The 57,671-nt window shown below is 61.7% G+C and carries 41 protein-coding genes, 2 tRNA genes, 1 other RNA gene and 2 pseudogenes (1 of these 46 running past the window's edge); 27 read left to right on the top strand and 19 right to left on the bottom strand.

Features of this window, described 5'->3' with window-relative positions; translation table 11 throughout:
* Positions 1-54 carry the end of an enoyl-CoA hydratase gene (locus QKE30_RS07200; RefSeq protein WP_347934478.1) on the top strand. It extends 762 nt beyond the left edge of the window, so 54 of the gene's 816 nt are visible here — the last part of the coding sequence; its start codon lies beyond the left edge, outside the window; it ends in the stop codon at positions 52-54.
* A gap of 12 nt (positions 55-66) precedes the next feature.
* On the opposite strand, the gene QKE30_RS07195 is transcribed toward QKE30_RS07200, so the two are convergent.
* The gene (locus QKE30_RS07195; RefSeq protein ID WP_347934477.1) at positions 67-1,596 is read right to left on the bottom strand and encodes a glutamate--cysteine ligase; all 1,530 of its coding nucleotides are present in this window, start codon (positions 1,594-1,596) and stop codon (positions 67-69) included.
* 166 nt (positions 1,597-1,762) lie between these two features.
* Between QKE30_RS07195 and QKE30_RS07190 the strand changes: the two genes are divergently transcribed.
* From QKE30_RS07190 to QKE30_RS07180, 3 genes are all read left to right on the top strand, one after another.
* Positions 1,763-1,838 (top strand) — tRNA-Arg (locus tag QKE30_RS07190).
* Positions 1,839-3,248: 1,410 nt separating this feature from the next.
* Positions 3,249-3,914, top strand: coding sequence for a DUF4145 domain-containing protein (locus tag QKE30_RS07185; protein ID WP_347934476.1), 666 nt, complete (start codon positions 3,249-3,251; stop codon positions 3,912-3,914).
* A 75-nt stretch (positions 3,915-3,989) separates the two neighbouring features.
* Positions 3,990-5,405 carry a hypothetical protein gene (locus tag QKE30_RS07180; RefSeq protein ID WP_347934475.1) on the top strand — a complete coding sequence of 472 codons (1,416 nt, stop codon included), beginning with the start codon at positions 3,990-3,992 and terminating at the stop codon, positions 5,403-5,405.
* A 408-nt stretch (positions 5,406-5,813) separates the two neighbouring features.
* Here QKE30_RS07180 and QKE30_RS07175 read toward each other — a convergent pair whose 3' ends face one another.
* Entirely contained in the window at positions 5,814-6,893 is a 1,080-nt protein-coding gene (locus QKE30_RS07175) for a GNAT family N-acetyltransferase (protein WP_297667910.1), read from the bottom strand.
* A 60-nt stretch (positions 6,894-6,953) separates the two neighbouring features.
* Here QKE30_RS07175 and QKE30_RS07170 point away from each other — a divergent pair, with 60 nt between their 5' ends.
* From QKE30_RS07170 to glnA, 4 genes are all read left to right on the top strand, one after another.
* Entirely contained in the window at positions 6,954-7,550 is a 597-nt protein-coding gene (locus tag QKE30_RS07170) for a helix-turn-helix domain-containing protein (RefSeq protein ID WP_347934474.1), read from the top strand.
* 166 nt (positions 7,551-7,716) lie between these two features.
* Positions 7,717-8,181, top strand: a complete 465-nt coding sequence (locus QKE30_RS07165; RefSeq protein ID WP_297667908.1) for a hypothetical protein — start codon at positions 7,717-7,719, stop codon at positions 8,179-8,181.
* Positions 8,182-8,487: 306 nt separating this feature from the next.
* Complete coding sequence (locus tag QKE30_RS07160; protein WP_347934473.1) at positions 8,488-9,648, top strand: tyramine oxidase subunit B; 1,161 nt, start codon at positions 8,488-8,490, stop codon at positions 9,646-9,648.
* Between the two features lie 15 nt (positions 9,649-9,663).
* Positions 9,664-11,100, top strand: coding sequence for a type I glutamate--ammonia ligase (gene glnA / locus QKE30_RS07155; protein WP_347934472.1), 1,437 nt, complete (start codon positions 9,664-9,666; stop codon positions 11,098-11,100).
* Positions 11,101-11,156: 56 nt separating this feature from the next.
* Here glnA and QKE30_RS07150 read toward each other — a convergent pair whose 3' ends face one another.
* The 6 genes from QKE30_RS07150 to QKE30_RS07125 form a co-directional block, all read right to left on the bottom strand.
* Positions 11,157-11,846, bottom strand: a complete 690-nt coding sequence (locus QKE30_RS07150) for a dihydrofolate reductase (protein WP_347934471.1) — start codon at positions 11,844-11,846, stop codon at positions 11,157-11,159.
* Positions 11,847-12,668: a thymidylate synthase gene (locus QKE30_RS07145; RefSeq protein ID WP_347934470.1), complete on the bottom strand. Its 822-nt coding sequence runs from the start codon at positions 12,666-12,668 to the stop codon at positions 11,847-11,849.
* A gap of 122 nt (positions 12,669-12,790) precedes the next feature.
* Positions 12,791-13,024: a hypothetical protein gene (locus QKE30_RS07140; RefSeq protein ID WP_347934469.1), complete on the bottom strand. Its 234-nt coding sequence runs from the start codon at positions 13,022-13,024 to the stop codon at positions 12,791-12,793.
* Positions 13,025-13,061: 37 nt separating this feature from the next.
* Entirely contained in the window at positions 13,062-13,385 is a 324-nt protein-coding gene (locus QKE30_RS07135) for an alpha/beta fold hydrolase (protein WP_347934468.1), read from the bottom strand.
* Positions 13,386-13,572: 187 nt separating this feature from the next.
* On the bottom strand, positions 13,573-14,499 hold the full coding sequence (locus QKE30_RS07130) for an alpha/beta fold hydrolase (protein WP_347934467.1): 927 nt from the start codon (positions 14,497-14,499) through the stop codon (positions 13,573-13,575).
* 28 nt (positions 14,500-14,527) lie between these two features.
* Positions 14,528-15,292, bottom strand: coding sequence for a 3'(2'),5'-bisphosphate nucleotidase CysQ (locus tag QKE30_RS07125; protein WP_347934466.1), 765 nt, complete (start codon positions 15,290-15,292; stop codon positions 14,528-14,530).
* Positions 15,293-15,326: 34 nt separating this feature from the next.
* Here QKE30_RS07125 and QKE30_RS07120 point away from each other — a divergent pair, with 34 nt between their 5' ends.
* From QKE30_RS07120 to QKE30_RS07105, 4 genes and pseudogenes are all read left to right on the top strand, one after another.
* A complete protein-coding gene (locus tag QKE30_RS07120) occupies positions 15,327-20,393 on the top strand; it encodes a DEAD/DEAH box helicase (RefSeq protein ID WP_347934465.1) in 5,067 nt (1,688 codons plus the stop codon).
* On the top strand, positions 20,386-21,231 hold the full coding sequence (locus tag QKE30_RS07115; RefSeq protein ID WP_297667889.1) for a DNA-formamidopyrimidine glycosylase family protein: 846 nt from the start codon (positions 20,386-20,388) through the stop codon (positions 21,229-21,231). Before QKE30_RS07120 ends, QKE30_RS07115 begins: the two co-directional genes overlap by 8 nt.
* 725 nt (positions 21,232-21,956) lie before the next feature.
* Positions 21,957-22,646: pseudogene (locus tag QKE30_RS07110) on the top strand (hypothetical protein); the annotation flags it as partial.
* Positions 22,647-22,875: 229 nt separating this feature from the next.
* Positions 22,876-23,634, top strand: coding sequence for a neuraminidase (locus QKE30_RS07105; protein WP_347934464.1), 759 nt, complete (start codon positions 22,876-22,878; stop codon positions 23,632-23,634).
* A gap of 122 nt (positions 23,635-23,756) precedes the next feature.
* Here QKE30_RS07105 and QKE30_RS07100 read toward each other — a convergent pair whose 3' ends face one another.
* On the bottom strand, positions 23,757-24,056 hold the full coding sequence (locus QKE30_RS07100; RefSeq protein ID WP_347934463.1) for a hypothetical protein: 300 nt from the start codon (positions 24,054-24,056) through the stop codon (positions 23,757-23,759).
* A 434-nt stretch (positions 24,057-24,490) separates the two neighbouring features.
* Complete coding sequence (pgi, locus tag QKE30_RS07095) at positions 24,491-26,188, bottom strand: glucose-6-phosphate isomerase (protein WP_347934462.1); 1,698 nt, start codon at positions 26,186-26,188, stop codon at positions 24,491-24,493.
* Between the two features lie 115 nt (positions 26,189-26,303).
* Between pgi and QKE30_RS07090 the strand changes: the two genes are divergently transcribed.
* Positions 26,304-27,827, top strand: coding sequence for an NAD-dependent succinate-semialdehyde dehydrogenase (locus QKE30_RS07090; RefSeq protein ID WP_347934461.1), 1,524 nt, complete (start codon positions 26,304-26,306; stop codon positions 27,825-27,827).
* A 122-nt stretch (positions 27,828-27,949) separates the two neighbouring features.
* Here QKE30_RS07090 and QKE30_RS07085 read toward each other — a convergent pair whose 3' ends face one another.
* Together QKE30_RS07085 and QKE30_RS07080 are read right to left on the bottom strand one after the other, a co-directional pair.
* A complete protein-coding gene (locus QKE30_RS07085; protein ID WP_347934460.1) occupies positions 27,950-28,825 on the bottom strand; it encodes an inositol monophosphatase family protein in 876 nt (291 codons plus the stop codon).
* Positions 28,826-28,916: 91 nt separating this feature from the next.
* Positions 28,917-29,786 (bottom strand): inositol monophosphatase family protein, encoded by an 870-nt coding sequence (locus QKE30_RS07080; protein ID WP_239201944.1) that lies wholly within the window; start codon positions 29,784-29,786, stop codon positions 28,917-28,919.
* 30 nt (positions 29,787-29,816) lie between these two features.
* Between QKE30_RS07080 and prfB the strand changes: the two genes are divergently transcribed.
* A complete protein-coding gene (gene prfB, locus QKE30_RS07075; protein WP_239201943.1) occupies positions 29,817-30,950 on the top strand; it encodes a peptide chain release factor 2 in 1,134 nt (377 codons plus the stop codon).
* 73 nt (positions 30,951-31,023) lie between these two features.
* Here the strand turns inward: prfB and QKE30_RS07070 are convergent, their stop codons facing one another.
* Both QKE30_RS07070 and QKE30_RS07065 read right to left on the bottom strand, forming a co-directional pair.
* Positions 31,024-34,500, bottom strand: a complete 3,477-nt coding sequence (locus tag QKE30_RS07070) for a bifunctional proline dehydrogenase/L-glutamate gamma-semialdehyde dehydrogenase (RefSeq protein WP_347934459.1) — start codon at positions 34,498-34,500, stop codon at positions 31,024-31,026.
* 168 nt (positions 34,501-34,668) lie between these two features.
* Positions 34,669-36,291: an AbgT family transporter gene (locus QKE30_RS07065; protein WP_347934458.1), complete on the bottom strand. Its 1,623-nt coding sequence runs from the start codon at positions 36,289-36,291 to the stop codon at positions 34,669-34,671.
* Between the two features lie 175 nt (positions 36,292-36,466).
* Here QKE30_RS07065 and ftsE point away from each other — a divergent pair, with 175 nt between their 5' ends.
* The 7 genes from ftsE to QKE30_RS07030 all read left to right on the top strand — a co-directional run bounded on the left by ftsE (position 36,467) and on the right by QKE30_RS07030 (position 44,436).
* Entirely contained in the window at positions 36,467-37,156 is a 690-nt protein-coding gene (ftsE, locus tag QKE30_RS07060) for a cell division ATP-binding protein FtsE (protein WP_034964874.1), read from the top strand.
* 53 nt (positions 37,157-37,209) lie between these two features.
* Positions 37,210-38,112 (top strand): permease-like cell division protein FtsX, encoded by a 903-nt coding sequence (ftsX, locus tag QKE30_RS07055; RefSeq protein WP_239201940.1) that lies wholly within the window; start codon positions 37,210-37,212, stop codon positions 38,110-38,112.
* Between the two features lie 86 nt (positions 38,113-38,198).
* Complete coding sequence (smpB, locus tag QKE30_RS07050) at positions 38,199-38,753, top strand: SsrA-binding protein SmpB (protein WP_239201939.1); 555 nt, start codon at positions 38,199-38,201, stop codon at positions 38,751-38,753.
* Positions 38,754-38,816: 63 nt separating this feature from the next.
* Entirely contained in the window at positions 38,817-39,776 is a 960-nt protein-coding gene (locus QKE30_RS07045) for a hypothetical protein (protein ID WP_347934457.1), read from the top strand.
* 67 nt (positions 39,777-39,843) lie between these two features.
* Positions 39,844-40,226, top strand: a transfer-messenger RNA (tmRNA) gene (ssrA, locus tag QKE30_RS07040).
* Between the two features lie 107 nt (positions 40,227-40,333).
* On the top strand, positions 40,334-43,057 hold the full coding sequence (locus tag QKE30_RS07035; protein WP_347934456.1) for a DEAD/DEAH box helicase family protein: 2,724 nt from the start codon (positions 40,334-40,336) through the stop codon (positions 43,055-43,057).
* Between the two features lie 23 nt (positions 43,058-43,080).
* The gene (locus QKE30_RS07030; protein WP_347934455.1) at positions 43,081-44,436 is read left to right on the top strand and encodes a Na+/H+ antiporter NhaC family protein; all 1,356 of its coding nucleotides are present in this window, start codon (positions 43,081-43,083) and stop codon (positions 44,434-44,436) included.
* 61 nt (positions 44,437-44,497) lie between these two features.
* Here the strand turns inward: QKE30_RS07030 and QKE30_RS07025 are convergent, their stop codons facing one another.
* Both QKE30_RS07025 and QKE30_RS07020 read right to left on the bottom strand, forming a co-directional pair.
* Positions 44,498-46,051 carry a metallophosphoesterase gene (locus QKE30_RS07025; protein ID WP_347934454.1) on the bottom strand — a complete coding sequence of 518 codons (1,554 nt, stop codon included), beginning with the start codon at positions 46,049-46,051 and terminating at the stop codon, positions 44,498-44,500.
* 99 nt (positions 46,052-46,150) lie between these two features.
* Positions 46,151-47,824, bottom strand: a complete 1,674-nt coding sequence (locus QKE30_RS07020; protein WP_347934453.1) for an AMP-binding protein — start codon at positions 47,822-47,824, stop codon at positions 46,151-46,153.
* 143 nt (positions 47,825-47,967) lie between these two features.
* Here QKE30_RS07020 and QKE30_RS07015 point away from each other — a divergent pair, with 143 nt between their 5' ends.
* Positions 47,968-48,495 carry a lipoprotein LpqH gene (locus QKE30_RS07015; RefSeq protein WP_161799463.1) on the top strand — a complete coding sequence of 176 codons (528 nt, stop codon included), beginning with the start codon at positions 47,968-47,970 and terminating at the stop codon, positions 48,493-48,495.
* A 22-nt stretch (positions 48,496-48,517) separates the two neighbouring features.
* On the opposite strand, the gene QKE30_RS07010 is transcribed toward QKE30_RS07015, so the two are convergent.
* The gene (locus QKE30_RS07010) at positions 48,518-49,963 is read right to left on the bottom strand and encodes a sodium:alanine symporter family protein (protein ID WP_239201905.1); all 1,446 of its coding nucleotides are present in this window, start codon (positions 49,961-49,963) and stop codon (positions 48,518-48,520) included.
* A 217-nt stretch (positions 49,964-50,180) separates the two neighbouring features.
* On the opposite strand from QKE30_RS07010, the gene pgm reads away from it, so the two are divergent.
* From pgm to QKE30_RS06995, 3 genes are all read left to right on the top strand, one after another.
* Positions 50,181-51,836, top strand: a complete 1,656-nt coding sequence (gene pgm / locus QKE30_RS07005; protein WP_347934452.1) for a phosphoglucomutase (alpha-D-glucose-1,6-bisphosphate-dependent) — start codon at positions 50,181-50,183, stop codon at positions 51,834-51,836.
* 116 nt (positions 51,837-51,952) lie between these two features.
* A complete protein-coding gene (locus tag QKE30_RS07000; protein WP_347934451.1) occupies positions 51,953-52,699 on the top strand; it encodes a thioredoxin domain-containing protein in 747 nt (248 codons plus the stop codon).
* Between the two features lie 120 nt (positions 52,700-52,819).
* Positions 52,820-52,892, top strand: a tRNA-Ala gene (locus QKE30_RS06995).
* Between the two features lie 230 nt (positions 52,893-53,122).
* Here QKE30_RS06995 and QKE30_RS06990 read toward each other — a convergent pair.
* Positions 53,123-54,301: an IS1249 family transposase gene (locus tag QKE30_RS06990; protein WP_070643149.1), complete on the bottom strand. Its 1,179-nt coding sequence runs from the start codon at positions 54,299-54,301 to the stop codon at positions 53,123-53,125.
* A 291-nt stretch (positions 54,302-54,592) separates the two neighbouring features.
* On the opposite strand from QKE30_RS06990, the pseudogene QKE30_RS06985 reads away from it, so the two are divergent.
* Positions 54,593-55,796: pseudogene (locus QKE30_RS06985) on the top strand (IS3 family transposase); the annotation flags it as partial.
* A 211-nt stretch (positions 55,797-56,007) separates the two neighbouring features.
* The gene (locus QKE30_RS06980; protein WP_347934450.1) at positions 56,008-56,577 is read left to right on the top strand and encodes a vitamin K epoxide reductase family protein; all 570 of its coding nucleotides are present in this window, start codon (positions 56,008-56,010) and stop codon (positions 56,575-56,577) included.
* Positions 56,578-56,596: 19 nt separating this feature from the next.
* Here the strand turns inward: QKE30_RS06980 and nadE are convergent, their stop codons facing one another.
* On the bottom strand, positions 56,597-57,547 hold the full coding sequence (nadE, locus tag QKE30_RS06975) for an ammonia-dependent NAD(+) synthetase (protein WP_347934449.1): 951 nt from the start codon (positions 57,545-57,547) through the stop codon (positions 56,597-56,599).
* Positions 57,548-57,671 lie beyond the last annotated feature (124 nt).

Genomic DNA, 57,671 nt, shown 5'->3' with positions numbered 1-57,671 from the left:
GAAGCGCGCCGGGCCCGCGCCGAGAAACGCGCGCCCCAGTTCAGAGGCCGCTAAATCCCAGCCGTTCTAGTCGCGCCCTTCCACCGACCAGGTGTGCACAGGCTGGCCGCTGGCCTGGTGGGCAATGTAGCGCTGCATCATGGTGGCCAGCGCCTCGGCGCGCTCTGGGGAATCCGGCTCGCTATTCGGAGCCAGCCGGTTCAAGGTATCCAGCTGCCACGTTGCACCATTTTGTCCGCTGCGGGCGCGGCCTTCGATGATCCCCAGGTACGTGTCGATCAGTTCGGAATCCACCTCCAGCAGTTCCAATCCCTCGCGAGCCTGGTCGAGTAGGTGCTCGGTAATTAGCCGTCGGACGGGCACTGTCCCTACACGCGGCCAGCGCATGCTGGCGCGCAGCCCTTCGCGGGCGCCGGCGAGGAAGTTACTGTGGGCGTCCTCAAAAGAAAGCCGCGACCACACGGGGCGATTTTGCGTGCCCAAGAACTTGACGAGCCCGTAGTAGAAAGCGGCGTCCGCGACGATGTCGGCGGTAGTGGGGCCGGCGGGCAGTAGGCGATTCTCCACGCGGATGTGGGAGAGCTCCAGGTTCGGGTCGTAGATCGGGCGGTTCCAGCGCCAGATCGTGCCGTTGTGCAGGTTCATGTAGTGCAGGCCGGGGCTGTCACCGGACATGATGGGCGTGCCGGCCTCTAGGCGATCCTCCGGTAGGAGAGGGGAGAAGTAGCGGCCGTTTTCCTCGAAGAGGTCGAACACGCTGGTGATCCACCGCTCGCCGAACCATACACGCGGGCGCACGCCCTGGTTGACGAGCTCCGCCGTGCGTGTGTCGATGGCCTGCTCAAAGACGGGGATGCGCGATTCGTGCCAGAGCTTGTGTCCGACGAACAGTGGGGAGTTGGCGCTGAGCGCCGCCTGTACGCCCGCGATGGCTTGGGAGGCGTTCCAGGCGTTGGCGAAGAGGTTCGGCGCGACCTGCAGGTGCAGCTGCATAGATGTGCAGGCGGATTCTGGCGCGATGTCCTCGAAGTCGTGCCTATAGGAATCGACGGTGCCGAGCACCCGGCCGGGCAGGGCGCCTTCGAGTTCGATGCGGACGAGCTCGCCGCGGGATTCGAGGATGGCGTTGTTGAGAGCTTTGTAGCGGTTTTCGTCGGTGATCCAGGCAGGATCGCTGAGGAAGTCGGTGGTCAGGGTCGGAAGGGTGCCGATCATGACGGCGTGGGAGCCGAGTTGCTTGGCGGCTTTCTGCACTGCGCGCAGGCGCTCGTCGAGGCCTTCCTGCAGTTGTTCGAGCCCGTGGCCTGTGATGGCCAGCGGGGGATGGTTCATCTCTACGTTGTAGGAGCCGATCTCGGACTGGTATTCGCCCGGGTGGGTTTCCTCCAGCTTTTCCAGAACGTCGACGTTGCAGCGCTTGGGCTGCATGTCATCGCCGACGAGGTTCATCTCTAGCTCCAGGCCGATGGTGCCCTGGTTGATGAATTCTGCGCTCTGCAAGTGCTTGTCGAAGACCTCCAGCTCGGCGTTGAGGCGCTCGCGGAAGCGGGTGCGTTGTTTCGGTGTGTAGGTATCTTTAGATACTGCGTCGCCCATGCTTCTTAATCGTAGCCTCGCTGCGGGTGTGGTGTAGGGGTTCTTTGGTGTGGACGCCCACACGTTCCGGTGCGCTGGGGGACTGGGGTGCGGTGACCAAAAGGGCTGGTTAACGGGGAGCGTTGACGGGCTTGTATTATGTACCTCGCACGGATTCCGTGCGATTGCCCTAGTAGCTCAGTGGATAGAGCACGGCTCTCCTAAAGCCGGTGTCGGAGGTTCGATTCCTCTCTGGGGCGCCATGTGAAGTGGGACTTTCGGTTAACTTTTCCGTTCAATTCAGGAAACTCCTTCCAGGTTAACCCGGGTTTTCAAAATTCGGTAACTTTTTCAGAGACTATCCCCGACAACGCGATAACCGGCCGGTTTTTCAGCCTCAAAAGGCTTTGCCGGCCGGTTTTTGTCTATTAACCCGGATTTCTTTTGAAAGTGTTCACTATCAGCCCGTCCTAACGCGAGGGCTCCGTGTCTGCACATGTGTCGCCGCCAGAGGGCTCGCTTGCGTTCTTTAGTCTCCTAATTTCCGAATGCGTTTACCCGGAAACACACCGTTGGGATTAGGTTAGACTTTCCAATAGTCAAGGCGATTGGCACGGAGTTGAAGGAGGCACGTTGTACGACGTCGTAAGGGATGCTTATGCAAGGCTCGCTCCCGAATACGTTGAAGCCTTGGGATCAATTAAGGATATGAGTCCTCAAGACGTAGCGCTCATTTCTGAATGGGGAAGAGTGGTTAATAGTCCGGTGCTGGATGCGGGGTCAGGTCCCGGACACTGGACGGACCTATTGCGAACTTTGAAATGTGAAGTAGTCGGGCTAGATATGGTCCCAGAGTTCATTGGGATTGCGAAGAATAGATTTCCCTCCACCAACTTCGTTTTGGGCGACTTGTCGGAGATACCCCTTAAGTCTTCCAGCCTCGGAGGGATACTTGCCTGGTACTCGTTGATTCATTTGTGGCCAGATGACTGGGGCTTGGTTCTAAGCGAATTTGCTAGGACTCTTAGGCCGGGTGGAACTCTTCTTCTTGGAGCGTTTTTAGGGGAACAAGGTGCTCCATTCGAGCATGCAGTTACTCAGGCTTACTACTGGTCAGAACTAGAGCTACTAAAACAGTTGGAGTTGGCTGGCTTTCAGGCAATTTCTGTCCACTCTCGATGCGCGGCTGGCATTAGGCCGCATCTAGACGTTCTTGCACAGCGTTGTTAGATGGGGACAGCTTGGCATTTTGGACAGTGACTGTCGCGACAGCACTCCCGTAGATCTGCTAGTGGCACTTGTGATGAAGGCGTGGTCGTAGACCCGGTCTGTATATCCGATGGCGAATTCTGGCACGTCAACCAACCAAACCACCTTCGATTTTTCGCCCGCAGAGCAATTACATTCGAGATTAACCCAGCTCAACTGCTAGAAACCGGCCCCGCCCGGACACGCTTTTCGAGCCTTAACCCACCGGTGGGCTGAAACCACATATACGCTCCCGCCTAGATTCAGAACAAACTTTCTGCGTCCAAGAAATTTTTCAGACCCGTCCACCCGGTAAACCTGCCCCGTCTCGTCCGCCCAGTGTGACCGGCCATGTGTTCGACTGGCGCGTTTCGGTGTCGCGACGACCGTTACGCTTAACGTGTCGGTTCCCGTTTCGAAGGAGAATGATGCTCGGCTACAGAGATTTTGCCCTGCTTGAACTGGACCTTAACCAAGGACATCAACGATTTAGGTTTACTGACGATAGAGCACAGTCGGGAGCTATCACCTGCCCGGTGTGCGGAGAAGGAAAAACGGTAAACATCGCTCGGGCGACTGACAGGCGCCACTTCGTTAAAACCGGGTACCGCTGGATGGTCTGCCAAGACTGCTGCGGCGCTTCAATCAGCATTTATCGGGAAGGTGGCGGCGAGGAGATCTACCCGCCGCGGACACAGCAGCAACCTATCGACAACCTACCTGGTGACGTTGCGGAGATGTGGGAGGAAGCGAACCTCACGTACTCTGTTGGTGCCTACACTAGCGCGGTGCTTATGTGCCGCAAGATAGTTTTCGCTGCTGCTGTCCGTTGCGGTCTACCAGAGAAAGACGACAGGGGCTGGGCACCAAAGTTCGAAGAGTGCGTGAATTTCTTGGTGAATGAGGGAATTCTCACCCAGCGCATCAAGGACAGTTGGGCCGACAGCATCCGACTCTGGGGTAATGCCGCAACTCACGAGCTGAAATCGGTGAGGCAATCTACCGCGTTGAAGGCCATCGAGTTCACCCAGATGATCCTTCGCATGGCCTTTGAGTTTGAGGGAAACGCAAGGGCCGAAAACGAGTCTTGAGGGGTGGTCCCCCCCGAAACGACACCCGCCCCGCTAACCGCTGCGCACCCCGTCGCGACCGGAGACAATACAACCATGCCAGCCGCGAAAGAACTCACCCCGCGCCAACGCACCGTTTTGCAATGGGTCATCGACGGGTGCCCCACCAACCCAGAGGTGCCTTCGACGTACAAAACCACCGCCCGCACACTCGAAGGCCACGAGCTCGTTAAGGTCAAAGGCCACGGCAAGACCTGGCAAGCAACGGTCACTGAGCGCGGCAAGCGGGTGCTGGCAGGGAAAGAACCGCTCCGGAAACCGAAACGGAAACGCGGCGCGGCACCCGAGACGGTGGTCGCCTCGCCGATTTATGCTCCACCAGAGCCACCACATGCGAGCGAAGTAGCACTCGACGCGCGCGTGACCGACCTGCTCGAAGACTTGGTCGCTTCTCGGCGCGGGTGGGTTGTCAGGCGCGTAGAAAACCGCGACGTGGCACGAACAAACTGGGACCCCGTGGACAGGTGGGTCAAAGGACTGGGAAAAGCCCTTGTCCCGGACGGCAAAGAGTTTATGCTCGACTGGAGCTCCGACTCGTGGCACTTCGACTCCCCCGTGACGGTGACCGCTGCGCTACTCGACACGGACGAGTGGTTGTCACCTGACCCAGGACCAGTCCTTCGGGGAGAGGTTGAAGTCCGCAAATTCCACCCGGCTATCAACCGGCTTTTGCGAACCTCTAAGTGGTACAGCGCAGAGACGAAGCAGCGGGCGAAGTTGCTCCTGCACGTCGTTGTCACCGAGGCACAGGCCCGCGGGTGGAGCGTGACGGCACACGACACCGAGGACTACAAGGGCAAGAAGGTGCTGGAGAAAGTCACGCTCGACACCGACCACCGCTCATATGAAGTGTGGGCCAGCGAGCGCGAAAACAACGTCGAGCGGCCACCGACGAAGAAGGAGGTCAAAGCCTACGAGGACTCGCTGCGCTGGTCGTACAACAAGGGCAAAGAAATGCCGAAGTACTACGTCAAAGAAGGCACAGGCCTGGTGTCTCTCACTGTCGGTTTCACCAGGCGTAACGACACCCCTGCGAAGCCGACGCGGCTAAATTCGGTGCTCGGAGACTTCTTTGCTGACGTCCACCGCAGAGAGCAGTGGTACGCAGTGGTGGAAGAGCGAGATCGACTTGAGGCTGAGCGCCGGCAGCGCCGACTCGACAAGGCAACGGAGCTTGCCCGTGTTCACCATCGGGAAAGTGAACGTCACAAGGTACTTCTCCAGCGCGTTGAGGCCTGGAAAGAGCGGCAGGCAATTGAGGAGTACCTCGCAGCGCTCGAAGGCGTTCCAGAGGCTGAAGCGTGGCTTCAGTGGTGCAGGGAAAGGCTGTCCAAGACCAGCGCTCTGGGCGAGACCGACATGCCAAAAGACACCCCGTTTGACGAGTACGAAAACCGTGGACTGATTGCAGCGTTCGAGCAGCGGTTGCCGGAGGACGAAAGTCAGTGGTGACACTGGTCTGTCGCGGGGCGGCTGGGTTCCGGAGCGGGCTGGCGGAGTGGCAGGCGTGGCGGGGCTCGGTGCGGTGGGGCGTTGGGGTTCGCGGTGTGGTTCTCGGGACGGGGGCCGGGGCGGTTGGCGCTTCGGGTCTCGGGACGGGGGTCGGGGCGGGGTGTGTAAGGAAGCGGCGGCGTGTCTAAAGGTTGGGGTGTTTACTGAATGTCCCGGGGTTTCGAAGAATTAGATTTGATTGTTCGAACAACCCCCGAAAGCATGAAACAATGCCTCTTCCTACAAAAGTAGGCGAGGCATTTCCTGTTATTCGCGGACTGTCGTCCGAGACCTGTGCCCGAAAACGCAACTAGAGTTCGCTATCCGCTAATAGCGTCCAGCCGCTGCTCATTTCAAATCAGACAACATTTATTGGCTAACGGTCTCGGAGGCGAGTCGCGCGTAGATGAGGGTGTCGGTCCATTCACCCTTGCTAAACCAGTCCTGGACGTGATGCGCTTCGAGCCGGAGCCCAACGCGTCGAGCAAGTGCCGCGGAGGCGCTGTTGCGGGCATCCATCTGCGCGGTAATGCGGTGGAGGTTGTAATGATCAAACCCGAGGGCAAGTACCGCGCGAACCGCTTCGCTTGCGAATCCTTGCCCACCGTGTGCCGGGTTCAAAACCCACCCAATCTCGCCCTGACGGTGCTCCTTGTCTGTAAGCCACAGTGCGACGTCTCCTATGGGGGTGCCGTCATGCTCGATGACTAGTGCAAGTGCAGCAGTCTCACCATCGAGGTCAGTTTTTGATAGCCGCTCCCCGAGCTTGTCACGGGTAGCTTCCACAGTCCATGGCTCGTCCAACAGGTAACGAGCAACGCCAGGTTGCGAGTACAGCTCGTGAAGCCATGCGACATCGTCTGTCTCATGCAGACGGAGTCGAAGTCGTTCTGTCACCAACGGCCACTGGGCAACGGTCACGAGATCGCGCTGGTAGTGGAACAACTCCTCGCGCTGTCCTGCGGGCGTGGTCCCTACGCCTCGGCCGGTCTCGTGGAATCCCGCCGTCGTCAAGCAGTGCTGGGAGGCCTTGTTTTCCGGAAGCGTGCGTGCCGTCAAGGTTTTAAGTCCACTGGTGCGCGCGAAACGTGATGCCAGCTCCAAGCCCCGACGGGCATGTCCTTCCCCTCGCGCACCGGGATGAATCCAGAACCCGACCTCGGCAGCATCGGAGCTAACGTCAAAGAGAACCATGGAACCCACGAACCGGTTGGTTTCGGCGTCGGCAAGTGCGAGGACTGCCAACGTGCCGGACGAGAGGCCCGTCGCGACCTCGTCACAGATCATCCGTCGCACGGACTCGGGGGTGTAATCAGGTTCAGGCAGGTGAGCGAAGCGCCGCACAGCTTCGTCTTTTGTGCCTGCTGCATACGCGTCTGCGTCCAGTTCGGCGAGAGGGCGTAGGCGAGTGTTCTCAAAGGTGATCGGAAGGTTGGCGGCATCCAGCATGTGCTCAAAACTAACATAGTTTGGATAGGTGGTTCAAGTATGTTTGGTTAGGCTGGTGGGGTGAGCTACTGGGAACATCGGAAACCGGTGCAACGCCATCGCGCCGTGGATATTGCGGAAGTTGCAAGAGCATCGGGCAGACTGTTGGACGAAGGTGGTTTGAAGGCGCTCACTATGAGGGCTGTGGCACAACAGGTGGGCGTGGCCCCAGCCAGCCTGTACTCCCGCGTGGAGTCGGTTGACGACTTGTTCGACCTTGCTCTCGATGTAGTGCTTGCAGACGATCCCTTGATGTCCGAATCGATCAACAACGCCGACCTGCCCACCCTGATGCAGGCTTTCTTTACACACCTCACGACCCACCGGTGGGCCGGTCAAGTCATCGGCATGCGCGCCCCCAGAGGCCCTGCTTACCTGGCGCTTTCTGAGCGCATGTGTGTCCTGCTTGAACGAGAGGGCGTCTCGGATCCGTTGGGAACTGCCTACCGGCTATCAAACCTAGTGATCGGCGCCGCCCTGACGGCCCCCATGGCGCCCGACGAAAAGCGTGTTGCCATCGACACCGAACAAGCCCCGACTTATGCGCGCCTCCACGCGGCGCACCACATTAGCCCACAAGAAATCCTCTCCGAGGGCATCAAGAAATTATTGTCTTGACGGAACCATCCCATTTCGGGCAGAGGCAGTGTGAGGAATACTCAGAAATGGCGAGAGGAAGCTCAGCTGGGCCAGTTGTGGAGTGGCTGGGCTAGGGATTACTCGACTGCCCCCTCTTTGTTTTGCAGCCCTAAAGGGGTGCTAAATACGGTTATGCTGGGTGAGTATGACCCTGAAAGGCTTTCAGTTAGATACCTTCCTAGCCCTATTGATGGCTCTCGGCTCGGCGGCGTTCCTCGGGTTGGGGCGCATGCTCTTCGGCACTCTTGGGTGGTACATGTTTGTGACTATCCCGCTTTCATTGATGTTCGCCTTTGCGCTTTACGTTCTCTGGAAAGTTCCCGTGCGCATCGACGCGGAAGACTCTTCGGGAGTGTCGCACAAGGTCTTCGGCTGGCGAGAGTCGTGGGCTCTCATTATTGTCAGCACGTTCTCGGTTCTAACAGGCTTCTTTCTGGTGGATTTCGACGATACTGACCATGGGACGAAATCTATGTTCACCGCGCTTGTTGGCCGGCAAGCGAACAAAGTATCTGAAGTGCTATGTCTGCTCAGTTTTGTGGGTGCGATCGTGTCCTACATTGTGGCGCTAGTCGTTGCGATAAGGGGCCGGAAAGCATCCCAGGGCTAACTGCGATTGAGTGGGGTGTGGGTAGTCGCCGTCGGGGCGGTTACCCATCTGGGGGTGGATAAACAGCCGCATATTTTGCTTAATAATTTATATGAAGCCCAGGGGGTTTGCCGGACTTATAGGTTTGCGTGACCGTATTGAAAACGTTATTTCATTAAAATATTCGCGCAGGTTTGTATCGTTGAAGATGTATCGGTTTCCGAAAACCGGAGCGTACAGCGTGTGCAGGTAGTACCTCCGGCGCGTTTTCAATCCAGAAAGTTTCAGATCCAACCAATCGAGAATCTTCGAGGAGAGATTTCGCCGATGACCCAGCCCACCGGTTCCACCGACACCAGCATCGACTTCCTGTGGCTTTCCGAGCCCGACATGATTGAAGCGGGGGTGACGGACTCTGCTCGCTGTGTCGACGTCATGGAAGAAACCCTGATCCTTCTGGATAAGGGCGACTACCGCATGGCTGGCGCTTCCGGAAACTCCCACGGCGCCCAGGTCAATTTCCCCGACAACCCCGAGCACGAGGGCATGCCCGCCAACGGCCCCGACCGTCGCTTCATGGCTATGCCCGCTTACCTCGGCGGCCGATTCAAGGGCGCCGGCGTGAAGTGGTACGGCTCGAACGCCGAGAACCGCGCCGCAGGTCTGCCCCGCTCCATCCACGTGTTCGTCCTCAACGATGCCGTCACCGGCGCCCCGAAGGCGATCATGTCGGCCAACCTGTTGTCCGCGTACCGCACTGGTGCGGTTCCGGCTGTGGGCGTCAAGCACCTTGCCGTAGAGAACGCAGAGACCGTAGGAATCATCGGGCCGGGCGTCATGTCCCGCACCATCCTGGCCTCCTCCATCACCCAACGCCCCAGCATCAAAACCGTAAAGATCAAGGGTCGCAGCGCCGGTTCCACCGAAAAGGCAGCACAGTGGATCCGCGACCGCTTCGAGGACCTGGACGTGCAGGTCGTCGATAGCGAGCAGGAGGCCATCGAAGGCAGCGACATCCTGATCGCCGGCACCTCCACCTCCCCGGACGGCCCGCAGGCCTTCCCGTACTTCAAGCGCGAGTGGCTCAAGCCCGGCGCGCTGGTGCTGTGCCCCGCAGCGGCCCGCTTCGACGACGACTTCATCAAGTCCGACGAATCCAACCTGGTGCTGGACTACGACGGCCTGTACAAGGAATGGTTCCAGGAAAACGGCCCGGACGTCACCTACGAGCGCCTGCTGGGAATCCCCGGCAACCGTTGGTGGGACATGGTCGAGGAGGGCACCCTGCCGAAGGAGAAGCTGCACAACATCGGTGCCATCGCTGCGGGTAAGGCTCCGGGCCGCGAGAGCGACGAGCAGATCTTCTTCTACTCCATCGGCGGCATGCCCGTCGAGGACGTTTCCTGGGCCACCGAGGTGTACGAAAACGCCCTGGAGAAGGGCATTGGCACCAAACTGAATCTCTGGGATACCCCGGAGCTAACCTAGGAGCCGGAACGAACCATGGAGTTCAAAAGCATCGACCAGGTCATCGACTTCATCAAGTCAGAAAACATTCGCTACCTGGACATTCGCTTTACCAACATGTTCGGCCTGGAACATGGGCTGACTGTTCCGGCGCGCGAGCTAACCCCCAAGGCGGCGGAGGACGGCTTCGCCTTCGACGGCTCCTCCATCCCCGGCTTCTCCACCGTGGATAAGTCGGACATGGCGCTGATCCCGGACCCGACGACCGCCTACGTGGATCCGTTCCGCGATCACCCCACGCTGAACATGCAGTTCTTCGTGCAGGATCCGCTGACCCGCCAGCCGTACCGCCGCGACCCGCGCAACATTGCGCGCAAGGCGGAGAACTACCTGAAGGAAACCGGCGTGGCAGACACCTGCTCGATCGGTGCGGAGGCGGAGTTCTACGTCTTCGATTCCGTCCAATACGCCTCCGACACCAACATGTCCTTCCACCGCGTGGATTCGGACGAGGGCTGGTGGCGCTCCGGCGAGGAGACGATGATGGACGGCTCGCCGAACCGCGGTAACCAGATCCGCATCAACGACGGCTACTTCCCGGTCGCCCCGTACGACAAGACCATCCCGGTGCGCGACGACATTGCGTACAACCTGGAGAAGGTCGGCTTCGAGATCGAGCGCTTCCACCACGAGGTCGCCACCGGCGGCATCCAGGAGGTCAACTATCGCTTCGATACCCTGCTGGCCGCCGCGGACGACCTGCAGACTTTCAAGTACGTGGTGAAGAACACCGCCGAGCAGCACCGCAAAACCGCCACCTTCATGCCGAAGCCCCTGGCCGGCGATGGCGGTTGTGGCATGCACGCCCACCAGTCACTGTGGAAGGACGGCAAGCCGCTTTTCTACGACGAGACGGGCTATGCAGGCCTGTCTGAAATGGCGCGCTATTACATCGGTGGCCTGTTGCACCACGCCCCGGCGGTGCTCGCCTTTACGAACCCCACCGTTAACTCTTATCGACGCCTATATTCCGGTTTCGAGGCACCCGTCAACTTGGCCTATTCGCAGTCCAACCGCTCGGCAGCCATCCGCATTCCGCTGACCGGCGATAGCCCTGCGGCCAAGCGTATTGAGTTCCGTGCGCCGGATCCGTCCTCGAACCCCTACCTGGGCTTCGCGGCCCAGCTGATGGCGGGGCTGGATGGCATTCTGAACCGTATCGAGCCGGGCGAGCCGACGGATAAGGACCTCTACGAGCTGCCGCCTGAGGAGGCGAAGAAGGTACCGAAGGTGCCGCACTCGCTGGAGGCCGCCTTGACGGCAATGGAGGAAGACCACGACTTCCTGACCGCCGGGGGAGTCTTCGACGAGGACTTCCTGCAGGCCTATGTGCGCCTGAAGTACGAGCTGGAGATCCAGCCGCTGCGCCAGGGGCCAAGCCCGAAGGAGTTCGAGCTGTACTACAGCGTGTAGTTAGCTGCGCGCTACGGCGCGGAACTGGCCACGCGCTAGAGCGCGAAGCTAGTTGACTAGCGCCGCGTCCAGGTGCAGAAGCGGTAACGCAGGGGCCGCTCGGGATTGCCCTCCTGGTCGACCGGGTGGCCCTTTAGCGATTCCTGCCACTCCTCGGCGTGCTCTTCGAACTCTTCGGTGGGAACCAGAGGTGCGTACACTTGGAAGCGCTCGGGTGCCTCCATGTCGATCTCCGTGATGACGATGCGATCAGCCACGGGCATGCACTGGGCGTACACTTGGCCGCCGCCCAGTACCCATACGGTGGGGGTGCGCTCGTCTGCGGCGCCGTCTTCCAACTCGTTGAGGATCTGCTCCGCGGCGTTGGCCAGCGCGCTGGGGATCGAAGGCTCGATGATGCCACCGGGGGCGTCATAATCATCCTGCCGAGTGATCACATAGTTCGTGCGCCCCGGCAGCGGGCGGAATCCATCGTCGAGCGCTTCCCAGGAGGTGCGCCCCATGACGACGGGGTAGCCGATGGTGGCGTTCTTAAAGTGCTTCAGGTCCTCCGGCAGATACCAGGGCATGTCCGCGCCATCGCCGATTACACCGGCGGTGGTTTGCGCCCAGATCATGCCGATCTCCACCTGATCGCGGGAAATCCCCTTGGCCTCTAGGGCATAGCTGACCGCGGCGGCGGTGAGTTCCGGGTAGTCGCCCGGCTCGTAGCCGGTCGGGCGGTGGGGTTGGTTGTTGGAAGTCATTTATACGGCCACCTTTGCCTTGATCACCGGGTGTGGGTCGTAGCCGGTGAACTCGATATCGGAGAAGTCGTAGGAGAACATGTCCGCAGCCTTGTTCAGCTGCAGCTGCGGGTACGGGCGGGCATCGCGGGAAAGCTGCAGCTTAACCTGCTCCACGTGGTTGTCATAGATGTGGCAATCGCCGCCGGTCCAGATGAACTCGCCGACCTCTAGTCCCGCCTGCTGGGCGAACATGTGGGTCAGCAGCGAGTAGCTGGCGATGTTGAAGGGCACGCCCAGGAACATGTCCGCGCTGCGCTGGTACAGCTGGCAGCTTAACTTGCCGTTGGCCACGTACAGCTGGAACAGCAGGTGGCATGGGGGCAGGGCCATGTTGTCCAGTTCCGAGACGTTCCAGGCGCTAACGATATTGCGGCGCGAGTCCGGGTTAGTCTGCAGGGTTTCCAACGCGCCGGCGATCTGGTCGATGTGCTGTCCGTTTGGGGTCGGCCAGCTGCGCCACTGCACGCCGTAGACCGGCCCTAGGTCACCGTTCTCGTCGGCCCATTCGTTCCAGATGCGAATGCCGTTCTCCTGCAGCCAGCGCACGTTGGAATCGCCCCGGAGGAACCACAGCAGTTCACCCACCACTGACTTCACATGTACCGACTTGGTGGTAATCAGTGGGAAACCGGCGGAGAGATCATAGCGGATCTGACGGCCAAAAAGGCTGGTAGTGCCCGTGCCAGTACGGTCACCCTTGGGAGTGCCCGTTACGAGGATCTCGCGCAGAAGATCCTCGTATGGGGTGGGGATGGAACTCGGCTGCTGCTGGGGTGCCACTGCTCGCCGCCTTCCTTTCAAGCTCGAAGCTTCTTGGGGTTCAAAAGTCCCACACAGTCTACGTCGGCAACCAAGCGGCGGCACCCGCGGGGCTGGCAAGCCCGGCTATGGACAAGCCGAGACTAGGAACCGGCAGCGGGCCCAGAAGCGGATCCACCAGCGGATCCGCGCGCCGGGTTAGAGCAGTGCTCGGTAGTCGGCGTGTGGTCACCCGCCTCGCGGGTCAGGCCCCACAGGATCAGCCCGATGGTTGGATCGTGCTGGGGCATGGCGGCGTGGGCCGGCGGAATGGGGAGCTTGCAGGCAGCACCCACCTCCACGTTCGCCACGTCCGCGCCGTCAACCGGCTCCAGCATGGAGGTCTTATTCGGCGTGGCGGTGGTATCGGCCGACCTATCGCCGCCGTTTTTCCGCGATGTACTTCTTCAAGTGCAGCCCACCCTGGGAGTGCCCCACCAGATCGACCTTCTCTGCGCCCGTCACGGACAGGATGTAGTCGATGGTCGAAGCGATTTCCTTGGCGGAATCGTCGATGTCCACTATGGCGTAGCGCCCCAGCAGGTTCGGCTTGCCGTAGTTGAAGGCCCACGTGCAGAAACCCTGCATGGATAAAGCGTTGGCGGCCTTCTGCCAGCGCGTCGAGTTATCGGATGTGCCGTGGATGAAGACGACGCGGTTCGGGTGCTCCGGGGAGGGGACACAGGTGGGATTGTTCACAGGCGCCTTGGCCACATGCTTGCCTTCTAAACCGGCGGGGACTGCGGCGGCGTCCGGAAAAGCGCTAGAAACATCACCATCGGCTGCCAGGGCAGAAGGAGTGAGGGAAAAGAGGGCAGAGAGAGAAACGCTCAGCGCTGCAGCGCTGGCGAGGATGGATCAGTGAGCCAGACCCCGGGCGCGAGAATTAACTTTCATGGAAGAAACGATAGCCCAACTTCCAGCGCTGTCCACCGTTACAGCCAGAATGCACGGGCGTGTGATCCCCTTGCTCGCGCGTCAAACCCCACTCGATCAGGCCAATGATGTGCTCGTTTTCCGGCAGCGACGCATGCCCCGGCGGGAGCAGCAGCCCACAGACTTCGCCGACCTCCGCGTCGGCCACATCCGCCCCGCCGATGGACTCCAGCTGAGACGTGGAGTTCGGCGTGGCCGTCAGATCTTTCGAGGTGAAGATGTTTGTGTACATCACGTTTGGGTGAGTATCCGGCAGCTCGTTGAGCCGACTGATGAAATCCGAACTACTCAGCTGCTGAATCGCGGCCTTGCCCGCCACCAGATCCGCGAACTCCGGGTTGCGGTCCACCAGGTTCTGCAGGATTGAGGACATCCCGGTCATCGTCGTGCCGTGATACGTCGCGGCCACTCCCACCGCGCGGCGCACCGTATCCTGCCCGCCGTGTTCTGCAATGTACTTCTTGATGTGCAGCCCGCCCTGGGAGTGGCCCACCAGGTCCACCTTGCTGGCGCCGGTGACCTCCAGGATGTAATCAATCGTCGCCGCGATCTCCAGGGCGGATTCGTTGATGTCGTTCACGGCAAACACACCCGGGATCGCGGGACGGCCCTCCTCCGGCTGGCCGTAGTTGAAAGCCCACACCGAATAACCCCGGGCGGCGAAATACGTTGCGGCTTTCTGCCAGCGGAAAGTGTTATCCGTCGTGCCGTGGATAAACACTAGGGGGCAGGGGTGCTCCTCTGTAAGCTCCTTGCGCGGATTATTAGCGGGCGCGCCGATAACGTAGCGCCCCTGTAGCGTGGCGGGAATGTCTGCGTCCGGCTCCAGCTGCGCGCGGGAGGCCGGACGGGGCGTCAAGAAGGAAAAAGGGAGCATGCAGTGCTAGAAGCAGGGCTAGAGAGGGCTAGAGAGAGTAAGCGCCGTGCTTGTCGTGGAACTTCGCGGCGGAGGCCAGGATCTCGTCGGCCATATCGGGGCGGGAGATCACCAGGTCCGGCAGGTACGGCGACTCGCAGTTGTAGCACAGATCCGTGCCATCCAGGCGGGAAGTGTGCAGGCCAGCGGCCTGGGCAATGCCGACGGGGGCTGCGTTGTCCCACTCGTACTGGCCACCGGCGTGGACGTAGGCATCGTTATCGCCCAGGATCACGGAGACGGCTTTAGCTCCGCAGGAACCCATGGTCACCAGCTCCAGGCCCAGATCCTCGGCGATGAACTCAGCGATCGCCGGGGTGGTGTTCTGGCTGATCACCAGGCGTTTGGTGCGGGCTCCCTCGACGGCGCGGACCTCCGAACTGCTGAACACGCGCCCCAGGTCCGGCATCCCCACGGCGGCCTCAACGATCTTGCCGTTCTCCACCAGCGCAATGTGCACGGCCCAGTCCTGGCGGCCGCCGGCGTACTCCCGGGTTCCATCGAGCGGGTCGATGATCCACACGCGCGAGTTATTCAGGCGTGCAAGGTCGTCCTCTGCCTCTTCCGAGAGCATTGCATCGTTCGGGCGGTGTTGTACGAGGGAGCGGGCGATCCAGTCCTGCGCCAGCGCGTCGCCGGCCTTGCCTAGCTCGGTGCCGCGGAGCAGACCTACGTTCCTTACGCCTTTGAGGATCTCCCCGGTGCCCTGCGCGAGTCTCTGGGCCAGCGTCGCATCATTGAGTTCAGCCGTCATAGTTCTTACTTTAGCGGTCTGTTTAAATGGTCACATGGCTGATGACCCGCTGGATTCCTTTTATGCCCCCGTTGCAGCGTGGTTCCGAGACGTTTTCGCCGAGCCGACGATTGTGCAAACGCAGGCATGGCGGGCTATCTCCGCAGGTCAGAATGCTTTAGTGGTGGCGCCGACGGGTTCGGGCAAAACCCTGGCGGCTTTTTTATGGTCGCTGTCGCGACTTTCTGGGGGATCCTTTTTTAATGACGCCCCCACGCCTGAAAAATCAAGTCCCACCAAGGTTTTGTACATATCCCCGCTGAAAGCACTGGGCGTGGACGTCAGCCGAAACCTGGCGGCCCCGCTGGCCGGCATTGCGCGAGTGGCCGACGCGATGGGGGAGACCGCCGCCCCGGTGCGGGTGGGCGTGCGCAGCGGAGACACCCCGCAGTCGGAGCGATCCAAGCTGATGCGCAACCCGCCGGAGATTCTGGTGACCACGCCCGAGTCGCTGTACCTGATGCTGACTAGCAAGGCGGCAGCCACACTGGCGAATGTGGACACTGTGATTGTGGACGAGGTGCACGCGGTGGTCGGTACGAAGCGCGGCACACACCTGGCTCTGTCGCTGGAGAGGTTGGAGATGCTGACGGGCCAGGCGGTGCAGCGCATCGGCCTGTCTGCGACAGTGAACCCCGTGGATAAGGTCGCCAGCTTCTTGGGCGGCGACCGCCCGGTGACGGTGGTGAACCCCGAGCAGCCGAAATCTTGGGATGTGCAAGTGACCAGCGTGGTGGAGGACTTCCAGGACCCGCCGGCGGTGGAAGACGTCGCGTTGGCGGAGTATGAGGTGGCTGAGTCTGAGGGGGCGTCAGAAAAAGAAACAGAAGAACCGATAGACGAGGCACTGCTCGGCCCCAGCCTCATCGGCGAAGGGGCGGGAGGCAGCACCCAGGCCGGGTCGGGCGCGCGCGTGGCGAGCGGGGTGGATAAGGAATCTGCACTGCCGCAGCAGAAAAGCGTGTGGCCGCACGTGCAGCGCGCGATCTACCGGCAGGTGATGGAGAACCGCTCCACGCTGGTGTTCGTGAACTCTCGGCGCGCGGCGGAGAGGCTGACCGGGGCGCTGAACGAGGAATGGGCCAAGGAGCACGACCCCGACTCGCTGGCCGCCCCGACCAGACGTGACCCGGCGCAGCTGATGGCGCAGTCCGGGGCTGTGCGGGGGATGGACGGTGCAGGTGTGGCGCGGGCGCACCACGGTTCGGTCTCCAAGGACGAGCGAGCCGATATCGAGGCGGCGCTGAAATCGGGAGAGCTGCGCTGCGTGGTGGCGACGAGCTCCCTGGAACTGGGCATTGACATGGGTCTGGTGGATCACGTGGTGCAGGTCGGCGCGCCGCCCTCGGTGGCTTCGGCGGTGCAGCGGTGCGGCCGCGCCGGGCACACCGTGGGTGCGACCAGCCACGCGACGATCTACCCGCTGCATAAGCAGGATGCCGAGGCCGCGGTGGTTGTGGTGGATCGGCTGCTGAAAGGGGAGCTGGAGCCGCTGCACGTGGTGCATAACGCGCTGGACGTGCTGGCACAGCAGACGGTGGCGGCGACCGTGCAGGCCGGCGCGGATTTGCTGGACGTCGAGGAGTGGTGGCGCGTCGTCCGCCGCGCACACCCTTTTGCCACCTTGCCGCGCGAGGCCTTCGACGGTGTGATCGAGATGATCAGCGGCCGCTACCCATCCACCGACTTCGCGGATCTGAAGGCTCGCGCGATCTACGATCCCGTGGCTGGCACCCTGGAGGCCCGCCCCGGCGCGCAACGCCTGGCCGTGACCAGCGGTGGAACCATCCCGGACCGCGGTATGTTCGGCGTGTTTTTGGCTGCCGGGGACAACGACGGCGCGCGCCGGGTCGGCGAGCTGGACGAGGAGATGGTCTACGAGTCCCGCGTTGGGGACGTATTCACCCTGGGCGCGAGCAGTTGGCGCATTCTGGAGATCAACCGCGACCAGGTGATTGTCGCCCCTGCCGCCGGCCACACGGGCCGCCTGCCGTTCTGGGTGGGCGATGCCGCAGGACGCCCCGTGGAGCTTGGCCAGGCCATCGGCGAGAACCGCCGTACTTGGGGCTCTGGCGCTTTGGAGGACATTCGCTCGGCCGATTTTTTGGACGCCCACACTCGCACCAACCTGGATGCCTACTACCAGGAGCAGAAGGAAACCGCCGGGATCATCCCGGACGAGCGAACCGTGCTGATCGAGCGCTTCCGCGACGACATCGGCGACTGGCGCGTAGTGGTGCACACTCCCTTCGGCCGTGGGGTGAATGCGCCGTGGGCGCTGGCGCTGGGGGCGGAGCTGAATCGCCGGACGGGGATTGATGCGATGGCCGTGGCTGGCGACGACGGCATGGTGCTGCGTTTGCCGTATTCGGACGAACCGCCGGGTATGGATTTGCTTCTGGGCGAGGGCTACAGCGGTGCCGAGCGGGCGGAAGCGACGCTGGCGGATGTGATGGAGGAGGTTGGCTCCTCCGCGCTGTTTGCGGCTCGCTTTCGGGAGTGTGCCGCCCGCGCTTTGCTGCTGCCGCGCGGCAATCCCGGCAAGCGCCAGCCGTTGTGGCAGCAACGTCAGCGTGCCGCCCAGCTGCTGGATGTTGCCCGGGAGCACCCGGAGTTTCCGGTGATGGTGGAGACGATGCGCGAGTGCGTGCACGACGTTTACAACCTGGACTTCCTGAAGGTGCTGGTGGCGAACCTGGGGCAGCGGGATGTGCGCCTGGCGGAGGTCACCACGGAGGCTCCGAGCGCGTTTGCCGAATCACTGCTGTTCACCTACACCAGCGCCTTCATGTACGAGGGCGATTCCGCCGAGCGCGCCGCCGCCCTGGCCGTGGATCCCGCGTTGCTGGCAAAGGTGCTGGGCCCCCGGGAGGAGGGCATGGCTCTGGACCCGGCCGCGGTCCGCCGGGTGGTGGATGCCGCCCAGTGGCTGGCCGAGGGGCGCCAGGCCACCAGCGTGGAGCAGGCCGTGGATATGCTGCGCGCCTTGGGGCCGCTGAGCCTGGACGGTGTGCGCGAACGCATCGAACCCTGGGTCGGGACGGTGGAGGAAAGCCTCGCGCAGCTGCGGAAGTTGGTTCCCACGCGCCTGATGGAAGTGCACTTCGGCGGGCAGTTGAAGCTCGGCGCGGTCGAGGACATGCCCCTGCTGCGCGACGGCCTGGGCGTGCCCGTACCGCCCGGCGTGGCCATCGCCGCCGAACAGGTTGACCAGGTGGACAATGCCATCGACCAACTGTTGCTGCGGTGGATGAAGAACCGCGGACCGACGACCGCCGCCGAGGCCGCCGCCGAGTTTGGCTTGGGGCGCGCGACAGCCGATGCGCTGCTGGCTCGCTGGGCAGAGGGAGCGCAGGGCGCACAGGGCACACAGGGCACGCGAGGCAAGGGCAACCAGCGCCGCTTGAGGGCGGGGCATTTTGTCTATCTGGGTGACTCTTTCAGTGGGTCTGATGGCCCTAGTGGCACTAGTGGCGCCCCTGCACTCACCAGCGCGGATGCACAGGCTGAAATGCAATACGTGGACACGGGGATGCTCCGCCGCCTCCGGTCGGCAACCCTGGCCGCCGCGCGCGGATCGCTGGAACCGGTGACCCAGCAAACCTACGCACAGTTCCTAGCCGACTGGCACGGCCTGGGCCAGATGCAGCGCGAGGAGCTCGCCAGCGCCCTGGAACAACTCGCCGGGGTGCCGATCCCCGCCAGCGCGTGGGAAACTCTGGTGCTGCCCGCACGCATCCCGGACTATCAGCCGGGAGACCTGGACGAGTTGCTCAGCACCGGCGAGATTCTCGCTGTCGGTGCCGGGCAGGCCGGCGCCAAGGATGCCTGGGTGAGCTTCGTGCCCGCGGACATGGCCGAGTACCTGCTGGAAGGCGGGGAGGAGCTGGAACGTGGCGTCCATAAAGAAACAGCGACCACCTTGGGCATGGTGGCCACACAGATCCTCGAGCACCTGCAGCGTGGCGGCGCGTTTCTGGCGGCCGAGCTGCAGGCGGCGACGGGCGCGGATCACGCGGAGGTCGACACGGCGCTGTGGGAGCTGTTCGATGCCGGTTTGGTGGCGCCCGATAGTTTCGCGGCTGTGCGGGCGCGGCTGGTGGAGGCCGGCACCACGGGCAAGCAGGCTCACCGCGCTCCGCGCCGGAACCAGGGGCGCGGGTCGGCGCGCCGGGTGCGGATGGGACGCAGCGGATTTGCGCGGGCGGCGCGGCGGTCGATGAATGCACACTCCTCGGTGCCAGGGCGCTGGTCGGCGGTGTACGGCACTGGGGTCGGTGTTTCAGAGGAGGTAGAAGCTCCTGCCGACGCCGCGGAGCTGGCCCTGGTGCGCTCCGAGGCATGGATCGACCGCTACGCCGTGGTCACCCGAGGGGCGGTCGTGGCGGAAAAAGCCGCCGGTGGTTTCGCCGAGGCCTACCGGACGTTGAGCGCCTGGGAGGATTCCGGTGAAGTGTTGCGCGGCTACATTGTCGAAGGTCTGGGTGGGGCACAGTTCGCCCCGCGTGACGTGATCTCCCAGCTCCGGCGGGCGCAGGACGGGCGTGGAAACGGTCTCGGGAACGGGCACAGTGGTCGTGCTGGAGGTGTTGGCGCTGGCGCCGGTCTTGGCGGCGGTGGCACCGGCGCACGCGAAGTGGCCGCACCCGAGCATGCACCCCAGCTGCTCTCCGTCTTGGACCCCGCGAACCCCTTCGGGTCTACGCTGCCCTGGCCCGAGGTCTCGCACTCGGCTACAGAGGGCATGGCGCCTACGCGCGCAGCCGGTGCCATGATCATCATCGCCGCCGGTCGCGCAGAGGCTTATGTCTCTCGCGGCGGTAGAAACGTGGTTCTTTTTGCTCGGCCCGATTTTGGTGACGCCACGTCTGCCGAACTCGGCGCCCCAGCCCAGCAGATCGATTTAGTGGTCAGGACTCTCAAGGAAGCTATCCGCGCCGGACGGTTGAGCCCCGTGACCATCGAGAAGATCAACGGTTCCTCTGTGATGGACATCTCCACGACAGATTGGGTGGCCGCCGGTGCACGCTTGACTCCGAAGGGGCTGAGCATCCGTGCCTGAGGGGGACTCCGTACTCCAGCTCTCCAACCGCCTGCAATGGATGGCGGGGCGGACGGTGCGACATACCGACATTCGGGTGCCTCGCTTTGCCACGGAGAGCTTCGACGGCGAAGAAGTCAGACGAGTGTGGCCCTACGGCAAGCACCTATTCATGCACATTGGCGACCGGGTGATCCACACGCATCTGAGGATGGAGGGTGTGTGGGCGATCCACCGCGCGGGGCAGCGTTGGCGCAGGCCAGGCTATAGCGCACGCATCGTGCTGCGCTTTAGCCCCCAGCACGCCGGTGGTGAGGAGATCGAGATCGTGGGGCACGACCTCGGCTTCGTGCGGGTGCTCAAGTTCGCGGACTATCCGCAGGTCATTGCGCACCTGGGTCCGGACATCTTGGCGGAGGACTGGGAGGTCGACGGCAGGGAAGAGGCCATTGCGCGGATCGTGCGCCGGCCGGAAAGGACGCTGGGGGCCGCGCTTTTGGACCAGAAGAATGTGGCTGGGATTGGCAACGAGTACCGCGCCGAGGTGATGTTTCTAGTGGGAATGCACCCGGAGGTGAAGGTGGGTCAGGTGGGAGAAGTGGGCGTCACAAAAACAATAGACCTGGCGCGAAGAGTGATGTGGGATAACCGTCTTGAGCCGCACCGCGTTTTCACTGGCGACCGGCGGACCGGGCAGGGCAACTGGGTGTTCGGGCGTGCGGGCAAGGCGTGCCGGCGGTGCGGGGCAGCGATTCAGCAGGCGACGCTGGGTGGGCGCTGGGCTGGTGGGGATCCGGATCTGGATTCGGCGGAATTGGAGCGGATTATCTGGTGGTGCCCGAACTGTCAGGAACGGTGAGCTTCTTCGAGATGGGGGAAGAGGTCGCTAGAGAGGCTGCTTCGCGGCCTACTTGACAATCTGGTCAATAGCCCCAAAAAAGGGGTGGTTTCTTTCGGCGGGAGAGGGGAAAGTGCAGGTCGCGTGAGTTTACCTAAAGTCCATGTACCCCAAGGTTATGCATTCAGAAAAGGTGCGTTTGTGTGAAAAATTTCGGAAACAAAAGGGTTCGCTGTTCTTATTTTTTAAGGATTGGTGCGTTTCTGTGGGGTGGTCGCTATGTTGATCAAGGCTTTTTGGTGGTCAAAGCAAGGGTTACCTAAGTGGGTGTCATGGTTTAAATTGCAGGGGAGTGAATCTCGTTTCGAGGAGGTGGGTGGAATCTTTTAAGGGTTGGTTAAGGATCTTTTGGTGAACTGTGCCTGAATAGTTGGTGAACGCTGGGTTAAATGCCGTGCGTAGGGACGCACAATTGTCGAACAATTACTGGCTTCGAGGGACTAGAGTTGGATCCCGTCACTCAGAACCTGGGTGTGTAGCGGCCCTCGCAATCCGCCGCGCAGCACCCGGGGGGCACCCCTAAGACCGGATTCAAACCCAAAGTCACCTGGCCGAAATCTCGCAGAACCCTTGGGCTGGCAGCGCACATTCTCGCAGCGTCACCAACGCGCCCCAGTCCGCGCGAGCCGGAAAACATCCAGCTCGCGCACCTTTTCGGCTAGTGGCGTGCAAGAGGAGCACAAAACATGAAGAACCTGTGGAAGAACGGCGCAAGCGCAGCTGCTGCCGCCGTCATCGTCGCGGCAGCCGTCGCATCTCCCGCATCCGCCATCACCAAGGAAGGGCACTACCCGGAGACCCCGAAGTCCACCCGACCCTGCCGATCGTGAACACCACCCACGGCAGCGATCACATCAAGGCCAACATCCTGAACCCCCACCCGGTGTGCAACTCTGGTGAGGACTACCGCACCGTCGTCTACAAGGTCGACGACAAGTTCACTCCGGCTGGCACCATCTCTGCCACCAATCAGTCCAAGAACACCATCCCGCTGACGCAGGAGCTGTCCAAGACCCAGACCATCTCCATCAGCATCAAGGGTGACCGCACGGAGACCACCAGCGTCAACCTGGGCGGCGAAGGCTCTGCCAAGGACGCCAAGGGCAGCGTTGGCATCGCCTACGAGCTGGCGAAGACCATCGGCGCTGAGGCTCCCTACTCCCTGAGCTGGAACGTTGGCCAGACCGTTGGACCGTACGACGTCCCGGCAGGCCACACCGGCGAGGCCACCTACGGCTTCCGCACCATCAACATGACCGGCACCCCAGCAGTTCTGCAAGGCTAACGGCACCTGGTCCACCCCGACCCCGTGGTCCGCGCTGACCCTGATCAAGAACCAGGTCAACGTGAAGCTGTACGGAAACCCGGCTGACTCCGCTGTCCCGGCAAAGCCGGAGGACGCTAACAAGCCTTCCGAGAAGCCGGCTGACAAGCCGGCCGACGGTGCAGACAAGCCCGCCGACGAGGCCTAAACCAAATTCGCTGATCCCCGCCCGCAGACTCGAAGCTCCTCAAAGCTCGCTCGAATTGCGTCTCGCAGCGCATCCCTCAACGCGCCTCGCAATGATTCGACCTGCACCTATACAAAGTAAGGAATCCCCTCACATGAAGAAGAACGCAGCTTCCCTGACCCTCGCTGCCGCCATTGGCGTGACCACCGCTTTCGCAGGCGCTGGCAACGCCCTCGCTGAAGATGTTGTCGATCCTGGCTTCAACCAGGACGTTGTTGTTGCTGATGACGCCGACGCTTCCGCCGCCGACAACACCACCGATGCCGACGCTTCCGCTGCCGACTCTGACGAAGCTCCGACTGACGAGGCCGATAAGCCGTCCACTGACGAGGCGGAGAAGCCCGCCAAGGACGACGAGGCTGAGCAGTCCGGCGAGAAGTACGACCTGAAGCCGGAGATCCACGTCGCCGCTGGCAAGGCTGCTGGCTTCGCTGGCCTGGTTTCCATCTCCGCCAAGAACGTTGGCTCCGAGATCTACTACCAGGACTTCCCGGCCACCACTTTCCGCATTGACGTGCACACCGAGAAGGGGCCGAAGGGTGTTGATCGCCTGATCACCCCGGGCTGGTTCAACGGTGCATACACTCGCGACCTGGGCTTCGATAAGGACAAGTCCGTCCGCAGCTTCGAGGTCACCCTCTCCAACCCGATTAACCCGGGCGAGTCCAAGCTGCTGGCCAACCTGAACTTCGGCGACGGTAAGACCAAGCTGGGTCGCCTGGAGAACTACATCACCGTCACCCAGACCGGTCGTCTGGAGGAGGATAAGTCCACCTCCAACGACCAGAACGTCGACTCCCGTGAGGTCACCACCACAGACGTTATGCACAAGCCGACCAAGGGCCTGTTCTAGTCTGATTTCCGAACGGATTTCTGATCTGAACGGCAACTCCGTCTAAACGAATTAAGGCTCCCCGCATTAGCGGGGAGCCTTAAGTGGTTATCCCGTGCCCTGAAGGGGTTTGGGTTTAGTTCCTACCTTTGCTCAGGGGGGGGATCCAGTTCGATCGCAGTCTGCGGCGTGGTTGCCTCTGCTTGTGCCGGCGCAGCTACGCCCGCGCTGATCGATGCGGCTGCGATGCCTACTACCAAAGTCTTGCGAATCTTCACGGGGAGTAATCCTTTCCGGAGAATTCGTTCAGCCAAAAACAAAATGTCGGAAATGTTGCATTTCTTTTTTATCGACGCCGACTGATCCGCCCCTACAGGCTCCTGACCTGCTCTTATGTTTAGCTGGAAATGGTTTGCAAGAACGTTTTGCAAATTTTCCGACATTTGCCCTGCGGTAGTGCAACGTTTCCGACATCGTGGAGTCAGGCAGGCCGGGGCTCTGGCCTAACCGAGGCCGGGGTTCAGGCGAACCCAAATCGCGTACAACAGAACGGCTGGAAGAACTATGGGAGAGGCTAGAAAGACGGGAGCCATCCTCAGGGAGCCTGTAATGGGGGTGTATGGCTCGGGCGTAGCAGCCTGCGCCACCTGTGCAGTTAGCGGCGTGGTTGCCTCTGCTTGTGCCGGCGCAGCTACGCCCGCGCTGATCGATGCGGCTGCGATGCCTACCGCCAAAGTCTTGCGAATCTTCATTGGGGAGTATTCCTTTCTGGAGAATTCGTGCGGTCTAAAACCAGTCGAAAACCAGTCTTGGGGGAAGAGGTTTCGTAAGGGATATCGATCAGTGGGGCGCCATCGTTAGCCTTCGGCGTAAGTCGCTAACCCCGGTGCTGACGGTAGTAAGCGATGAGGTCGTCGGTGGAGGAGTCGCCGGCGTCACTACGCTCCTCACCAGTAACCGCAGGCAACAGCGCGTTTGCCTGCTTCTTACCGAGTTCCACACCCCACTGGTCAAAGCTGTTGATGCCCCAGATCACGCCCTGCACGAAAACAATGTGCTCGTACAGTGCGATCAGCGCACCCAGCGTCTTTGGGGTCAGCTTGTTGGCCAGGATCGTGGTTGTCGGGCGGTTGCCGGGCATCACCTTGTGCGGGATCAGCTCGGGAGCCACGCCCTCCTCCTGCAACTCTTCGGCGTTCTTGCCGAAGGCCAGCACGCGGGTCTGGGCGAAGAAGTTGGACATCAACATGTCGTGCATGCTGGTGGTTCCGTCTGCAGCGACCGCATCGTCGTGCGGGTTGACGAAGCCGATGAAGTCAGCCGGCACCAGGTGCGTGCCCTGGTGCAGCAACTGGAAGAAAGCGTGCTGGCCGTTGGTGCCGGGCTCGCCCCAGTAGATCTCGCCGGATGGAACCTCCACCGGGTTGCCGTCCAGCTGCACGGACTTGCCATTGGATTCCATCGTCAGCTGCTGCAGGTAGGCGGGGAAGCGCGCCATGTCCTCGGAATACGGCAGCACCGCGTGCGACTGCGCGCCCAGGAAATCGGTGTACCATACGCCCAGCATGCCCATCAGCACCGGAATGTTCATTTCCAGCGGTTCGGTGCGGAAGTGGTCGTCTACCTCGTGGAATCCCTCCAGGAAGCGCATGAAGTCCTGCGGTCCAATGGCGGCCATCAAGGACAGGCCAATGGCGGAGTCCACGGAGTAGCGGCCGCCCACCCAGTCCCAGAACTCGAACATGTTCTTCGTGTCGATGCCGAAGTCTTGCACCTTCTCCGCGGCGGTGGAGACGGCCACGAAGTGCTTGGCGGTGATGTCACGGATGGCGTCCTCCCCCTCGACGTCCACGCCCTCATCGGCGAGGTTGCGCAGCAGCCAGCGGCGCGCGGCGTGGGCATTGGCCAGGGTCTCAGAGGTGGTGAAGGTCTTGGAGGCGATGACGAACAGCGTGGATTCGGCATCCAACCCGTCGAGAGTGCCGGCTACGTCGGCTGGGTCGATGTTGGAGATGAAGTGCGGCGTAATGCCGGCCGTCATGTAGGGGCGCAGCGCCTGTGCGGCCATCGCCGGCCCCAGGTCGGAGCCGCCGATGCCGATGTTCACGACGTGCTTGATGGTGTGCCCGGTCACGCCCTGCCAGGAGCCGGAGCGGAGTGCCTTGGCGAAGTCGCGCATGCGGCCCAGCACTGCGTGCACGTCGGCGGCCACGTCCTGCGTTTCATCCGCCCCGACTGGGATGCTGAACTCCCGGTCGACCGGAATGCGCAGCGCGGTGTGCAGCACGGCGCGGTCCTCGGTGGTGTTGATGTGCTCGCCGTCGAACATGGCGCTGCGGTAGTCCTCCAGGCCACGGGCGCGCGCCAGATCCAGCAGCAGGCGCAGTCCGCGCTCGTCGATGAGGTTCTTCGACAGGTCTACGTGCAGCGGGCCTACGTTGTAGGTCATGTCGCTGGATCGTCCCGGCTGTTCGGCGAAGAGCTCTCGCAGTTGGGTGCCGCGCGTTGTGTCGGCGTATTCGGTGAGCTTTCTCCATTCCCGTGTCTTATGTGCGGCTTCGCGTTGTTGTGGCATAGGCACAGCTGGGCTCCTTTCGTCGCTGCAATTATCACTTTCCACGGTAGTGGAAAAGGTGCAGGCGCGTGGCGGTCTGTAAGCCTGCCTCCGAAAGGCGCGTATATGTGGGTATATGACTTCACTCAACATTCCTTCTGAATTCAGCGCTACTCTTCAGGCCGCGGGGCTTTCCTTCGAGGTGCCCACGGGGTTGTTCTTAGGTGGGGCCTGGCGCGCCGGGTCTGCCGGTGAAACTATTTCGGTTATTGACGCCGCCACGGGGAAGTCTTTCGCGGATGTCGCTGCGGCGACAGAGGATGATGCGCGGGAGGCCATGGATAAGGCCGTGGAGGTTCAGGCGGACTGGGCCGAATCCACCCCGCGGGAGCGTTCCGAGCTTCTGCGTCGGCTGTTCGATCTGGTGCACGAGCACGCGGATCAGCTGGCGGCTTTGCAGTCCCTGGAGCTGGGGCGCGCGCTGCCAGATTCCAAGGGCGAGGTGACCTACGCTGCCGAGTATCTGCGTTGGTTCGGCGAGCGGGCGGCGGCGATCGCTGGCGAGTATCGCGTGGCTCCGGCGGGTAATGGACGCATCGTGACTACGCACCGTCCGGTGGGGCCGGTGCTGGCGATCACCCCGTGGAACTTCCCGCTGGCGATGGTGACCCGCAAGCTGGCTCCGGCGCTGGCGGCGGGCTGCACCGTGATTGCTAAGCCGGCGCAGCTGACCCCGCTGACGATGCTCTACTTCGCGGAGCTGGGGCGCATCGCCGGCATTCCGGATGGTGTGTTCCAGGTGCTGCCGACGTCTTCGGCCCGTCGCGTGTCCGCCCTGTTGGACGATGATCGCCTGCGCAAGCTGACTTTCACCGGTTCCACGGAGGTCGGCCAGGCGCTGGCCGCCACTGCGGCGCAGAAGACGATTCGCACTTCGCTGGAGCTCGGCGGTAACGCGCCTTTCGTTGTGTTGGAGCACGCGGATGTGGACAAGGCCGTGGAGCAGGCCATTGCGGCGAAGATGCGTGGAGCGGGTCAGGTTTGTGTGGCTGCTAACCGCTTCATCGTTCACGAGTCCCTGGCCGAGGAGTTCGAGGCCGGGCTGGTGCAGAAGATGAGCGAGTTCGTGATGGGGCCGGGCACCGACTCGAAGACGACCATGGGGCCGCTGGTCAGCCAGGAGCAGCGCGATGGAGTGCGTGACATGGTAGCCAAGGCCGTCGAGGAGGGGGCGCACGTTGCCCTGGGCGGTAACGAGGCCCTGGAGAAGCTGGGGGAGACGCACCCCGACCTGGATCCGAATGGTTTCTGGTATCCCGCCACGGTGCTTACGGGCGTGACGCCACAGTTTGAGATCGCTAATCAGGAGATCTTCGGTCCCGTCGCGGCCGTGCAGCGCGTCTCCAGCGATGAGGAAGCCTTGAAGGTCGCTAACGATACCGTCTTCGGCCTGGCTGGCTATGTGATGGGCGAGGATATGAAGAAGACTCTGCGCTTCGCCGAGCGCATGGAGGCCGGAATGGTCGGCGTGAACCGTGGCGCGCTATCGGATGCGTCTGCTCCGTTCGGCGGAGTGAAGCAGTCCGGCCTGGGCCGCGAGGGTGGTTTCGAGGGCATCGAGGAGTACCTCGACACCGTGTACCTGGCACTCGACGTCTAGGTGCCGGCTAGGTTCCGGGTAGGTATCCGGTTTGGGTCAGGCGCAGTTAGCGACAGGCCAGCGCGCTGAAGCTGCGGCGCGGGCAGCAGTTCGGCGCTAGGCCAGCGCGCTAGGCCGGCGTGCTAATCCAGGGCGCGGAGCGTGGCCTCGTGCAGCAGGCCGTTGGTGGCGACGGCAGATCCGCCGTGCGGGCCGTCCTGGCCGTCCAGGGAGGTGAAGCGCCCGCCGGCCTCCGTGATGATCGGCGCCAGTGCCGCCAGGTCCCAGAGGCTTACCTCCGGCTCGGCGGCGATGTCCACCGCGCCTTCGGCGACCAGCATGTAGGACCAGAAGTCGCCGTATCCGCGCAGGCGCCACGCGGAATCCGTCAGGTTGATCAGCTGCTCGCGCTTGCCGCAGTCCGCCCAGCCGGATAGGGAGGAAATCGCAATCGAAGAGTCCGAGACCTGCGAAACCTGCGAAACCTCCAGGCGGCGAGCACCTACCGACGGCACCCCACCGTTTGCGTTGCCTGTGTTGCCGGTGTCGCCAGTGCTACCAGTACCGCCGGTGGCGGCGCTCGCCGGGGTGTTAAACAGTCGCCATGCGCCGGATCCCTCAGCAGCCCACCAGCGGCGCCCCAGCGCGGGCGCGGAGACAACCCCCACCACGGGCTTGCCGTCCACCAGCAGGCTGATCAATGTGGCCCACACGGGTACGCCGCGCACGAAGTTCTTAGTGCCGTCGATGGGGTCGATGACCCACTGGCGCCCGGCGAAGGTGACGTCGCCGCCGAATTCCTCTCCCAGCAGGGCGTCCTCCGGGTGGTGTGCGGCGATGAGTTCCCGCAGTTCCTTCTCCACGGCGGTGTCTGCGTCGCTCACCGGCGTGAGGTCGGGCTTCGATTCAACGCTCAGGTCATTTGCCTCGAACCGCGCCATGGTTATCGCGTCGGCTGCGTCGGCCAGCGACAGCGCCAGGGTCAGGTCATCTGCATATGGGGAAACCGAGTCCGTCATGTCACACATGATAACCCCGTGGCGCACGTAAAGCCATGGGAAGAATGTGACTAGTGTGACAAAGGGGGGGGGGGGAGGTGCGGCCTTCTCGCTAGGCTTCGCGCAGCGCCTTAACGGACTGCTCTACCGCGTCTGGCGCCCCGGCAATGAACCAGGTGGTGCCGTCTTTTTCTTCCTTCTTAGCGACACCCCCAGCGCCCTCTACCAAAGCACGCCCAGGCAACCAGTCCCAGCTGGCCACGCTGTGCTGCATCCAGCAGCCGAGCTCGCCACCGGCCACGCAGGCTAGATCGATAGACGCAGACCCCAGCATGCGCAACGTGGCAAACTGCGTGCTTACGGCCTTCCAGCTGTTCAGTCGGGTGGCGTCCGCGATGTCCGTGGGGTGCAGGTAGCCGCCCAGGCAGGTCAGCTCCGCGGTGGTGTTCGGCAGGCTGATCTCGGCGGCGTCACGAGTAGTAGGAATATCCGGGCCACCAAACCACGTGTAGCCCATCGCCGGGCGGTGAACGGCGCCGAACAACAGGGCGTCCGGATCATCGGGGGATCCCTCGACCAGAGCCAGGGCCGAGCACCAATAATCCGAACCAGTAGTGAAGTTGTACGTGCCATCGACCGGGTCGATCACCCAGGTGCGACCGGACTTCGACTCCACGGCGGTGCCCTCCTCGCCCAAAAGTCCATCCTCGGGGCGGATGGCGCGCAATGCGTCGGCGATGAACTTCTCGGCCGCGCGATCCGCAGCGGTCACGACATCACTGACGGACGTCTTCTGCTCCGTATCCAGACCCGTCTGGCGCATACGCCATGCCAGTCGGCCCGCGTTATAGACCAATGCCTGAGCCAGGTGGTGGTCGGAATCGTCGACATGCGCCACGATGAACGTCTTGATGATCGCGTTCAGCATGTCCTCTGGGATCGGGGAAGAAGAATCAGAACCGTTAGTAGCCATACATTCCATTGTGCATGTCGCCGGGTAGACTTGCGCATTATGCAACCGGAAGTTTCTGCAGACCTAAGCGACCTGGACGGCACCCTGACCACCATCGAGAAGGTGCTGAACCTCGACGAGCTGGGCGACCGCGCCCGCGAGCTGGAGGAAAAGTCCGCCGACCCCTCGCTGTGGGACGATCCGGACCACGCGCAGCAGGTGACTTCCGAGCTTTCCCGCGTGCAGGCGAAGCTGAAGAAGGTCACGGGGCTGCGCCAACGCCTGGATGACCTGCCGGTGCTCTACGACATGGCCGAGGAGGAAGCCGGGGACGACCCGGATGCCGCTCAGGAAGCGGTGCAGTTGGCCGATGCGGAGCGCGAGGAGCTGCGCCAGGAGATTGAATCGCTCGAGGTTACGACGATGCTGTCGGGGGAGTACGACGAGCGCGAAGCCGTGCTGAACATCCGCAGCGCCGCCGGTGGCGTGGATGCCGCAGATTGGGCAGAGATGCTGCTGCGCATGTACACCCGCTGGGCGGAAAAGGCCGGGCACAAGGTGGAGGTCTACGACATCTCCTATGCCGAGGAGGCCGGCATTAAGTCCGCGACCATCGTCATCCACGGCGAATACATGTACGGCACCCTCTCCGTGGAGCAGGGAACCCACCGCCTGGTGCGCATTTCCCCCTTCGACAACCAGGGGCGGCGCCAGACCTCGTTTGCCGAGGTGGAGGTGCTGCCAGTGGTGGAGAAGACCGACCACATCGACATTGACGAAAACGACGTACGCGTGGACGTCTACCGCTCCTCGGGCCCCGGCGGGCAGTCGGTGAACACCACCGACTCGGCGGTGCGCCTGACCCACGTGCCCACCGGCATTGTGGTGACGTGCCAGAACGAGAAATCGCAGATTCAGAACAAGGCATCCGCCATGCGGGTGCTGCAGGCGAAGCTGCTGGAGCGGAAGCGTCAAGAAGAACAGGCCGAAATGGACGCGCTGAAGGGCGACGGCTCGAACTCCTGGGGCAACCAGATGCGCAACTACGTGCTGCACCCGTACCAGATGGTGAAGGACCTGCGCACGAACGTCGAGGTTAACGACCCCAGCAAGGTGCTGGATGGGGACCTCGACGGCTTCCTGGAGGCCGGCATTCGCTGGCGCATGGCGCAGCAGCAGGAAGCGCAGGCCTAGCGCGCCGGGCTGTACGCGAGCGCGCGCCGGGCTGCGACCGGGCTGCGCGCCCGGTCAGGCTCAGCGCCGCGCCTTAAGGGGTGAGGCCGTGGATGTAGCCGAAGCGGTGCTCCGTGGTGGAGATCGCCTGCTCGAGTAGCAGCGGCAGCAGCTCGCGGCGGCCATCGGGCAATACATCCTGATCCAGGATCACGGAGCCGGACTTCGCAGCGGCCTCGTAGAACTCATCCGGAGCCTCACCCAAGGAGCGGACGCGCACGGACTGAGCGATGGCGATTTCCTCGGCAAAGTCGCGGTCGGAGGAAGTACGCATCTGCTCGCCGAGCTCGCCCCACTCGCGGGCAACCTCCGGGTTGGCGGAGATATCCAGCTCCGTGCCCGTAGCAGCGGAGGCCAGCTTCAGGCGCAGCAGGTCGCGCGGGTTGGCGCCCTCGGAAACGCGGACGCGCAGCGGCTCGAGCAGCGGCTTGTAGCGGAACACGTTGGACTCCACGACCAGGGCCGTCTTGTCGTGCTCCACGCCGAACTCGGTGGACATCGCGTAGGCATCCGACTCCGCGGCGCGGCGCAGCCACACGTGATCGTCCTTGGACAGGGCAGGGGAGCCCAGGCCGCGGATCTCGCGCAGCAGCTGCGTAATGTGCGTCGGCAGGGTGCCCGCTGCCAGCTCGCTCAGGTCGCCCTCGGTCCACACGCCCTGCTGGGCGACGTAGTTCGGGCCACCGGCCTTCGCACCGCTGCCCAGGGCGGAGTTCTTCCAGCCGCCGAAGGACTGACGCTGCACGATAGCGCCCGTGATGCCGCGCTCCACGTAGGCGTTGCCGACCTCCACGCGCTCGCGCCAGTAAGCGGTTTCTTCCACGTCGATGGTGTGGATACCGCCAGTCAGGCCGAAGCCCGTGGAATTTTGCCACTCGATGGCCTCGTCCAGGGTCTCTGCGTGCATGATGCCCGCCACCGGGCCGAAGCACTCGTGGGTGTGGAACCAGCTGCCCGGCTTCACGTTATCGCGCAGGCCAGGGGACCACAGGGTGCCTTCGTCATTGAGCTTGCGAGGCTTGACCAGCCACTTCTCGCCCTTGTCCAGCTCGGTCAGGCCGCGCAGCAGCTTGTCGCCCGGCTCCTCGATCACACCGTTCATAAAGGTGGAAATGTCGGAGCCCGGGCCGACCTTCATAGAACGCACCGCATCGACCAGCTGGTTGATGAAGCGCTTGGACTTGCCGATCGAGCCGACGGCGATGATCAGCGAGGCGGCGGAGCACTTCTGGCCCGCGTGGCCATACGCAGACTTGAAGATGTCCGCCACCGCCAGGTCCGGGTCAGCTGCCGGGGTAACGATGATCGCATTCTTGCCGGAGGTCTCCGCGTTAATGACCATGCGCGGCTTCCAGCCGCGGAATAGCTTCGCGGTCTCGGAAGCGCCGGTGAGGATCACGGACTCGACATCCGGGTGGCTCACCAGGCGCTTGCCGGCCTCGGCCTCGTCGGCGTTGACCAGCTGTACCAGGTCCTCGGAGATACCGGCCTCACGCAGAATGCCCATGAAGACCTCCGCGATGCGCAGCACCTGTGGCGCGGGCTTGATGATAGCGCAGGAACCGGCAGCCAGCGCGGCGAAAATGCCGCCCAGTGGGATGGCGATAGGGAAGTTCCACGGCGGGGTGATCACCACGGACTTGTACGGGGTGAACACTGAGCCGCGCACGTGGTCCAGCTGGCGGGCGCTCTCCGCGTAGTAGCGGGCGAAGTCGATGGCCTCGGAAACCTCGGGGTCGGTCTCGGCGACGGTCTTACCCGCCTCGAACACTGCAGCCGAGATCAACTTCGAACGATTGTTGGCCAGGGCATCTGCTGCCTGGTCCAACAGCTCTGCACGCTCCCAACCGGTCTTTTGTGACCACTGTGCGGAAGCCTCGCGGCAACGGGCGACGGCGGCGTCAATAACCGCAGGGTCCGTAACCTCCGGGGTCTGGGCGGGGCCAGGATCGCTGGACGGATCGACGATCTGCAGTGCCCACTCGCGGTTGGCGGGCAGCGTCGGGTCGGTGTCGGGCTCGTTGACGAAGTTGCCGGGCAGGCCGTCGGACTGGCAGCCCTTCTTCGCGGCCTCTTCTTCCAGGCGGTTCTGGGTTCGACGCGAACCGGCGAAAGTCTCCCAGCGGTCGCGCACGGAGTTGCGGAAGCGCAGCTCTTGGCCCTGCATCGGGGTCATGCCGGTGACGTCGGTCTCGTCATCCTCCGGGGTGAACAGGGCGTAGAGGAAGTTCTGCTTCGCACCGTTTTCCTCCAGGCGACGCACCAGGTAGCTGATGGCCACGTCGAAGTCTTCCTTCTTGACCACCGGGGTGTACAGGATCATGTTGCCCGTGACGTCGCGCACGGCCGCGGACTGTGCCGGAGACATGCCTTGCAGCATCTCAGCGTCCAGCTGGTGCTCCACATTGCGGGCGACGGACAGCTCGTGGGCGAGCGCCAGGTGGTACAGGTTGTGCGAGGCCACGCCGATGCGCAGGTTATCTGCGTGCTCGGGCTGCAGTACCCAATCCAGCAGGCGGATGTAGTTGGCATCCACCTCCGCCTTCGTCAGGTAGGGGGCCTGTGGCCAGTCGTGAACCTCGGAATCCACGCGCTCCATGGAGAGGTTGGCGCCCTTCACCAGGCGCACCTTGATCTTGGCACCGCCCTTGGCGCGGCGCTGCGCGGCGAACTCCGCCAGCTCCTGCAGCGCGTCGAAGGTGTCGGGCAGGTAGGCCTGCAGCACGATGCCGGCCTCAAGGCTCTGGAACTCTTCCTCATCCAATAGCTCGGTGAACAGCTTGATGGTCAGGTGGAGGTCCTTGTACTCCTCCATGTCCAGGTTGATGAAGGGGTGCGGGTCGCGCTTCATGGCCTGGCGGTACAGCGGGCGCAGGCGATCCTTCAGGCGTTCGATGGAGCCCTCGAAATCCCAGTGGTTCAGCTGGCTGACCACGGAGGAAGCCTTGACGGAAACATAGTCCACCCGCGGGTTTTTCAGCAGGTCGAGGGTGTTATCCAGGCGGCGCTGTGCCTCAGCTTCGCCGAGCACGGCCTCGCCCAGCAGGTTGAGGTTCAGCTGGAAGCCCTTGTCTCGGTAGTCGTCCAGCATGCGGTCCAGTGCCTTAGATTCCGCATCCAGCACCAGGTGGCCGACGGTGGCGCGCAGGTAGGAGCGCGCGATCGGCATGACGATATTCGGCAGCAGCGGGGCCGCGATGGAACCGGCGGTAACCAGGATGGAATCGACCAGGCTCATGAACCCCGGCACCGGCTCGGTGCGTTTAAACGGGTTGGCGATCTTGGCGAATTCCTTGGCCGAAACGTGGTTGTCCTCGGGGCGGGCCACGCGGTCGACGAAGGCGAAGGTGAATTCCACGCCGTCGGGATCGTGCACCATGTCTGCCAACTGCTTCGTGGAAGCGGAAGTCTCTTCGATCTCGAGCCACTGCTCGGCGCGGTGGATGGCCTTGGTGACCACCGCTTCGACATCGGAGCTATTGGGTAAAGGAGTATTAGCCTGGCTGTTCAACGCCGACCTCAATTCTTAGATCGTTGGCCAAGGCGCAATGTGGAACCCTGGCCAAGCGGTGTGCAGGGTACATTTTCCACACTAACGATAAGGTTCTGGCAGGGCTACCACGGGGCTGAACCTGAGTTGTGCCCCAGCCCAGCGCAGAACCAGCGCTGGGCTGGGGCGCTACGGCGCCGGGTAGTCCATCGGCGTGCCAGGGCCGAGCGGCAGGCCGATCATCCACCAGAGTGCGAAGAACAGGAACCAGCCGACCAGCATGGCGATGGAGTATGGCAGCGCCAGCGACATCAGCGTTCCGATGCCTGCCTTCTTGTAGTAGCGCTGCAGGAAGGTCAGGGCCAGGGCGAAGTACGGGCTCATCGGGGTGATGATGTTCGAGGGAGAGTCGCCGATACGGAATAGCATCTGGGTGACTTCGGGGGAGAACCCGACGTACATGAACATCGGCACGACGATCGGGGCCATCAGCGCCCACTGGGCGGAACCAGAGGTGATGAAGAGGTTCACCAGCGCCACTAGGATCACGAAGGCGCCGAAGAGTAGCAGTGGCGGCAGGTCCGCCTTCTGCAGCAGCTCCGAGCCCTTAATGGCGGTCCAGGACCCCAGGTTGGAGGCAGTAAACCAGGCGAGGAACTGCGATACGGCGAAGAACAGCACCATCATCGGCAGCAGGGTCTTCAGGCCGCGCGCCATGAACTCCGGAACGTCGCTGGCCTTCGTGATGGACTTGATGCCCAGGCCGTAGACCAGGCCGAGGATCAGGAAGGATGCGCCGATAGGCACGGCCACTGCGGTGATCAGCGGGCTGGACATCACTTCGCCGCCTTCGCCCTGGAGGGGAGACCCCGGAACGAACAGCAGTGCAAAGTAGATGGCCGTCATGAATATGGCGACGATGGCGGTGTTCTGTAGTGCGCGCGCCTCGTCGGTTTCGAGCTTCAGTGCGGCGGTGATCTTTTCCTGCGGTACGTCGCCGGCGAGTTCGTCGTCACCGTCGCGGCCGGTGTTGAAGGTGACCTCCGAGTAGTCGATCTCGTCGTGGTTCACCAGGTCTTGGGCGCGTTTGTTCATGTACAGCTCCGTCACAGCCGTGATGATTAGCGCCAACACGACCGCGCTGACGGCTACGAAGAAGTAGTTGGCTAGCGGCGAGACGAAGTATTTATCGTCGACGATGTGGGCCGCCGAGGTGGAAATGCCACCCAACAGCACGTCGGTGATGTTCAGAACCAGCGAGGAGTTGAAACCAGCGGAGGATGCGGCGAAGGCCACCATTGCGCCGACGATCGGGGAGCGCCCCACTGCGCGGAAGGACACTGCTCCCAGCGGAATGAGGATCACGTACACCGCATCCGAGGCCACAGAGCCCGTCACGCCTGCTAGGGCCACGACGAAAGTTAGAGTTTTCGGCCCGACCCTAGAGACTGTTGCGCGTACCACCGCGCTAATCAGGCCGGAGTGCTCTGCCACGGCGACACCCAGCATGACCGTAATAATCAGACCTAGCGGTGGGAAGGTGACGTAGTTGTCCACCACGCCAGAAAGGATGTCCTTGAGCCCCTCGGAGCTCAGCAGGTTGACGATCTCTACCGGCTCGCCGGTTTCCGGGTCTGTGGCGCTGAGCCCCAGCTTGTTGAAGATGAAGCTGGAGACGAGTACCAGCCCGCCGAGTATGACGAATAGCCAAAACGGGTCGGGGAGTTTGTTGCCGATCTTCTCGATGAATCCGAGGAAGCCCCCGGGTTGATTATTCTTTGTGGTCTCTTCTTTGCTCTTCGTGTCGCTCATGGGCTTTTCTCTTCTTGACGCCTAACTCTTCAACCGGGTTGGGTTGCGACTTTACATTCTGGGATGCGTCGAGACAGGAGAAGCCCAAAATCAACCAAGCCACATAAAGTCACAGGGGTAACAGTAGTCACTTTGGACTATCTTTACCTCGTTGGCTTCGCTACACTGTGTGCTCGTGATCACCTTCGAAAACGTAACCAAGAGCTATCTGTCTTCCGGGCGGCCGGCCCTGGACAACATCACCCTGGACATCGAAAAGGGCGAGTTCGTCTTCCTTATCGGCCCCTCCGGCTCCGGTAAGTCCACGTTTCTGCAGCTCATCCTGCGCGAGGAGAAGCTGGATTCCGGGGACCTGCACGTCGCTGGCTACCACGTAAACAAGATCAAGGGACGGGATGTGCCGAAGCTGCGCCAGCGCATCGGCTATGTCTTCCAGGACTTCCGCCTGCTGCCGAAGAAGACTGTCTTCGACAACGTTGCCTTCGCCCTCGAGGTTATCGGTAAGAAGCGCGCGGAGATTCAGCATTTGGTGCCTGCCGCGTTGAAGACCGTCGGTCTCGACGGAAAGGAAAACCGCTTCCCGCACGAGCTGTCGGGTGGTGAACAGCAGCGCGTGGCGATCGCGCGGGCGTCAGTAAACAAGCCTTTGGTCCTGCTGGCGGACGAGCCGACAGGCAACCTGGACCCCGATACCTCATCAGAGATCATGATGCTGCTCAACCGCATTAACCAAAACGGTACGACCGTAGTGATGTCCACTCACGACGATGTGGCGGTGGACTCCATGCGTAAGCGCGTGATCGAGCTGTCGAAGGGCAAGCTTGTGCGCGATGACGAGCTCGGTATGTACGGCGTGGGCCACTAATACGGAACTGTACGGATCAGTAGAGATCAGTAGGGAACAGTAGGGAAACATTAATGAAGACCAACTTTGTGTTCCGCGAGGCGTTTTCGGGCCTGCGCCGCAACATGACGATGACGATCGCGATGATCATCACCACCTCCATCGCGCTGGCGCTGCTGGCCACCGGCTTTTTGCTGAGCGCAATGACGGAGCGAACGAAGGACATCTACTTCGACCGTATCGAGGTGATGGTGCAGCTCGACGACGAGATTTCGAGCTCCGACCCAACGTGTGCCTCTCCGGAGTGCTCCGAGATTAAGCAGCAGCTGGAGGGCGACGAGGCGGTGAAGTCCGTGACTTTCCGTAACAAGGAGCAGTCTTACGAGCGTTTCGTGGAGCTATTCGGCGAGTCTGATCCGCAGCTAGTAGAGCAGACAGAGAAGGATGCGCTGCCCGCCGCCTTCCACGTGCGCCTGGCCGACCCGGAGAACTCCGGTCCCATTGACGCGCTGCGGGACAACCCGGTGGTGACGAACATCGTGGATCAGGGCGACAACCTGGAGGCCGCGATGCGCAACCTGGATTCCATCCGCAACGCCTCCTTTATCGTGGCCGCGGTGCAGGCCATCGCCGCGATCTTCCTGATTATGAACATGGTGCAGATCACCGCGTACTCGCGCCGCAGTGAGATCAGCATTATGCGCATGGTCGGTGCTTCGCGCTGGTACACCCAGGCTCCGTTCGTCCTGGAGGCCATGATGGCCGCCCTGATCGGTGCGGTGCTGGCGGTGGGTGGCATGTTCGCCGCGAAGATTCTGGTGGTCGACCGCGCTCTGAAGGCCGTGTACGACCAGCAGTTGGTGGCGCGCGTGACGAACAGCGACTTGTGGTTGGCCGCGCCGTTTGTGGTGCTGGTCGGTGTGGTCGTTGCGGCTATCACCGCGCAGGTCACTTTGCGCTGGTATGTGAAGAACTAGCGCTGCGCCCTCGCTAAGCCAGCGCAGCATTAGCGCTTTAAAGCATTTTCGCTCGGGGGAGCGCTCGGTGGTAGTGTGTGGCTGTCATGGCTGCAAAAAAGAGCACTCCCACCGATTCGGGGAAATCGAAGGGGAAGAAGAACAAGGCCCAGAAGGGCGCAGGTCAGAAGGGGGCTGGCCAGATCGTCGTTGCCACCAACCGTAAGGCGCGCCACGATTACCACATCATCGATACCTACGAGTGCGGTGTGGCCCTGGTGGGCACGGAAGTTAAGTCTTTGCGTGAGGGCAAGGCTTCTCTTGTTGACGCCTACGCCACCATTGATGAAGGCGAAGTCTGGCTGCGCGGACTTCACATCCCGGAATACTCCATGGGGCACTGGACGAACCATAGCCCCCGCCGTACCCGCAAGCTGCTGTTGCACCGCCGGGAAATCGACTCGCTTATGGGCAAGGTTCGCGACGGAAACAACACCTTGGTTCCGCTGCAGCTGTACTTCGTTGCCGGCAGGTTGAAGGTCGAGCTGGCGCTGGCGCGCGGTAAGCAGGAATACGACAAGCGCCAGGACATCAAACGCCGTACGGAAGAGCGTGAGATCACGCGCGAAATGGGCCGGCGAATCAAAGGGATCCAGGGCTAGGTAGCGGTAGCGCATAGGAGACCCCTATTGAACGGGGGTTTGTGTTTTGATACTTTCGGGCCTGTGAAAAATGACGACGTCGAGCATTGGTCCCTTAAGCATCCCGAGTTCGGGCTGCTTGAGCTCTTTATCGGCGAGCCGGATGCACTGCGGAGAATCGATCCTGAATTCCCCGCGTCCGATAAGAAAACCGACGCGGAAAACAGCACCGAGCCGGAGGCAGAAGAGGTAGCTGAAGGTGATGTGGGGGACGAGGGGGCGTCCACAAGAGAAGACAGCGAGAAGCTCCACAAGAAGCTGGCAGAGAAACTAGACGACCTCGATAAGAATCGTCAGCTGCTCGTGCGTCGCGACGGGGTAACTATCGCGAGGTACAAGAGCCTCGAGAATCAGAAGATTGACCTGGCCAAAAGCGAGGCGAACGTTCAGGCTGGGAAGTACGGCGGTGAAATGACGCTCAGCGCGCCGTACCTGGGGTGGACGTCGAATTTCCTTGATAGCTGGATGATCGAGGTCAAGGTGAAGGACGACGAAGGGGTGGTGGTCTTCGATCCGCCTGAAGGCTCGCGGGCGGCGAGGCGCTGGGAGGCGATGGAGGAGTCGCCGTTCAAGCGCTGGTTCTACCCGCTGATTACCGGGATGGGGAAGGGAGGTTGGGCGCTGGCCGTGATCGTGCTGGGGCCGTTGGTTTCCAAGTTGATTGCATGGCTGCTGAGCCTCCTGCCGGACTGGGATATCAACATTCCGTGGCCAGAGATCAACTTGCCGTCAATCCCGTGGCCGGACATTAACCTGCCTTCCATTCCGTGGCCGGACATCAACCTTCCCTCGATTCCTTGGCCGGATTGGCACATGCCCGAATGGATGGAGCCGATTCTGCGCGTGATGGCATTTATGGCGGATTACAGCAAGGTGTGGGTGCCTGTAGTGATCGGCATTACGGTCGGCTTAATGGCGGTGAAGAACAACAAGAAGTCCAAGGAGCGCAAGGCGAAGTGGCAAGACGAGCAGGCGGATTCTTGAATCAGCGCCACACGCGGGTGTAAGGTTAGATTTCCTGTTGTTCGAGCGTTTCCGCAGCAGGAATCACGGGGTTGATTTGGTTTCGACTTTGTGCATTGAGCCAGGGGAAGCGTGCCGGTGAAGGCAGACGACCACCGATTTTAAGCGTCGCTGCGAATTTATAAGCGCCGAGAATACTCAGCGCGACTACGCCCTCGCTGCCTAATTACAGCGACCGCGTGTCTGTCAGCCCGGGGATGTCCCTGACCCGGTAGCTGGCATCGACTTAAGGGACTTGCCGCACGGCTTTGTTGCTTGGGCCGTGTGGGACACCTTTCGAGCAACTGGGCCCATCATCCAGGCTGGTTCGTGAGCGCTGGAGGGCCGAGCAGAGGTCACGTGCGAACTGCGCACGGAGAAGCCCTGGCGAGGTCGCAAAGGACCCGGGTTCAATTCCCGGCAACTCCACCAAAAGCAGTACCCCAGCTCAAAAATGAGCTGGGGTTTCTTTGTGTCTGAACCTGGAGGAGGCGCTGAGCCGCCTCACGCGTAACCCCTGATCGGTTAGACTTGCCCGCATGGTAGCGCCCGAGACACAACCGCAACCCAGCTGGCGCTTTGCCGGGACCTTCCGGCCCTACCAGCAGCGCATCCTCGAACGCTTCGACGACCTGAAGCAGGATCACCGCATCCACATCGTCGCCGCTCCCGGGTCGGGCAAAACGATTCTCGGCCTGGAACTTATCTGCCGCCTCGGCCAACCAGCCCTGATCCTGGCTCCCACCATCACCATCCGTGACCAGTGGATCGATCGTTTTGCAGCGCACTTCCAAAGCCACGGCGCATCGAACCCGCGGGGGTTGTGTTCCACCTCGCTACACAACCCGGCCTTCCTGACGGTCATCACCTACCAGGCGCTGTATTCCGCATATATCCAGGCGCTCGACGAGGAAACGGGGGAGGACTTCGCGGACCTCGACATCCTGGACGCAGTACGCGACATCGGAACGGTGTGCCTCGACGAAGCACACCACCTGCGCTCCCAGTGGCACCGCGCTTTGACAGCCTTTATGGACCAGCTGCGCCGCCGAAAAGCAGTGCTCAACACCATTGCGCTCACAGCCACCCCGCCATATGATTCCACCCCCAGCGAATGGCAACGCTATGAACAGCTGTGCGGCCCTATCGACGAGGAAATCTTCGCCCCGGAACTGGTCGCCGCCGGTAACCTGTGCCCGCATCAGGACTACGTCTACGTTACGAAGCCCAGCCAGGAAGAAGAGCAGGAAATCGCCGAGCTGCGTCGGCGTGGCAACGAAGTGCTAGTGGACCTGCAGCGTCAGGACATCTTGGCGCAACTGGCGGAGGACCTCGGCCGGCTCACTGACGAACAGTTGCAGGTGGCCCTCGACGACGAAGAGAGTTTCTACGCGCTAAAACTCCTTCTTGCCGCTGCTGGGCACCCGATTGCGCCGCATATCCAGGCGATACTCAGCGAAAAGCGTCCGGAACTCGCCGGCGAGCTGGGGCTGCAGTTCGTCATCGACCACCCTGACTTCTTCCGTGCCAGCCCGACGGTGGCCTCCAAGCTGCGAGCCAACAATCTGCTGAACAAGGGGAAGATTTCCGTCACGGGAGAGAAGAAGGTCAATCGCATCCTCACCCATTCCGCGGGCAAAATCCGCGCCGTTAGTGACATTGCCGAAGAAGAAGTCTCCGCGATGTCCGAAAGCCTGCGTATGGTGATCCTCGCGGACTACGTCCAGCGGGATTACCTTTCCAGCGTGGGCAGCGACGATGCCCTGGTCCACGTGGGCGTCATCCCCATCTTCGAAGCCCTGCGACGGCGGGTGGGCGGCACCGCAAAAATCGCCGCCATCAGCGGCTCTGTAATCGTCATCCCGCGCTCGGCGCTGGACGATGTGAAACGCTTTGCAGAGGACCTCGACGGGGAAGTCACCGCCGCCAAAGACCTCAACGATGAGTATGTGGAAGTGCGCTTTTCCGGTGGCACTCGGGTATCCGTGCCCGCCATTACGCGCGCCTTTCAGGAAGGGCTGTTCACGATCCTGGTGGGCACCGCCGCGCTGCTGGGAGAGGGGTGGGATTCGCCCTGCGCCAACGCGCTCATCATCGCCAGCTCCGTGCGCGCGTTTATGCTGACGAACCAGATGCGCGGCCGGGTGATCCGCGTGGACCCCGCCGTTCCAGACAAGACCGCGAATATCTGGCACGTTGCAACGTGCGAACCGAGCCAAGGTGCCGGGCGCGGAACGTGGCTCGACCAGTTGGCACAGAGCGGGGCGCAGTCGCTGAACGTCGGTACAGGGGAGTCCCTGGACGTGCTGGGCTCGCACGACGTGCGTTCGCTGCAGAAACGCTTCGAGGCCTTCGTCGCGCCGCGCGCCGATGCGCCGGTGATCGAGAACGGCTTCGACCGCTGCTTCGCCGAGCCACCCCTGCGGGCCTATCGCAGCATCGATGCCGCCAACGAACAGATGCTGGCCCGGGCCTTCCGCCGGGACCTCATGCGCAACCAATGGCTAGAAGCCCTAGACATGGGGAATGTGCCGGATGGCCAGCCCTACGAGATGCAGTTCAACATCGACGTCGAAAAGCCCGCATCGGCCGGGGTGGTTCCCTACCTGGACGTTATTTTGGGCTACATCTTCTTCCTCGCAGTCATGTTCGGCCTTGCAGTGGGGCGCGTCCTGCCGCACCTCCCGGTCGGGGGCCAGTGGCTGGCCTTCGGGGTGCTCGCACTGCTCGGCGGTGCGGCGGCGCTGATGCGCACGCGGAAGGTTCAACAGCTGACGGATACCAGCAAGCGTCTGAAAGCCGAGGCCACGGCGCTGGCGCGCACGCTGAGCGCCCTTGGAATGATCGAAACCCGCAACCTCATGGCCATCGTCGACGACGGCGCCATCGGGGCGAATGTGCGCCTGTCCGGCGGGACCTTCGCCGAAAGGAAGCTTTTTGCGGACGCCATGACTCAGTTATCTGGGGAGGTCCGCAACGCGCGCTACCTCATCGCGCCCGCGCATCAAGTCCGCATCCGCGGCATCTTTTGTGCCCAGTCGGTGCCCGACGTGCTCGGCACGCGCCGGGAGAACGTGGATGAGTTCTTGAGCCAACTCCAGCGCGTGGGCCTGCCGATGCGGGCGGTGTACACCCGCAGCCAGGAGGGCCGGGACTTCCTCTTGCAGGCGCGCAAGCTCAGCGGAGCCAATATTGCAGCCCGCCTGGCAAGCCAGACGCGGCGCTACGAGAAGCAGTCACCGTTGGAATTTCCTATTGTCTGACCCCTCACATTATTCTTAGGTGCATGAACGCAGTCCTAGTCGCCGTCGTTGTCATGCTGGCCCTCGCCCTGCTTCGGGTGCATGTGGTTCTGGCGCTTTTCATCGGAGCTATCGTCGGTGGTCTCCTCAGCGGCCTTGGCCTTGATGCCACGATGGTGGCCTTCCAGGAAGGCCTGTCCGGCGGCGCGAAAATCGCGCTGAGCTATGCCCTGCTCGGCGCCTTTGCGATGGCCGTCGCCAGCGCAGGGCTGCCCAAGCTTCTGGCGGACTCCCTGCTGGGGAAACTGGGCGTCACCAACGAAGAAACAAAGAGCCGCGCCGTCGCCGTAACGAAATGGCTGATGCTGGCCGGCATCCTCGCGATGGCCGTGATGAGTCAGAACCTCATCCCCGTGCACATCGCGTTCATTCCGCTGATCATCCCGCCGCTGCTGAGCGTGTTCAACAAGCTGCAGCTGGACCGCCGTCTGGTCACCTGTATTCTGACGTTCGGCCTGATCACCACATACATGTGGATCCCGCTGGGCTTCGGCTCGATCTTCCTGAACGACATCCTGCTGGGCAACATAGACAACGCAGGAATGACCACCGATGGCATCAACGTGATGAAGGCCATGGGCATCCCGGCGCTAGGCATGTTCTTGGGTCTGCTCATCGCGGTCTTCATCACCTACCGCAAGCCGCGCGAGTACGAGGAGCGCCCGATTGTGGAGGTCGAGACCGACCCGGCCGGGCAAGTCTCCCGCTACAAGATCATCGTCTCCGTCATCGCGATCATCGCCACTTTCGCCGTGCAGGTCGTTATGCAGGCTATGGATATGGAGGCCGATTCGCTGCTGATCGGCGCTCTGGTGGGGCTGACGATCTTCATGGGGACTGGCGCGGTCGATTGGAGGAAGGCCGACGATGTCTTCACCGCCGGTATGCGCATGATGGCTCTGATCGGCTTCATCATGATTACAGCCCAGGGCTTCGCCGCGGTCATGCAGGCCACCGGCGAGGTCGAGAGCCTGGTCAACACCTCCGCCGACCTGTTCGCGGGTAACAAGGCCGCTGCCGCCCTGGTGATGTTGTTGGTCGGCCTGGTGGTCACCATGGGCATCGGCTCGAGCTTCTCCACGCTGCCGATCGTCGCAACGATCTACGTGCCTTTGTGCGCATCGATGGGCTTCTCGCCGCTCGCCACCGTGGCGATTGTGGGTACTGCGGGTGCTCTTGGTGACGCCGGCTCCCCGGCCTCCGACTCGACCCTAGGCCCCACGTCGGGTCTGAACGCGGATGGCCAGCACGACCACATCCGGGATTCCGTGATCCCGACGTTCCTGCACTTTAATATTCCGCTGCTGATCGCCGGCTGGATCGCGGCGATGGTTCTGTAGCTGCTAGAACTCACCAGCAGGTAGGGCGCTGGTATATAGGGGGCATCAAAGGGGAGGGGCGCTAATAGCGCACCACCAGGTTGCGTGCGTCCGTCGGCCCCAGCAGGATCTCCGGCGCCAGGCCGAAGTTGGTCCAGCGGGTACGGCTGGCCCAGTCCAGGGCTTCCTCTCCCATGTTGTGGCGGAAGTTCACCGCAATGCCGTCGGAGTAGAAGCGCAGCTGGGTGGCTCCGGTGGGCCAGTTCTTCGCCGCGGGGGTTTCCAGGAATACTGCGTGGGTATCGACGTCCGGCTTATCTCGATGAGCGCGGTGAGTGTGGCCGGCCAGCACCAACTTCACGCCCGGCGCCGCTTGGATCATCTTCTGCAGCCGGATCAGATCCGGGTCACGCAGAATAAAAGCAGGTCCGGCTGCGTTCGACCAGCCGGCCTCGCGCGTCATGGGGTGGTGCAGCAGAAGCACGGTTGGCTTGTTCGGATCGCGGCGCAAGAAGCCTTCGATCTGCCGGAATTGCTGTGGCTCGATCCGTCCGCCGGATTTATCTAGCTCCGTGGAATCAATGCCGATCACGCGCACGCCTGCGGGCTCTAGATCCATCATCCAGGCCTGTTGTCGCGGCTCGAAGACGTCACCGAAGGGGTCGAAGTGCTCTTTGCCGTAAGGAGAAGCGGTTTCGTAACCGGAGGAGTCGTCGGCTTTGTGAGGCCGGTCGTGGTTGCCACGGGTTACACGCCAGGTGCCGGAGAAGGTATCTAGCATTTCCTTGGCACGCCGAACCTCGGCCGGGCGGGCTTCACTCGTGACATCGCCATTGACAAACAGGTGTGTAGCGCCGCAATCCTCGGTGGTCTTAATGACCGCATCCAGGCACACCTCCGGGTAGGGTGCGGATTTCGGGTTGGGCACCGCCGGTGGTGGAAAGCCATCGAACCACAGGCCATCCTGGGCCTCACCCATGTGCACATCGTTCGCCACGACCACGGTCTGCAGTACCTCGCCTGACAATTTAGGCAAGGTAGTGAACTCTTTCTTCTTTTCCTGGAAGTAGTTGTGAGTCGCGTTGGCTTCGATGCCATGGGAGGAAGCGCTGAAGCGATACTTGGTCTCCGGCTGCAGCCCTTCGATAGTCATGATGTGGAAGAAGGTGTTCTTTTCCGAGCGAACGACCTTCGTATCCTGCGGGTTATCTTCCGGCCATACACGCAGCGTGCCTTCGGTCGGCATGCCCACCGGGCGCTCCGCGATGCTCACCTTCGCGTCCCACGTCAGCCAACTAATCGTCACTGAATTCTCCGTGACAGTGACTACCTGCAGGTCACCGGCCAGAAAAGCGCCGTTGGGGCCGGTGCCCTTGTGACCCATAACCCAGCCGGTCTCGGAGCTGCCGATATTACTAGGGGTAAAGCTCGCCGATCCCGCCAAGTCTGGAGTGCTGGCAGATCCTAGTGCTGAGCTCCCAGCCAATCCGCTGCCCGCCAGGCCGGAACTGCCCGTGCCCGTGCCTGGTGCTGCGCTTGCTTTCGCAAGTGGCCCCACCACGAAGGCCGCGGAACCGGCGCTGAAACCTAGTGCTCTGAAGAATCGGCGTCGAGAAAAAATACCTTTACTACCCATGAATGCAAAGGGTAAAAGGTGTGCGTGACCAGTAACCTGCCTAGAAGCAGCGGGGAGGGAAAGGCCGGGCGAATACTGGGTTAACGGCTACGGGCAAACCTAGTTGATCCTCTGCTCGTGGCCTGCCCAGGCTTCCTCGCGCAGTTCGTTCTTGCGTACCTTGCCCGTGGAAGTGCGCGGCAGCTCGTCGAGAATGCGCACGTCTCGCGGCACCTTGTAGCCGGCGATGTGCGCGCGGCAGTAGGCAATCACAGCTTCTTCCAAAGCGGATTCGTCTCCGCCGCGGGCTTCCGGGCGCAGGGTCACGTAGGCACGCGGGCGCTCGCCCCACTTCTCATCCGGCACGCCGATGACCGCACAGTCGGAGATGTCAGGGTGGCTGATAACAGCCTGCTCGACCTCAATGGTGGAGATGTTTTCGCCGCCGGAAACCACCACGTCCTTCGCACGGTCCATCAGCTGGATATAGCCGTTGGGGTGCATCACTCCGAGGTCACCAGTGTGGAACCAGCCGCCGCGGAAGGCGTGCGCGGTGGCCTCTTCGTCCTTGAAGTATCCTGCCATGATGCCATTGCCGGTCAGGATGATCTCACCCAGGGTTGCGCCGTCGGCGGGCACGTCTACCAGCGCTTCGTCTAGGTTTTCGGTCGGCTCGATCACGCGCACATCTTCGTTGGTGATGGACGCCACGCCCTGGCGCGCCTTCAAAATCGCGCGGCGGCGGACCGTCATGTCCGCCCATTCGGGCTGCGATTCGCAGACGGTGAAGGGCCCGTAGCTTTCGGTCAGGCCGTACACGTGGGTGACCTCCACGCCGATGTTCTCGCAGCGGGTGATGGTCGTCGGGCTCGGTGGCGCGCCCGCGGTGGTGACACGCAGGTTCGTCACACGGCGCTTGTTTTCGTCATCTACCAGGGTGTTCAGCACAGCCGGGGCGCCGCACATGGCGGTCACGCCCTCGGTGCGGATCAGCTCCCACATCTCCGGGCCACGCACCGCGCGTAGCGCCACCTGGGTTGCGCTGACGGCCATCGCCGCCCAGCCTGTGCACCAGCCGGAGCAGTGGAACATCGGCAGCGTCCACAGGTACACAGTGTCGTGGCTAAAGTGCTGCGTGTGCGCCTGCCCCAGCGCGTTCAGGTATGCGCCGCGGTGGGTGTAGATCACGCCCTTCGGCTTTCCGGTGGTTCCGGAAGTGTAGTTGATCGCGATGGTCTCGTTCTCATCGTGCACCCGGTAGGGCAGTGGCTCTTCGTCGCGGTGCGCGGCCAAGTAGTCGCTAAATGTTGTTACTAGTGACGCCCCCTGCGCGTCAGTTGCCCCGTTTTCAACCGGGGGCTCTACGCCTTCCTTGTCGGCGATGTACACGGCTCGGCGCAGGTCTCGTTCGCCGCTGGCGAGGATGGGGTCGATCAGTTCCTTCTCGCCGACGAGGACGTCGATGGAGGAGTGGTCGAGGATGTAGTTGACTTCCTTAGGTGCAAGGCGGGTGTTGATCGGCACCGTCACCGCATTCGCCAGCGGCACGGCGAACTGAGCGAGCAGAGCCTCGTAGCTATTGGAGGCGAGGATGCCCACGCGGTCGCCCTCGGCCACCTGGTCGGCGATCAGCGCGTGGGCGAAGGCTTGGGCGTCTTCGTTGAACTCTGCGAAGGTGATGCGCCGTGGCCCGTCGACTGCGGCGATTTTGTTGGGGTGAACCTGTGCGGAGCGTTGCAAGAAGCGCAGAGGAGTGAGTGGAGCGTTTAGGCCGTGCTGCGATGCGAAAGTCATGCTCGCGACTGTAATCCAGATCACTAAACCCTGTGAGGGGTTTTGCTTAATTGATTTTTGATAGCGTGGCGATTATGAGAAATTTACGACCTGCTAAGAAAATTGTTAGTTCGCAAATTGCTCGTCGCAGTGCCGCAGTAGCAGTGGCATGCGCACTGGGAGTCTCGGCAGCCGCCTGTTCGTCTGAAGATTCGAATGATGGCGCCGCAGAGAAGGAAACCGTCACGTCCACGGTGAAGGAGAGTGCTGAGGAATCTTCTGCCCCAGAGGAGGCGGAACAATCCCGAGCTTCTCAAGAAGCTCCCGCGCAACAGGATTCGGGCAGCAAGCTCCACAGGATCACCGTCGATGGCAAGGAAGTGGATACCAAGCTGTTCTCCCCGGTGCGTTGCGAACTGGATGAGGACGACGGACGCGAAGTGCTAGAGGCCGATTTCGGCAAGGATGACGACGATCGTGATGAGCTGGACATCGATATTTACACCGATCAGCCAGCCCTAGAGTCCCTGGACTTCGAATACAAGGGTGTCGAATATGAGATCGATGACGACCATGCCGCCTCGGCCACGGTGAAGCGCCAAGGCGACAACTATGTCGTCGAAGGAACCCCAGTGGAGGACGATTCGAACCGTACGATCGCCCTATCCGTGGAATTCAACTGCGCCAACTAGAGGCGGCGTTATAACCCGCTGGTTACAGCGCGCTGCGCCAGGGGTTCTTGGTTTCCACCAGGAACTTCTCCACATCCTCCGGGCGCGCCCGCAGGGTCGGGTCGAAGTCCAGGTAGGCCTTCGTCTCCCGGGCGATGAGCCCGGAGAGAATCAGCATGCCCACCAGGTTCGGCAGCGCCATCAGGCCGTTGGCAATGTCCGCGAAGGTCCAGGCCAGGCCGATCTCCGTGGTGGCACCGACGAAAACCACACACGTAAACAGCATGCGGTAGGGCAGGGAAGCCCAGGGGCCAAAGGCACGCTCCGCGTTTCGCTCGCCATAGTAGGACCATCCCAGGATCGTGGAGAAAGCGAAGAACACGATGGAGAGGGAGACGATGGTGCCACCCCACTCCGAGCCGATGCCCTTGCTAAAGGCCTGAGCCGTCATGTTGGCCGCATTATCCTCGCCTGTATCCCACACGCCGGTGGTGATGATCACCAGGCCGGTCATGGTCACCACGATGATCGTGTCGATAAACGTCTGAGTCATAGAGACCAAGCCCTGGCGCACAGGGTGAGTGGTCTTCGCGGCGGCCGCTGCAATTGCGGCTGATCCCATGCCGGACTCGTTGGAGAAAATGCCGCGGGCCACACCCATCTGCATGGCCAGCATGATGCCGGAGCCTACGAATCCACCGGTGGCAGAGGTCCCCGTGAAGGCGTCATTAAAGATAAGCCCCAGAGCATTCGGGATGTCGCCTGCGTGCAAAGCCAGCACTACGATGCCGCCGCCGATGTAGATAAGAATCATCAGCGGAACAAAGGCCGAGGTCACCCTGCCGATGGAGCTAATGCCGCCGAGGAGAACCGCTCCGATCAGCACGAACATTACCGCGCCGGTGACGGTGGGGCTGACGTCGAAGGTGTCCTCCAGGCCCGCAGCTACGGCATTACCCTGCGTCAGGTTGCCGATGCCGAAGGAGGCGATGATGGCTGCGATGGTGAAGAACCACGCTAGGAACGTGCCCAGCCCACCCGGAATGCCTCCCGAAAGATAGCGCTGCGGACCGCCGGAGACATTGCCTTTCGAGTCGGCCACGCGGAAGCGTACACCCAGGAAAGCCTCCGAGTACTTAGAGGCCATACCCACCAGGCCGGTGATCCACATCCAGAACAGCGCGCCGGGGCCACCGATGGAGATGGCGGTTGCCACACCCACAATGTTGCCCACGCCGACAGTTGCGGCCAGTGCAGTGGTGAGCGCCTGATACTGAGTGATATCGCCTTCGCCACCCTCGTCGTTCCTGTCGATAAGCCCGTGGCGCAGGGCTACGAACAGTTTGCGGAACTGCACGCCACCCAGGCGGATCGTTAGCCATAGGCCGGTGAGCAGCAGTAATGGGATCAGGAGCCACTGGCTCCAGATGAACTGGTCGATCTTGTCCAGGGTGTTCTGGAGGGATTCGGCGAAGGAAACGTCTTGCATGGACTACAGAGGTTACGCCTGTAAAGAAGTGTGGAAGAAGGGTTTAGACAAATTCGCTGGGGCTGTTTACAAATGCCGGGCAGCGGCGAGGAGTGGCGACAAGCGCGGGGGCGGGGTAGAAGAGCGCGGGGAGAGCGCTGAAAAACCCGCCGGAATCGGGCACGATAAATGGTGAGTAGCAAGAAAATGCTTTCAGGCACCGACCGAAGGAATCATCATGCACCCACGTGCTGGCCAGCCCGCCACCCCCGACGACCTCACCGACATCCCAGCCCTCCTGGAGGCTTACTCCGCCACGGTTCCGAACCTGGCTGACCCAGGCCAGCGCGTGAGCTTCGGTACCTCCGGTCACCGTGGCAGCGCTTTCGATGGGGCCTTCAACGAGGCGCACATCCTGGCCACCACCCAGGCCATCGTTGACTACCGTCGCGAGCAGGGAATCAACGGTCCGGTTTTCATCGGCCGTGACCCGCACGCGCTTTCCGAACCGGCCGAGGCTACCGCACTGGAGGTTCTGGCTGGCAACCAGGTGACCGTGAAGGTAGACCAGGAGCGCGGGTTTGTACCCACCCCCTCGATCAGCTTCGCCATCCTGGAGTACAACAAGCAGCTGCCCGGCGGCCCAGAGGGCACCGGCGCAGGTCGAGCCGACGGCATTGTTGTTACCCCCTCCCACAACCCACCGCGTGACGGTGGCTTCAAGTACAACCCGCCAACCGGCGGTCCGGCAGATACTGACGCCACCAGCTGGATCGCCCGCCGCGCCAACGAGTACCTGGATGCGGATCTGTCTGGCGTGCAGCGCTCCACCTCCACTGAACTGGTGGAAAACCACAATTACCTGGGCAATTACGTTGCTGCGCTGCCGGAGGTCATCGACATTGAGGCCATTCGTAGCGCGGGCGTGCGCATCGGCGCCGACCCGATGGGCGGTGCCTCCGTTGCCTACTGGGAGCGCATCGCCGACGTACACGGCCTGGACCTCACGGTCGTCAACCCCACCATCGACCCGGCCTTCGGGTTCATGACCTTGGACTCTGACGGCAAGATCCGCATGGATTGCTCCTCGCCGTCCGCGATGGCCTCTCTGGTCGACGCTGTTGCAGGCGCCGGTGGGGCTTCCTATGACATCGCTACTGGTAATGACGCCGATTCCGACCGCCATGGAATCGTCACCCCAGATGCAGGCCTGATGAACCCGAACCACTACCTCGCTGTCGCTATCGAGTATCTGTTTAGCCACCGCGAGAACTGGCCGCAGGATGCCGCCGTGGGTAAGACCCTGGTCAGCTCCTCCATGATCGACCGCGTGGTGGCCCGCATGGGGCGCAAGCTGATGGAAGTTCCGGTTGGGTTCAAGTGGTTCGTGCCGGGGCTGGTCAACGGATCCGTGGGCTTTGGTGGAGAAGAATCGGCAGGTGCTTCCTTCCTTCGCCACAACGGGCAGGTCTGGTCTACCGATAAGGACGGTATTATCGCTGACCTGTTGGCGTCCGAAATCAAGGCAACGACCGGCAAGAGCCCGTCCGAGCGCTACAAGGAGCTAGCCGACGAGCTGGGCGCGCCGCAGTACAAGCGCATCGACGCTCCGGCCAACCGCGAGCAAAAGGAGCGTCTGAAGAAGCTCAGCGCCAGCGACGTGGAGGCCACCGAGCTGGCGGGCGAGAAAATCGAGGCGATCCTGACCGAGGCGCCGGGCAACGGCGCGGCCATCGGCGGGGTGAAGGTGACCACCGAAAATGCCTGGTTCGCCGCCCGCCCGAGTGGCACGGAGGATAAGTACAAGATCTACGCGGAGTCCTTCAATGGCGCCGAGCACCTGGACAAGGTGCTGGAGGAAGCGCAGGTCGTCGTCGACGGCGTGCTGGGATAACTTCGCAGGTTCCCTGCAGGTATGCGTAAAATCACGGGGTCGATTCAGGGGATTGCCAGAAACCTGCGATACGCTCATGCCCAGTAGACACGTCATCATCTTGAAAGGAACGCTCAGTGAGCCAGAAGATCAAAGCCCCTAACGCTTCAAAAGGGGGCAATGGCTTCCTGTGGGGAATCATTGCGATCCTCGTTATCGCAGCCGTAGCCATCGGTTTCATCGTGTACAACAACCAGCAGCACAAAGTCGACAACATCACCCTGCCGGATGACAAGGTGGATGTGAAGATGACGACTGACGAGAACGCCGTCACTCTGGAGCCGGAGAATGCCGGCGACGATGTGCCGACCGTCGAAGTCTTCGAGGACTTCAGCTGCCACTACTGTGCACAGCTGGAAACTGCATCCAGCGGAGATCTGAAGAGTGCGCTGGAAGACGGCAAGGTGAAGGTGAAGTTCCGCTTCCTGAACTTCCTGGACCGGGGCGATGAGTCCGGCCCGTCCACCCGTGGCGCATCCGTGGCGTGGGCTGTGGCTAAGACTGGCGACGTAGACGCCTTCTGGAATATTCACCGCTTGATGATGGACGAGCAGTCCACGGTTACCCGTCAGTGGGGCTGGGATGACCTGGCCAACGCAGCTGAAAAGATCGGCGTGAATGACGATGTGGTCGAAAAGATCCGCAATGAGTCCGTGAAGGAAGACGGCGTGAAGGTCGCTCAGAAGAACGACAAGGAGGTCGAGAAGCGTGAGGGTAGCGTTTCCTCGCCGCTGCTGTACAAGGATGGCAAGCGCTTCGACCCGCCGTCCAACCCGGACCAGACCCTGAGCTCCTGGGTTCCGGTGGCCCTGGAAGGCAAGTAGCGCCTGCGCGCTACCCGGCTGCACCCCGCTGCACCCGGCTACACCCCACTGTCACCTGGCGATTTGGTGAACTGAATTCCAGTGTTGTAGCTTTAAGTCTGTTCGCTTGCAAAGTGCAACGGGGCTATGGCGCAGCTGGTAGCGCACCACACTGGCAGTGTGGGGGTCACGGGTTCGAATCCCGTTAGCTCCACAGAACACAAAACCTCCGGTCGTAATTGAACTGCTCCCCATTAGTTGGACTGAGAAATCAGTTACCGACTAGTGGGGAGCAGTTTTCATTGAGAGCACGAAGTTCGGGTTAAGGGTCAAAATGTGTGTCTGGCTCGGCGTGTTGCTGGGGCTAGATTTGGCCTTTTTGGATGCCGATTGAATGGGGGGTTAAGGGTCAAAATGTGTGTCTGGCTCGGCGTGTTGCTGGGGCTAGATTTGGCCTTTTTGGATGCCGATTGAATGGGTGTAGTTGGTGTCGATAGCGTTGTCGTAGAGGGCTGGTCGTCCTGTTTCGTGGTCGGCTTGGTTCTCGTTGTGGGTCAGGGTTTGTACTTTGGCGAGTTGGTCCTGTCCCCAGTTGGATTGCCTGGCGATTTCTACGGGGTCGTCGGGCAGTTCAGTTTTTAGGTAGAGCCACCACTCGAGCATTCGGCGTTGGTGTTCTCCTCGTCGTCCGCGGTGTGTTCGTGCTAGTAGTTTCAGCTGGGAGTTGATTCCGCCTTCAAGGCTGTTGGTGGTGGCTTTGATCTGGTCAGTATCAAGGACTTCTTCGGGCGGGTTGAGGTAGACAAATAGCAGGTTGCTGCGCCAGAGGTGGTTGAGGCTGTTGTAGGCCTTGCGCACGTTGGCATGGGTCCAAGTTCGTGTCCAACGGCCTGTTTGGGGGTCTTTGACGAGGGTCTTCTCGTTTAACCAGGTGCGGTAGACCGTGGCGAATTCATGCAGTTGTGCGCCCCATTGGCTGGCTTGCTCGATAGTGCTAATGCGGGTGAGCTTGAGTGCTAGCCGGTAGATAGTGCGCCCAGCATCCGTGCGTGGTCTTGAGGTGGTGTAGCGGCGTACCACGCGTTGAGCATGCACCAGGCAGCGTTGGACGAGTGTGGTAGGCCAGCACTGTTTGATGGCACTGGCAGCTCCTTGCCCGCCGTCGATGACGGCGATTAAAGGTGCTGGGATGCGCTCTAATAGCTGTTTATAGGCGCGGGTGGTTTCGCGTTTACACCAGTGCCAGGCGATGACGTGGTCTAGGGTGGCGGCCACGATTAAGCATCCGCTGGCCGTGTAGGTGCCGTCAAGGAAGACTTGGTCATAAATTCGCCCGGTATGACCGATAGTGGGGTCGGGAACGTCAACCAGCCAGCACCAGCTAAATCGGCGTTTCATTGTGGAGACGCTGACCCCATTTCGGTCGGCCAATGCTTCCAGTGAGGTTGTGGTGGTGCAGTGCTCAATGAACTGGGTAAAAGTAGCAGCTTTGGCGACATCTGGCCGGCGTTTGTTGACCGAGGCTCCGCAGGCTTTACATCGCCATCGGGTCGTGCCTTTGCTGGTCGTTCCATTGCGTTTGGTATCGCCGCCGCAGTGGCAGCGTGGTCGATTCTTTGGCATTGGGTCACCACACCACCGCCGACTACCACAGGCAGACAGCCACACCGTGGATTTAGCGTCCCAAAGCCAGATATATGCTCCCAAAGCGTATATTCTGCGAGAACCTACAGGTCAGACCTTAGAAATCCCCGATTTCAGACACACTTTCTGACCCTTAACCCCGAAGTTCGCTGAATGAGCAGCAGCGTGAACAGCTGGTGGAATGTTTCGAGCAAGGCATGGGCGAAACAGCCGCTGCCAATGCTCTTGGTGTCCCCAAAAACGCCGTCCGTTTGCTCTATCGTCGGTTTCAGCTGCATGGCAGGCTATGTCTTGTGGAGAAACCGACAAAGCAGCAGTATTCGTTCGAGTTCAAAAAGGAAGTTGTCGAGCGCCACCTTTCCGGCGAGACAAAGATGGATCTTGCGCGTGAATTTAACCTGTCGTCGGACCAGCTGGTCAGTTATTGGTCGCGGCAATGGCGTAAAGGTGGCGACGAGGCGTTAAAACCGAAGCCGAAGGGCAGGCCCAAAGGTTCGGCTGTGCCAAAGCCGCTGACCGAAGAGGAGAAGCTGCGGCGCCGGATCGCGCGGTTGGAAGCGGAAAACGCTTATCTAAAAAAATTGCGGGACTTGAGGAACCAGAGACGCGCCTGAAAGTCCAGGCGATTGTCATCCTCAAGTCGCACCACCGCCTGGAGTATCTCCTAAAGGCAGCAGGTATCCCACGGTCGACGTTCTTCTACCACCAGAAACGACTCAGTAAGCCGGATAAGCACGCCGCGCTCAAGGCCGAGATCCGGGAAAGCTTCGAGCGCAACAAGCATCGCTACGGCTACCGGCGAGTGTTACTTGACCTGCGTAACCAGGGGTGGGTGGTCAACCACAAACTCGTGTACAAGCTCATGTGCGAGATGGGGCTGCGAGCCAAGATTCGCCAACGTAGACCTTATGTTTCCTATGCTGGGACGATCAGTCACATCGCTGACAACAAGCTTGACCGCAAGTTCACCCCGGATCAGCCAAATACCGTCTTTGTCAGCGACGTCACCGAGTTCAGGGTTGCAGGTCGCAAGGTCTACCTGTCACCGGTGATGGACCTGTTCGATCGCTCAATTGTTGCTCACACCGTGGCTACATCGCCGTCGACAGCGTTTACCGCTGCCTCTTTGTCCAAGGCGATTAAAACGTGTGCGCCTGAACCCGGGTGGATGATGCACACTGACCAAGGCTTCCAATACCAGCACGCCTCGTGGCGCGACCTGATCGGTGACAACGGCGGTGTTCAGTCGATGTCGCGTAAAGCCAACTGTTACGACAACGCGGTCATGGAGAACTTCTTCGGGCACGTGAAAACCGAGATGTACCACGGTGAAGTCTTCGACACCGTCGCAGAATTCAACCAAGCAATCGACGAATACATTCAGTGGTACAACACCGAACGCATCCAACAACGACTCAAGGGCCTGACCCCGATGCAATATCGGAATCAGACCCTTGAAGCCCTAACCGCCTAGAGTTAAACCAGTCCAACTTTCGGGGGCTAGTTCAAATTGACCGGGGGTTTTCTTGTATTAGTGCTAGCGTGCCCCGTGCTAATCTAACCCCATCGGAAATCGCCTAGTCCAACGATGGACAGCGACCCCCGGTTGGTTCACCCCGTGCCAGAAAGCGCAGGTGTGGGTGTGGTGGGGGCGTGAGGGCGTCAGTAATAAAGAGAGCGAGCACATGAACGGTCTAGGTGCTACCAAACGCTTCGGCTACACCTTCCTGGTGCTATCCACGATCGGGCTGATCTTTTCCGCTCTGATCATGCACGACAAGGTGCAGATGGCGCTGGATCCTAATTTCGAGCCTGCCTGCACCTTCAACGAAGTGATCTCGTGTACGGATGTTATGGCCTCGGATCAGGCGGCTACGTTTGGATTCGCGAACCCATTTATCGGGATGATCGGTTTCCCGGTGATGATGACCCTCGCCGTGATGCTGATCGTTGGGGCTAAGCTGCCGCGCTGGATCTGGTACTGCACCTTGGCCGGGTTGGCTTTTGGCGTAGCATTCGTGCATTGGCTGGCCTACTCTGCGATTTACTCCATCGGAGCGTTATGCCCTTATTGCATGGCGGTGTGGGCGGCGACCTTGCCGATGTTCGTGATGACGTTGGTCCACATCCAACGCGAGAAGCGACGCGAGGCGGGGGAAGACGTAGCGCACTCTGCGCTGGGCATGCCGCTGGTGGTTATTATCGCCTGGTTCCTGGCGTTTACCGCGCTGATCCTGGATCAGTTCGTTTTCTAGCTGCGCCCAGAACAGGAGCCTAGCTACGCCACCAATCATCGTGCGGGGTGACCGGCAGGTGCCGCTTATGGCGCGAACGGAACCATAGCTTCTCGATGTGCTCGGCGACTTGCGGGTCGATGTCGGCCGCGCCACTGGTGCTCTCTAGGTAATCGTCGAGCTGTGCGTATGTCACGCCCAGCGCTTCCTCGTCGGGTAGTGCGGGGCGGTCTTCTTCCAGATCTGCCGTGGGCACCTTCTGCCACGTGCTTTCCGGGGCGCCGAGGTGCTGCAGCAGCGCTGCGCCCTGTCGCTTCGTGAGTCCTGCTAGCGGAACCAGATCCGCTGCACCGTCGCCGTGCTTCGTGTAGAAACCGGTGATTGCCTCTGCCGCATGGTCCGTGCCAACTACAAGCCCGCCCAGCTCGCCTGCTAGTGCGTATTGCGCAATCATGCGCTCGCGAGCCTTGATGTTGCCCTTGTTGAAGTCACTGACCTGAGCGATGCCGAGGGCCTCGCTCGTCGCGCGCGCCGATTCGTCGGTGGCGCCCTTGATGTTTACTGTGACGCCCATGCTCGGTGCGATAAACCTCAGAGCTACCTGCGCGTCTTCCTCGTCGGCCTGGGTTCCGTAGGGCAGCCGCACAGCACAGAATGTGTAGGGCTGGGACGTATTCTCCTGCACTGACTGTTCAGCTTGTGCGTTCTCCTGGTTGAGGCGATCTACCGCCAGCTGGCATAGCCTTCCCGCCAGGGTGGAATCCTGGCCACCGGAGATTCCTAGCACTAGTGTGCGCACTCCTGTGGCCTGCATGTAGTCGGCGATGAACTGGACGCGGCGCTTTACTTCTTTGGCAGGGTCGATGCTGGGGCGTACTCCCAGTTCTGCAACGATCTGCGCGTGTAGCGGGCGTGCGTTGGAGTCGTTGGAGATGCCGGGTTTGTCAGGGGTGTCGGGTGTGCCATTAGGCTGATTTGCGGTAGGGCTCATGGGTTCGATGCTAGCCCGCGGGGGAGTGTGAAGCGTCCTGGGTTTAGTTCCTACCTTTGCTAAGGAAGGATTGGCACTATGCCCAGAAAGTATTCCGCCGAATTCAAGGAGAAGGCGATCCATC

Origin of the sequence: Corynebacterium sp. c24Ua_83, from assembly GCF_039907245.1 — a bacterium.
GTDB lineage: Bacteria > Actinomycetota > Actinomycetes > Mycobacteriales > Mycobacteriaceae > Corynebacterium.
Note: the sequence above shows the minus strand (reverse complement) of the source record. Positions and strands in the feature narration are given on the sequence as shown.

Excerpts from the sequence above, each read along its gene's own strand:
- QKE30_RS07010 (WP_239201905.1), bottom strand. The coding sequence starts at position 49,963 with ATGCAAGACGTTTCCTTCGCCGAATCCCTCCAGAACACCCTGGACAAG.
- ftsX (WP_239201940.1), top strand. The coding sequence starts at position 37,210 with ATGAAGACCAACTTTGTGTTCCGCGAGGCGTTTTCGGGCCTGCGCCGC.
- QKE30_RS07165 (WP_297667908.1), top strand. The coding sequence starts at position 7,717 with ATGACCCTGAAAGGCTTTCAGTTAGATACCTTCCTAGCCCTATTGATG.
- QKE30_RS07140 (WP_347934469.1), bottom strand. The coding sequence starts at position 13,024 with ATGCTGGAGCCGGTTGACGGCGCGGACGTGGCGAACGTGGAGGTGGGT.
- QKE30_RS07100 (WP_347934463.1), bottom strand. The coding sequence starts at position 24,056 with ATGTCGGAAAATTTGCAAAACGTTCTTGCAAACCATTTCCAGCTAAAC.
- QKE30_RS07030 (WP_347934455.1), top strand. The coding sequence starts at position 43,081 with ATGAACGCAGTCCTAGTCGCCGTCGTTGTCATGCTGGCCCTCGCCCTG.
- QKE30_RS07120 (WP_347934465.1), top strand. The coding sequence starts at position 15,327 with ATGGCTGATGACCCGCTGGATTCCTTTTATGCCCCCGTTGCAGCGTGG.
- pgi (WP_347934462.1), bottom strand. The coding sequence starts at position 26,188 with ATGCCACAACAACGCGAAGCCGCACATAAGACACGGGAATGGAGAAAG.
- QKE30_RS07175 (WP_297667910.1), bottom strand. The coding sequence starts at position 6,893 with ATGCTGGATGCCGCCAACCTTCCGATCACCTTTGAGAACACTCGCCTA.
- QKE30_RS06990 (WP_070643149.1), bottom strand. The coding sequence starts at position 54,301 with ATGCCAAAGAATCGACCACGCTGCCACTGCGGCGGCGATACCAAACGC.
- QKE30_RS07025 (WP_347934454.1), bottom strand. The coding sequence starts at position 46,051 with ATGGGTAGTAAAGGTATTTTTTCTCGACGCCGATTCTTCAGAGCACTA.
- QKE30_RS07185 (WP_347934476.1), top strand. The coding sequence starts at position 3,249 with ATGATGCTCGGCTACAGAGATTTTGCCCTGCTTGAACTGGACCTTAAC.
- QKE30_RS07180 (WP_347934475.1), top strand. The coding sequence starts at position 3,990 with ATGCCAGCCGCGAAAGAACTCACCCCGCGCCAACGCACCGTTTTGCAA.
- QKE30_RS06980 (WP_347934450.1), top strand. The coding sequence starts at position 56,008 with ATGAACGGTCTAGGTGCTACCAAACGCTTCGGCTACACCTTCCTGGTG.
- QKE30_RS07195 (WP_347934477.1), bottom strand. The coding sequence starts at position 1,596 with ATGGGCGACGCAGTATCTAAAGATACCTACACACCGAAACAACGCACC.
- prfB (WP_239201943.1), top strand. The coding sequence starts at position 29,817 with ATGCAACCGGAAGTTTCTGCAGACCTAAGCGACCTGGACGGCACCCTG.
- QKE30_RS07065 (WP_347934458.1), bottom strand. The coding sequence starts at position 36,291 with ATGAGCGACACGAAGAGCAAAGAAGAGACCACAAAGAATAATCAACCC.
- QKE30_RS07105 (WP_347934464.1), top strand. The coding sequence starts at position 22,876 with ATGAAGAAGAACGCAGCTTCCCTGACCCTCGCTGCCGCCATTGGCGTG.
- QKE30_RS07080 (WP_239201944.1), bottom strand. The coding sequence starts at position 29,786 with ATGGAATGTATGGCTACTAACGGTTCTGATTCTTCTTCCCCGATCCCA.
- nadE (WP_347934449.1), bottom strand. The coding sequence starts at position 57,547 with ATGAGCCCTACCGCAAATCAGCCTAATGGCACACCCGACACCCCTGAC.
- QKE30_RS07035 (WP_347934456.1), top strand. The coding sequence starts at position 40,334 with ATGGTAGCGCCCGAGACACAACCGCAACCCAGCTGGCGCTTTGCCGGG.
- QKE30_RS07020 (WP_347934453.1), bottom strand. The coding sequence starts at position 47,824 with ATGACTTTCGCATCGCAGCACGGCCTAAACGCTCCACTCACTCCTCTG.
- glnA (WP_347934472.1), top strand. The coding sequence starts at position 9,664 with ATGGAGTTCAAAAGCATCGACCAGGTCATCGACTTCATCAAGTCAGAA.
- QKE30_RS07130 (WP_347934467.1), bottom strand. The coding sequence starts at position 14,499 with ATGCTCCCTTTTTCCTTCTTGACGCCCCGTCCGGCCTCCCGCGCGCAG.
- pgm (WP_347934452.1), top strand. The coding sequence starts at position 50,181 with ATGCACCCACGTGCTGGCCAGCCCGCCACCCCCGACGACCTCACCGAC.
- smpB (WP_239201939.1), top strand. The coding sequence starts at position 38,199 with ATGGCTGCAAAAAAGAGCACTCCCACCGATTCGGGGAAATCGAAGGGG.
- QKE30_RS07085 (WP_347934460.1), bottom strand. The coding sequence starts at position 28,825 with ATGACGGACTCGGTTTCCCCATATGCAGATGACCTGACCCTGGCGCTG.
- QKE30_RS07090 (WP_347934461.1), top strand. The coding sequence starts at position 26,304 with ATGACTTCACTCAACATTCCTTCTGAATTCAGCGCTACTCTTCAGGCC.
- QKE30_RS07160 (WP_347934473.1), top strand. The coding sequence starts at position 8,488 with ATGACCCAGCCCACCGGTTCCACCGACACCAGCATCGACTTCCTGTGG.
- QKE30_RS07150 (WP_347934471.1), bottom strand. The coding sequence starts at position 11,846 with ATGACTTCCAACAACCAACCCCACCGCCCGACCGGCTACGAGCCGGGC.
- QKE30_RS07125 (WP_347934466.1), bottom strand. The coding sequence starts at position 15,292 with ATGACGGCTGAACTCAATGATGCGACGCTGGCCCAGAGACTCGCGCAG.